This is a genomic window from Listeria cornellensis FSL F6-0969 (assembly GCF_000525855.1).
GTDB lineage: Bacteria > Bacillota > Bacilli > Lactobacillales > Listeriaceae > Listeria_A > Listeria_A cornellensis.
This window is the reverse complement of sequence record NZ_AODE01000011.1, coordinates 1-57671: the sequence shown is the minus strand read 5'-3', so window position 1 is coordinate 57671 and position 57671 is coordinate 1. Positions and strand designations below refer to the sequence as shown.

Genomic DNA, 57671 nt, shown 5'->3' with positions numbered 1-57671 from the left:
AATAACTAAATTGGCATGCATCAAATGCTCATACATAGGAATATCAATCATAGAACTATGTTTAATTTCATCTGCTCTCACACAAATAAAGCCAGTTGCTACGATCGCTGGTTTAATTAAGTTAGCATAGACAAAATCCATATCTACTTCTCTTCCTGTTCTATAATCTTTTTTCTTACCATACCCCATAATAACAAAACAAACATTATTACCCTTCATTCTCCCCACTCCAATCGTATTAATTATTTATATTCCAATAATTGTTGCAATTTAGCAGATACTTCGTTCAAACTATCCTGATATCTTATATTTCCTAAGCCATCTAAATCTGATGGCAAGTCCACCTCTCCTTTCACCAAACATATTGTATTTGCTTTTCCAATCTTTCCGAAAAAATAGCCCAGTTCAAAAATAACATTCTGCCTTGCTCTTCCCCGCATCAATATCTGATTACATTCTTTTTTAGCGCCCCAATCATCCGGTGTCAGAAGTGCAACCGCATGCCTAACATTAGAATACTTTTCTATCTTATCTATGAATGACATGTTATTATCATCTAACTCTTTTATAGTGATTGGCTCTTTACCCATTAAACCTAGAATTGATTGAAGCTCAACTGTATCTTTAGAATGTCCATGAATTACAAAAACATACTTATGTAATTCTCGTTCACCTTCTCGTTTTAAAAATTCAACGTGTTGAATAAACCTTGTGTAAGCTGGTTCCGTGAGGATATCATTTTCTTTCTCGTTCTCTTTTATGTGATACTTCTTAAAGTCCAGACCTACAACATTCGATGCTAAAGTATTTAATACCTTAACCTTATTAAATATAAAACTTAGTTCTCTCACTTTTGTCTTCCGTTCATTGATTATCTGCTCACAAATGTCTACTAGTTCCCTTACATATTGTAGCTTTTTTTTTCATACATAATCCCCCCCATTTTTTTCACATTCTTTATTTATAGTATTCTCTTTTCTTTTCATTATACCAAACAAAGAAATATTATCCTCCTATTATTATCGATTTCTCCTAAATTTCTCCTCAAACTTTGTAAATCTCCTCACAATAATGCTATAATAACCCCATCACACCAAAAAAGGAGTTGACCAACCATCCATGTTTAACAAATACAAACCACTAAACCTCTATACCAATTTCGCGGAAGCTGCGGAGCGTTTTCCGAGTCAGGCGATTTACTTCGACGAGCCACTTACTGCTTTCCCCGAACTTCAATTGCAAACTACATACGCGGATTCAAAAAATGCCCTCATCATGAAGGCAACGCAATTGCACAAAATCGGTGTCAAAAAGGGCGAGAAGGTCATCGTTTATAAATCGGCAAAATTCGACACATACCTCTTAGCTGTTGCTGTCTCTTATCTCGGCGCGGTGCCAATCATGATTTCCGCGCATCTTCCTGCTGATACAATGGATATTCTGGTCGCGCGGCTGGACGATCCTTGGATGGTTTTCGACGGGGATACGGCGAAAAAAGCACAAAGTTTAAAAAATCTTCCTGCTTCGAAATTGATCGCGGTCGAGGAGATTCTCGCAACGACTTTTGATCAGCTTTGTGAGCAGGATTTCCTCACGCCTGACACGATTTCCTACATGACGCATACTTCGGGTACGACTGGTGTTCCGAAGCTTATCGCACACTCGGCGAACTCGATGGGATGGCGTACGAAATGGCAAAAGAACATTTTGAGCCTCATCCGCAAGCGTGGTTTGGTCGCTTTTCATATTTCGCCAGTTCATTCGCGCTTTAATATCGGGATTTCGTCGCTGATGGCGAAGGGTTTCCCGCTGCTTCCAATTGCGAATCCGAGCCGGGCTAACGTAACAAAAATCATGACGGAATACGCGCCGATGGTTCTGGAAACGCATCCGAATCATTTTGTGCAGTGGGCATCGCTTGCTAGGGAAGAGCCTGCCGTTTTTCAAAGCGTAAAGTACTATCATTCCACGTTTGATGCGATTAACAAGGAAACGATGGCGACATTTTTGCGGTGTTCGGAGTATCGTTTGCCGGTTTTTTTGCAGGTTTACGGGCAGAGTGAATGTGGCCCGATGATTATGCGTTTCCATACGAAGTCCACGCTTAAGCGGACGAACGCGCGCGCGATGGGCGTTGGGATGCCAGGCTTGACGAAGGCTCGGATTGTGGATCAGGATGGGAAACCGGTTTCTGCTGGAACTAGCGGCAATATCCAGATGTTCTCGAAAGGTCGTGCTCTGACGTACTACAAAGAGACTCCGCGCTTTGAGGAAAATGTCTACGGTGCTTGGTGGGACAGCGGTGATTATGGTGTCAAAAGTCGGCTCGGAGGCCTTTCCTTGCTTGACCGCCAAGTTGATCTTGTTGATAAAATTGACAGCACACTCGCGATTGAGGATGCCCTTCTTGATGAACTGACTTTTCTAGATGAAGTCGTGATTATTCGGGGCAAAAATGGGAGTCCACAGCCGATTGTGGCGGTGAATGAGAGCGCAGAAATGAATTGGGATTTATGGTGGAAAAAAGTATCCGATTTGCCGCATCTCAATGAGCCAATTCTCATGAAATACGATGAAATGCCACGGACGGCGACGATGAAAATTCAGCGTTTAGAGTTGGAACGCTCGCTTCAAAATAGCGAAAATTAGACGTAAAAAAGGATAACCGCCTCACTGGGATGGTTATCCTTTTTTCGCTATTCCGTTCTCCTTTTATAAATTTGCATCGAAGCTATCATCGCAACAATGAAAATTCCTCCGCACCAGGCAATTGCCGTCCAAACTTCGCCAGTATTCACATTTCCAACTAGCAGAGAACGGACACTTTCAATAATCGGCGTCATCGGCTGGTTTTCCGCAAACGCCCGAACGACCTTGGTCATTGAATCTGTAGGTGTGAACGCCGAGCTGACAAATAGTAGCAACAGAATGAGGTAGCTAAATGAGCCTGATCCTTCTGCGCTTTTTGCGATTAATCCTGATATCACCGCAATCCAAGTCATCGCCAACGTGAACAGTAGCAAGATCAAAATAACAACGAGCCATCCAACAAATCCGGCTTCTGGTCTGAATCCTAAAAGGAACGCGACCAACACAACCACAAGCGTTGAAATCAAATTGAAAACAACGGACGTCACAACATGTCCTGTCAAAATAGACGATTTCGCAATGGGCATCGAGTGGAAACGGTCAATAATCCCGGTTGTCACATCGTGGTTTAGCCTTACTGCCGTATACGTCGATCCCATCGCGATACATAAAAACATAATCCCCGGAACAACATAGTTAATATAATTTTCTGAACCTGTATCAATCGAGCCTCCAAAAACATATACAAACATCAACATAATCATCAGTGGCATCGCAATAGTCGTAATGATCGTATCCGCACTACGAAAGGCATGCTTCATGTTGCGTCCAACCATTACTTGCATATCATTCCAATTATTCCGCATCATGCTTCACCCTTCCTATCGATAATTGTGAGGAATACGTCCTCCAGCGTCGGCGATTTTTGCGAAAATTCAAGTACTGCAATATTCGCTGCTTCCAATTTCCCTAAAATCGCCATTAGTTGTGTCGTGCTTCCATCAATCGTTAGCGTTACCAACTGCTCTTCCACATTCAAAGTCGGTTCAAAGTCAACCAGCGCCGCGTTTGCCGCCTTAACCTCGCCTTCCTCTGCAAAGCGCAATTCCAAATGACCATTCGGCAACATCCGCTTCAACTCAGCGACCGTGCCATTCGCAACAATTTTTCCATCATTCAAAATGGCTATCTGGTTCGCCAATTGCTCCGCTTCTTCCAAATATTGCGTCGTCAAAAACACTGTTGTTCCATTGCTCGCGAGCTCCCGAATAATTTTCCACATTGCTAAACGGCTCTGCGGGTCAAGCCCGGTCGTAGGCTCATCCAAAAAGATAACCTCTGGATTCCCGACCAAACTCATCGCAAGATCCAGTCTGCGTCTCATCCCACCAGAATACGTCGAAAGCGCCCGATCTGCCGCATCCGTCAAGCCAAACCGCGCTAACAACTCATCCGCAATTCCCGCCGCATCTGGCAAATGCCGTAATTTCGCAATCAATCGCACATTCTCACGCCCAGTCAGAATCTCATCGACCGCTGCATTTTGCCCAGTTAAACTAATTGCCGCGCGTACTAAATTCGCCTGCTTCACCACATCCGCATCACAAATCTGTGCTTCGCCACCATCCGGCTTCAAAAGCGTTGCTAGAATCCGAATTGTGGTTGTTTTCCCAGCACCATTTGACCCTAATAACGCGAAAACCGTGCCTTTTTCAACGGTGAAACTAATTTTTTTCAACACTTCTACATTTTTATAAGACTTCTCCAAATTATGAACAGAAATCGTATTTTGTACCATTTTACACGCCCTCCTTTACATTAGAATTATTCCGCTAAGTTCCGCTTTTCGATTCGTTTTCAAGCTTTCATAAGATGCCGTATCCATTACTGCGCCAGTGAAATCAGCGCGTTTCACATAACTTCCCTTGAAAGAAACATTCTCAAAAGTCGCATCTCTAAAACTCGCACCAACAAGCCCAGTACTTCTGAAAATAGTACCTTTAAACACTTCACCGTCAAAGTTCATTTTTGATAAATCAGAGTAACTAAAATCCGTTTGGTCAAATATCGCATCGGTAAAATTCGTCTTGCTTAGACTAGACTGTTTCAATTCAGCAAACGTCAAATCCGCGCCTTCAAACGATGTATAAGACAGCTCAGAAGCATTAAATTTCGAGTTCGCCAAATTCGCATAGCTAAAATCTGCACCTTTTAACATCGCAACTGAGACATTAACACCTTGCATAAAAGCGCCTCTAAAGCTCGGCGAACCCTCACCTTTTTTAGCATATACACCTTTTAAAGAGCCGTTATGAAATTCCGCCTGCTCAAAAGAAGCTCCCGTTAGATTCACATAATCCAATTTAGCATCAATAAACACGCGATGATCGAAATTAACTCCTGATAAATTAGAATGCTTAAAATTTACACTGCGAAATTCGCCCTCGTCAAACCGGCTATTTCTCAAATCAGAGTTACTGAAATTAAAGCCTTCTAGCACCCTTCTTCTGATTGTTCCGTCATTGTTCGCCGCACGTTGCTTCGCTTCTTCGATTTCTTGCCAAGCTGGATTATCTTCCAGTGACATCTTCCGCTTCACACCAATGCTTTCAATAACTTCTGAAATATCACCTAGCGAATGGATCGTCAACTCGTATGCTTCCTCGGCATCGTAGCCTTGCTCCTCTAACTCACCGTATTTCTCTTGTAGATCATGCACAAGTTCTTCTTTTAGCTCGCTAATTTCCGCTGAATCCTCGTATGCACTGAATTGCCCATCAATGTACCCAATTAATTTCTCAGTCATTTTTCCTAACCTCTTTCCTCATAGTAATTGTTCGAGAATACGTTTTGCCGATTCCCACTGCCGTTTATTTTCTGCGTATAGTTCCTCGCCTTTTTCGGTTAATGTATAATATTTTCGCCGTCCGCCCTTGGTAGCATCGTCGCCCCAGTAAGAAGCAATGCACTCGTCTTTCTCCAAACGCTTCAAACTGGAATACATTGTCGCTTCTTTCAGTTCATATTCCCCGTCCGAATTGAGATGAATCAATTTCAAAATGTCATATCCATATTTATCACCGCTCATCAATAACTTCAAGATAATCGTATCGGTATGTCCTCTCAGTAGGTCAGAGGAAAGTTTTTTATCAGCCATGTGATCACCTCCATGAGTATAATATACACCATACTACTATGACAGTCAAGGTAATTGATTCGACATGTTACTATTACACATCAAAAAACGCATACCAATCAAGGTATACGCTCAAAAAATCAGTTTATTTCTTTCCACAAAGCCACCATCTCATAGGCAATATCTCGAAGTAAATACGTCGTCATAAACTGGTCTTCCGCATGTATGAATAACATCGACATTGGGATTTTATGACCGTTTGCTTCTTTTTGAATAAGACTTACGTGATTTTTATGTCCTTCACTTAAATAATGATTTGCCTCATCGATTTTTCGATATGCTTCTGTAAATTTACGCTGTCTCGCAAGCTGCAACGCCTCTGTAATCTTGCTTCGCGCGCCGCCAACAGCACCGATAATTTGAAAAGAAGCCAATTCCATGCCTTCCATTTACCTCACCCCGTTTGTTATATCAATCACCGTCTCAATCGCCGTCACCGAACTTCCACCTACAAAAATCCGCACAGTACCTGCTTCTAATTCCCAACGATTTTGGATGGACCAAATTTGTAGTTCGGCAAGCCCAATTTCGAGCGGCACTTCTATTGTTTCTTTCGCGCCAATTTCGACTTTTTGAAATGCTTTTAGTTCTTTTTTGCGTCGCGTAATGCTGGCTTCTTGGTCATGGACATAGAGTTGCACGACCTCGGAGCCCGCACGATTGGAACGGTTTTGCACGGTTACCGCGAAGCGAAATTTCTCACCTGATTCAAGCTCTGCAACCGTTCGACTTTGATGCGTCGTTTGGATCCCTTTATACGCGAAATCACTGTAGCTTAGGCCGTACCCAAATGGATATAGCGCCGCGCCTCGTTCATCGAAGTAATCTTCTTTGTATTCGCCCGCTTTTTGGTTGTAGTAAACCGGGAGTTGACCAGAAGAACGCGGAATGCTGACTGGCAGTTTTCCAGACGGGTTCACGATACCAAATAAAGTTTCTGCAACCGCGATTCCGCCTTGTGCGCCGGGATACCAAGTGGTGAGTAGCGCATCTGCCTGCTCACTTATCTCTGGAATCGCATTCGGCCGACCTTGCACGAGTATAACCACGACCGGTTTACCCAGTTGTTTCAATGCCTGGAAAATCTCTAATTGAACGGCTGGCAATGCTAAATCCGCCAAATCCACGTTCTCGCCTGCATCCATATTTGGCCCCTTAGAGCTCACCGCCCCATTATTCAAAAATTCCATATCAAAATTCCGCGCGCTCGAACCACCTAAAACAAGGATGATGACATCTGCTGACTTCGCAAGTTCTGATGCGCGTTCAACGCCACCTGCTACTTTTTCACGGATATCGCAGCCTTTTTCATAGCTGATTATCGTATTTTCAGGCGCTATTTGCTTAATTCCTTGCAAAATGGTCATGCCATCTGCCAAATTTTGCGGGGCTGTATAATCGCCTAGTTGATTGTATAAAGCATCCGCATTCGGCCCAATGACCGCGATGTGTTGCGCATTTTCAAGCGGGAGAACTTCGCGATTCTCCAATAAACAAATGGATTCGCGTGCTGCTTGTAGATTTAGAGCACGCCATGATTCCGCCCGTTCTGGCACGGTTTCCGACACGTACGGATTTTCAAATAAGCCAAGTTGGAATTTCAATCGCAAAATTCGGCTTACCGCCACATCCAATACTTCCTCGTCCAAATCACCTGAAACCACTGCTGCCGCCAAATTTGGAAATATCTCATCCCATAAACTCAAGTCAACGCCTGCCATAAGCGCCATGGCTCCCGCTTTTCTCACGTCAGGATTCATCGCCAACAACCGATCCAAAGCGCAGCCATCCGCCATTACAATACCTTCAAAGCCTAGCTCCTCTCGCAAAATTCCCGTCAACAACGCTCCGTTCGCGTGACACGGCACACCATCGATTTCATTGTACGCCGCCATTACGCCAAGCGCGCCGCCATCAGCCGCAGCAACCATCGGCGGTAAAAAAATCTCACGTAACTCACGCATCCCAATCGATACTGGACCAGAATTATGTCCGCCAACCGGTTCCCCTTGTGCCGCAAAATGTTTCAGAATCACCGCAACCCGACCACTGGCTTGGAAACCCGTCGTGATTGCCTTCGTGAATTCCGCCGCTAAAAACGGGTCCTCACTAAAACACTCCTCAGCGCGTCCCCATCTTGGGTCACGCAAAATATCAAGTGCAGACGCCAAAGCAAGATGCACACCCTTATCGCTAATTTCCGTGGCAATTGCCTCCGCAATTTCCCGTTGCAACGTCGTATTAAACGAAGCTCCGCGAGCCAAGTTCACCGGATACGACTCACTATCCAGCGCCTGATGCCCATGCGGAACCTCCTCCGAAAACAGCATTGGAATGCCCAGTCGCGAGTTTTCAATCACGTATTTTTGCAACTGATTCGCAACCCGCGCTGAGTTGGCTCGACTAACTCCATTTTCCTGATTCATTCCCGACCAAGGATCAGCCCGAAAAAGGCCGTACAGTGCACCAATCCCACCAAATTTCGCGACCTCTTCTTCGAATTTCGGCGTCACGTCAAACGAATTACCCACACGCTCAAACGCCTGCCAGCCATAAAGCCTCTGGTTCAACTGTCCGCATTTTTCCACCAACGTCATTTGTCCCAAAAGATCCGTGACACGCTCCTCCGTCTCCAATTTATGATCTAAATATCGCGACATACTAATCCTCCTCCAACAGCGACAAGCCCTGCGCCAGAACCTTCTCACCGTCCATTCGCCCATAATCCACAATCGCAATCACGCCAACTGGAATCGAACCCTCGACTGCCTCACGCACCTTGCCTTGCATATAGCTCACCTGTGGACCCAACAAAATCGCATCCGCCAGACGCCAATTTTTCTCAAAATCAATCTCTGAAATCGCCCAAATATCAATCGCGATTCCCTTCTCATCCGCTATATTTTGCATTTTGCGAACGAGCACGCTTGTAGACATGCCAGCATTACACATCAACATTAATTTTTTCATCACTAGCTCTCCTTACACTTTAATTCGGTCATTTACTTTCAAGAACGGCAGGTACAACAGCACACAAACGCCAACTAAGAAAATTTGGAAAACTGCTGCTCGCCAATCTCCACCTGTCGCCAGAAACCCTGATGCAACAACGGGTGTCGTCCATGGTACCATCACAACAACCTCTGAAATCATATTTACTTTTGTAGCAATATAAGCAAGTAGCAAACAAAGCGGCGTCGAAATAATAAACGGAATCATCAAGCTCAAATTATATACAATCGGCAGTCCAAAAACGACCGGCTCATTAATATTGAAAAGCCCCGGTGCAGAAGAAAGTGTCGCGATTTCGCGATAATCTTTCCGCTTACTCCAAATGAAAATTGCAATCAGCAACGCAATCGTATTTCCGCCGCCGCCCATCACACCAAAAATATCACGGAAAGTCGTGTTAATAATGTGCGGAATCGCTGCATGACTCGCATAAGCCGTCATATTATCTTGCATATTCGCAAGCAACACAGGATCCATAATCGGTCCCAAAATCCCACTTCCTGCGATCCCAATCGAATACAGCATCTGTGAAATCGTCATCAGCGCTAAGAATCCCGGAACGCTAGTCACTAAGAACGTCAATGGTTTTTGAATAATCGTTCCTATTAAAGCATAAATATTCAATGAAAACAGTTGTGTCAACAAGAATGATACAAACGCAAATACAAGCACCGTCAACATCGTCGGAATCAACACGTTAAACGATTTAATAACAGCAGGTGGCACACTCTCACCAGAAATCTTGATTTTCAACTTCTCGCTCTTCGAAAAATAAATAAACAGTTCTGTAGACAAAAGCGCCGTCACAATCCCCACGAACATCCCCGCCGAGCCTGTCAGTGCCGTTGGAATAATGCCCGCAACCTCTACAGCTTTCGTTGCACCAATCGGAATCACCTCCGTCGCCAGCGGAATAAAAATGATAATCAATGCAATCGTTTGCAAAGCTGGCGCAAAAGGATTTTCGAATCTCCGGTTTTGTGCTAAAAAATAAGAAACCGACGCCCCAATCAAAATCGTAATAATCCCCAGCGTCCCGTTCACAATACTATTCCCCAGCTCCTGCCAAGTAGTCAACGTCTCCGAACTAATCACATTTGACATAAAGCCATCCGGTTTAATAATGACATTGTTGATTAACACCATAAAACCAGCGAGCATAATAAACGGTAAAATCGTAGCAAACGCATCACGCATCGATTTCAAATGAATTTGATTTCCCAATTTTTGCGAAAGCCAACCCAATTTTTCAACAAATTTTTTCATGTTGCAAACCTCCTCTTCATTATACATTAAGTGTAGCGCTTTCTTGTTTGGAAATAAAGCCAGTCTTTTTCCGCAAGATTTGCTCACAAAGGAAATCAACAAAAAAAGGACCCACTTCACTTCAAGCTAAGCCCTGTCAAAATATGCATAAACCCGTCAAAATCCCGAATTGCCTTCAGCTGTCGCATCACTTTCGGATTTTCAACGATGTCACTAATTAACTCATACGTGGTCGTAAGCTGCGACTGTTCCTTGTTTTTCACGGCCAACATAAATACGACTTGCGCACAATCCTCCTCATTCCACAAAGCCGGTGCCTCGCAAACGCACACCGCAATCGCCGTCCGTGCCACATCGGCTTGAATCGGATGCGGCGTCGCCAAGCCATTTCCCAAAAACGTCGGAACTACCAATTCCCGCTCAAAAATAGACGGTAAATACCCCTCGTCAACATACCCTTGATTCATCAGAAGCCTCGCTAATTCCCGCAAAATCCGTTCTTTATCCCAATCCTTTTCCGAAACAACGAACAGTGATTCTGAAAACACACTTTCGATTTGAAACGGCGAGCCACTTCCCAACATCGCTTCAATCGCCCGCATGTCTGACTTCATCAAGAACGGCGAAACCTGCACGTACGGATGGCTCTGATGGCGTAGCGGCACCGTTGCAATGACGAAATCGCAGGCTACCGGCCGACTCTCATATTCATGAAATGAGTAGACGCCAATAATCTCCAACTCCTCCGCGAATGCCTTCCTCACCTTCGACTGCAAAAGTTGCGACGTACCCAATCCCGACGCGCACACAATCAAAACCCTTTTTTTAACGCTTTCCTGTACTTTATCCATCGCATACAGTAAATGAATCGCCAAATACCCAGCCTCCGCCTCATTCACCTTCATGCCTAGCTCTTCTTCCAACACATCTTTCGCCGTCAAACCAAACTCGAACGCCAATGGATGATTCTGCTTCAAATTCGGCAAATACGGATTTTGGATATTCATCTGGAATTTTATGCGGTTAATAGCTGGTTTTAAGTGTAATATCAAGTTAGAAATAAGTACCTGATCATCTGACAGCGCATACCCGTAGCGTTTTTGAATCCGTTCGAGCATTTTGTTCACTAAAATAAATTCCCGATAATCGTCGTAATCCGTCGCGATATGCTTTGCGCTGAGATGTAGCAACAAGTAAGACAGCTCGGTTTCAGGAAACACGACACATTCTTGCGCCTCAATTTCTCGAATCATCGTCTGCGATGCCCGCAACTCCTGCATGTTAAATTCAATATTTAGCAGCTCATCCGCTGCCACATAACAATCATCCCGAATCCGACAAATCGCGATGGCAATATGAATAATGAGGTTTTTCAGCGCAATATCCGTCATATGAATCTCATATATAGAAACACTTCTCGCTACAATGCGTTGAATTCCCTCCAAATCGACTTCTTTGAAAAAGCTCAGTTCCGCCTCACTTATGAGTAAACTACGTGATTCTGTTAACAAATAATGCGAAAAGCAAAAACGAACATGGAGCTCCGTTCCGAGTATTTTAACCCCATACCCAGCTTTTTTGCCCAGCTTTAAATCAAATTCCGCTAGTTTTCTCTTCACTTCGGGTATGCTCGCATTAATCGTTGACTTGCTAACATAAAGCTCATCCGCGATATCATCCAGTTTGACGTATTTATTTTTTTAAAAGGAGGTAGCGGATAATGTAATCTGTGCGATCTTCGGCAAGCATCGGGGTGATGTGGAGATTGGATCGTTCACTAGTATCGACGAGAAGCAGGTTTCGTAGCGCTGTTTCATCCTCCACAACCAGCTTATAGCCAACGCCACGCACAGATGTAATCTCATTTTTCGATGGTCCCAGAATATCGTGAAGCGCTTTTATATCATTTCGAATCGTTCGCGGATCAACATGAAGCTGCTCACCAAGTTCTTTTCCACTGACAAAATCCATTTTTACGTATAGTAGTTGGAGCAAATCGCGCCATCTCGGCACTGGAATCATTGGCTCGCTCATCTTGGCCTCCTCCTTTCTTTCGTTATTTCGTTACTTCCAGACCAAAATGATAGGTGACATAGTATCCAATATCAAAACCCATGCCATAATACTCCTTCAGTATGTACATGTATTTACCTGGTTTAGGCGGCACCTGAAATTGCCACGTTTCCGATTCCAAATCTTTCAGCGGAATTTCCGTGACATCCTCACCAGATTCTGGAATCATTGACAGCATCATATCGCTCAAATGCGCCGCTTCCATTATGCCCAATTTCACTTTCTCTTGCACCACGATTTGGACTTTTTCGGTGTTCTTTACTTGAACAATTGTTTGGTAGTTCAAAAAATCTTGCGGTGCAGGGTGTTCTGCAGAGGCAATGGCGCCATTCCACTGAAAGTCCGTTCTCGAAGTTTTTTATTTTTGTGCTCGGCGCTGATTTCAATGTGATTTTTGGCGTTGTTTGTTCTACTTGTCCCTCAATATCTGTGTAAAGGCCGCACCCCGAAAGGATTAATAAGCCTAAAATTAGGACTGCTATTTTTTTCATCTGTCGAATCCTCGTTTCCATTTAGTAAATACAAGCAATCGGTATTCCTTCCTAAAAATGATGAGGAGGAACAAACCAATATTCCCAATTAAAGCTATGATTGTGAGCAGTGGTACAAAAATGATAGCGGTGATTGAAATCCATACTCCCCATATAAACATCGCGATAACAAACAGGAAAGACAGCCGTTTTTGCTTTAAAATAAGGCTCGCCGTGATAATTCTAACTACACTAAAAATCAAGAATATCTCCGTTGTAAACACGAAAGAATCCAGGATTAGGTTAATCAGCCACGAACTCGCGAATCTCGTTACCTGCTCATGGAAGGCGAAATCGATATAGTTGCTAGCCATCTGATCAATGAATCCGCTTAAATATTTGGTGGCGACTTTTCCAAGAATAAAGAATAGGAGATAAATAATCATCTCCACGATCGAGTATGCGATTAGTAGCCAACAGCTGATTTTAATGATTGGATCTCTTGTCTTCGTTGGTTGCATCAGACCATTCCCCTTTTATTCAGTATCTTCGTAAATCCCTTCTGTCGCTGATAAGTTGAAAGGCTCGGCGTTCCACATAATCACGATTTCTTTTGCCAATTTTACCTCTACTTTTTCGACCAAATGCGGCATCGATGTGATGATTGCTGATTGATCCGTCAAATCAATTAAGAGTGGCGCGGGGTCACCAAATTCCTTCATATCTAGAAAAATAGCGAGATTTCCCTCGTTCTCTTGATAAATGCGCACCCGTTGATTGGAATGCACCCGCCAGCCATGACTTACCATTATTATGATCATCTTAAATCTCCTCTCTTATTTACGAAATGCATCCTGCCGTTCATGAAAAAAGCGTTCTAACAACTGCACATTCTCAAGCTCTGTCCAAGCACACGTTTGCAGGCCATCCCGGTCCAAATTATAAATCGTCCCCGATAGCGCGCCCAATAAAAACGGCGAATGCGTCGCAATCACAAACTGACAATCTAAAAATCGCGCTGCTTGATTGATGATTTCAGCCAATTTCATTTGATTTTCCGGTGATAACGAACTTTCCGGCTCATCCAATAAATAAAACCCCTCCGGCACAATATAATCCTCAAAAATCTGCATCGCCGTTTCACCATTAGAATATTTCTCCTGCGCAAACTGAAGGCGTTTAATTTCTTTTTTCATCGCATAAGATCCTTGATGCTCCGCGATTTCCTCCTTCGTTTGCCCCAGCCGACCGCGCTCATACATATAACCCTCACGTAAAATCGCCTCCTGCTGGATTTTCTTCACTTCATATAAAATATCCTCACTCTTAATATAGCGACTATTCGCCGGAATCGCAAGCTCACGAACACCATCTTCCGCGGTTCCATAGCTGGCCTTACTTCCCTCCACATAGTTCAAAAAATAATCCATATTGCTCCACGCTTTGTTCTGCTCAGCGCCTGCTACACCTAACTTCGTCGCCATTAGATTCAGCAACGTAGACTTACCAGAGCCGTTATTCCCATATAAAATGGTGATCGTATCAAAAATAAATAGCTCGCCCGATTTCCCACGCAAAATATTGTACGGATAAATATTGGGATTCGTAACAGAACCACTCGATAACTCAAAACACCTGACATATTGCATAGCGGGCACTCCTTTTTTTAGCTTTAAACCCATTATACCAAAAAAGCCACCCAAATTCCGAGTGACCCATTTTATCCATTTTTTACGTCAAATCAACAATCACTTTTACCGTTCCTTCTCCTTTAACCGCAACATCAAACGCTTTTTCGATATCGTCCTCCACCACTAAAATATTAATCAAAATTCGCCACTCCCTCACCAATTTGATTATATTATACACCTAAAATGTTGATACATTGTTTCTAAATTGAAAAAAGAGAGCCATTGCCATTCTTACCGACATCGACTCTCCGCAAAATCATTTTCCTAGCTTCTCAAAAACCTGGTCCAATAGTTCAGCAGGAATTTCCGACACTGCATCCCCTAGTGATAACTCAAATCCACACGCATCGCCAGGTTTCGCATGCAAGTATCCAGAACACCCAACATTTGTCTCCGCATGAATTTTTGCCAAAATCGGTTCGATGACTTCTGCTGGTTTCTCGAAATACACATGAAACATATTGGAAACAGGCACTTCCGGCACCGTTCGCACACCATCACATGCATTAAATCGACGCGCTAAATCCTTCGCCGCCTCATAGTACTGCCCCATTTTGCTAATTCGTTTATCAAAATAATAATCCGCCGATACAATATACGGATACAGACTAATCAAATCCCCGCCATAACGCCGTTTCCAGATCTTAGCCTCTGCCGTGAAATCCGCACCCCCAGCCAAAATAGCACCCGCGATACCGCCAAGCCCTTTGTAGAAAGAAACGTAAACACTATCAAAAAGCGCACAAATCTCTTTCTCCGACTTCTGATAGTACGGCGTGATTTCCCACAACCGCGCGCCATCGAGGTGAAGCCTAATCCCATTACTGCGACAATACGCCGAAATCTCCTCCAATTCCGCAAACGAAGGCAACTGCCCACCAATTTCACGTTGCGGCAATTCAATCAAAATACAGGAAACCGGCTCGCTAAGATTGCGAATATCATCTATCGTCAACAGCCGTTCCGCCGTTCCAAGCAATAACGGTTCCATCGATTGCAACTCTTTCAAGGCATCCTGCTCATGAATTTCGAGATGAGAAAGCGGATGATACGCAATTTTTTTTGTTCCCCTTCTCGTCCGCCCAGATCCGCAACGCTGCTTGCTGCGCCATCGTTCCACTTGGGAAAAACACAGCCGTTTCCTTCCCTAAAAACGCCGCGATTTTGTCCTGAAAATTCTCGATAACCGCGCCTTCCCCGTAAATATCACTTTCAAGGTTCGCATCAACCGATTCAAAAGCCTCTTGCAAAACACCAGCATTGCGCGGACCATGTTGCGAAAGTTTGTACGTCGTTTTTTTTAAATGAATCTTTCAATATATTACTGTTTGTCATCTTAATCTCCCCTTATTTCTACGTTTTATTTGATCTATAGCAAAAATCACTATCGGTAAATAATTGAAAAAGAAACTAATCCGCTGGCAAAAACCAATTTGATCTAAAATCGGCAAATCATTAACCGCCGGAATCCGCGCTAAGCCATAAACGCCCGCAGATACAAGGCTGATGATGAGTAGTACCACGTATGTCTTCGTATGCGTGCTCCGTCCTTGTTTTCGGTAAAGCAAAATCAAGAACAACGGGAACAGTAAAAAGCCCATATAGCCCAGTCCAGAGCCAATATTATGCACCCAAGTGGAGAACGTCCAAGTCGCCTGCTCCGTATCGATACTGAACAATCCCGTGAAAATACAATCCCCGATGCCGTATAAACCAATCGCTGAAGCTAGCAAAATCGCCAACGTACGCGAAGTTTTAGCAAAAGTTTCGTATATTGCCGGTAACGCTAACACAAAGAATACACCAGAGACCACCGACCACACTAAAAACGCCCCACGAACAGGGCTTTCCACATCGCCAAACACGCTCATCACCATCGTCATTTGGTTCATACCCGGATAGAAAACACCTAGAATATAAGGCGTCAAAAAATCACTTAATACGCCCAATAGCAGGAAATAAAAGCCATATCTTTTTAAAAAGTCCATTTTCGAGCCTCCTATAGTAAATTTCGAACTTTCGCTAAGTTTACCATATATAGTTTGGCTGTAGTATTATTTTACTCTGTTTTATTTGTGCTATTTTTGAGCGTCGATTAGCTAATAACCTCTTTATTATACAACAAAAACCACTTAAGCAGATAACATTAGATAGCATGGAAAAAAGAGGTACCTCGATGGCTACCTCTTTCATATCCTAACTCCTACTATTTTTTCAATTCATCTATCTTTTTGGTTTCGATGAATCTAGAAATCGAGTCTCGATTCAACTTAAGCTGGTATTTGTTAATTACCCACATCACTATTAACCCTAGATTCACTAGCAAAATAAGCCAAAAACCAATACCTGATTTTAAATAGTACTCATTCGCTCCGTAGTTCACACTGAATTCAAGCGCACTTTTCATCTGACTTCGAACAATGAAGAGCATGACTAATTCTCCTATTGGTACCGCGAGTTGTAAGGCAGCACGATACTTTTTCATTGGTTCCCAACAGCTAGCCGCTAATAATAAAACAGGCAATAGAAAAAGCGCTAATCCCAATGTGACGCCATCCATATTAGCATTTCCAAAAACTACTTCTATCCCTGAAAAGCTTGTATTTTCCGGACTCGAGCCTATTTCTTTACTTAATTGATCTCGCAATGTGTCTCCTGAAATAAACATCGTGAAAAATAAGGCTATTATAGACACACTTGCCCCCACCGCCGCTCCATATTTTTGAATCCTCGGTATCCATTGTTCAGTCATTTTCCATACTTCCTCTCTTTTGTTAGGTTAATTATATCGCTGGCACGCTTGTATTTACGCCACTCCCAGAAGAGATTTCCTAGTGATAGTAGTAAATAAATCCATCCTGCAAAGCCTAGCCGAAAAGTGATAGCGACCCATTCTTCATCCAATGTTCCATTATAATGCCTCATGAAAAGTAGTAGATAAATAATCATGCACACATTCCCAATCAAACAACCTATTCGAAAACGATCTGGTTGCTTTATCCATGTCTGATATGACGGTAACATGACTAATAATATTGGAAAAAGGAAGAACAAAAAAACCAATCTCATCCGTTATAATAGCGTAGCCCTTCACACCTTCTACCTTCACAAAACCATCTATATCAGCCTGTACTTTATAAAAATTGCCTAAGAATAAACTAAGTACCATCAAAATATAACTTGTCATTCGGATTCTTCTCTCTGTCATTTTCTAATCTCCCTTCCATTCATTGCGAATAATGACGTGACCTCTTAGAAACGCGAGCCCTCTTCCATCTCTTGCTTTTCCTTGATGACTTTCTGTACCCATCGTGAACTATAACCGTATTCTCGCGACAGTACATGCACATTCTTTCCATTGTATTCTTGGCTAATTTTCATGCTCACTTTTTCTTTCGCATAAAGGCGCACTGGGAAATTGATTTGTTGCCCACGCAAAAGCGGATACAATTTCAGCATACTCTCAATTCCCACAGCCTCCACCATCTCCTTATAGACTTCCGCCAAACAATCTTGCTGAATGTGTTGTTGTGTATACATATGTTTATCACCCCTCCCTTTTTCAGCTACTTCCTTAGCTTACCAATTTTCAAAAACTATTCCCAAGGTATATCACACGAAATTTGCGTGTACTGTGACACAAAAAGAAAGACTAATCATTCTTCTGGAACAATTCCAACACCTTCCAGCTAAACTATTTCTTGAAATAGCTCTTTATTGAAATCATATGTTTTTCTCCTTTCTGCAAAAAAATAGAGCCAATGCCTGTGTTAGACATTGACTCTTGAGTATAATATTTTTTTTTATATTTAGTTTTATTTCAATTTACTTACTGGATAGGCCCTGCTAGAGCTAGGATTGGAACATAGCCAAAGCATTCGTAGTAGGCTGGGGTTCCTATTTTTTCACAGCTTCTTGGTATGGATTCCACATAAGGTCTTCTTCTCTGTATCCATCATCCTCTACACTTGCAAAGAAAAAATTTGAGCGAGAATGAAGTTATTTTGATTATTCAATATCTACAGTTCAACAAGCACACATAGCCCTCGGTCCATATCAATAAGTCACCCATACCTGTAACAAAAGGTCAATCTCCTCTGTGACTCTTTCACTTGTAATCTCTATTGATGAAGATGATACTTACTTAAAAATCGGCTAATTTTTTGCTCACTTCTAACATCATCTATAACAATTCTCAAAAAATTAACAGCCATCACAAAATCAGTCAAAACTTCATTTAAATTATCTAGTGGTGGTTGATCCACATGAAATTCAAATTCTTCGGAGTGAGCGCCATTATAAATATCAGTTACTCTCGAATCATTTAATTTATGTGTAAAATTATTTCTCATCTTTCTAATCTTAGCATGTATCCCAGATGGTATCTTCAACTCAAAGTCAAGCAATTTAATAGTCATAATTGCCTCATCGGAAGCATCGCTTAGTGTGTACTGGGTTATAATATCTTTAATTTCTTTTAACTTACTATCAATTGTGCCTTCCAACCTACTATTTTCTATAGTATTTTTAAAAGTTACTTTTCTCATATTAGTCCCTAAACAATAATATCTATTAATAAATTGCGCCAATAAATCCCATAAAGTCACTGTTCGATACAACAAATTTTCAAAATGATAAATTATCACTAGATTTATTTCTCTCTCTACATAGCTGTTATCAGTATCTAATAAATCCCACAACTCATCATTTTCCAATGGGTCTATTACAAAATTTGAAGCTAGATGTATATCCTTAATTAATTGATTTATACTCTTTAGCCATGAATCTAAATCATTTAATCGAGTAAGTATCTCACTATCTTCATCATACGGCACCATACTAATGTTAATATGCCGATGTCCATCATCCAAAAAAAAATGGAAATTCCTTGATAAAAACCAGCTTTCTTTTTAACATCATTTATCTTCAACTGATATTTCTCTCTATCCATATAAACCTCCTTTATACTTTTAACCTGCATTCATCCAATACCCCTACTAAAGTTATTATCAAAAGAATATGCAATTTCATCTGCTTCAAACTCTTAATTTTTTCAATTCTCTAATGCTAGCAATGGAAAGTAGCCTAAAAACCCGTCCTAGGCAAGCGCTTCTAATATTTGTGTAGCTTTTCGATATGGATCTCATTTCTAAAAAGTAATATACAACGCGTGGCACACTCACTAACATCATTAATTAACTGCCAACCAAAAATATCCAAACATTTAGTACCATTACTTCATCTTCATTTTGTTGCGTATTTTCTTTTCCCGATGCCTTATTTGATTCATCATAAGATTATTAGTATCACATACTCTATCAAAAGTCTTTTGTGCTCTTTGAGCATAAGTTATAAAGTTCCCATGTGGTTTTCGTCGAATCCCTCTATCAGAATATAAGCTGTATATGGTACTTTTATATACTAGTTTTTTTTAAACCCTTAGCTCGTGATTTATTTTTCGCTATTTCAATTAGCTGGTATGCTTTTCTATAAAATTTATATGGGCTTTTCTGTCTCATTAATACATTTTTTCCATCAAAAACGAAACCAAGGTAATCAATAGATGCCCTCTTATTAATTTCTAAATCATAAATTTCTTTGTTACAAAATTCATATACTTTTGTCTTATCTGCTTGTAGCGTTAGACCCGATTCATTTATCAAATCAATAATTTCTGACTGAACAAACTTAAAATCTTCGACTGTCGCTAAGGATTTTTTAGGAATAGCAATAATAAAATCATCCGAATATCTTCTGTATATTCCATGATTATTCATAACCAACTCCTGAATCTTCTTATCTAAATCAATCATATAAACATTTGCAAAGACGGCGCTTATAGGCGTTCCTTGAGGAATTCCAAATTTTTGTTGGTTGTATTTAACCCCATTCTTCTCAATAAATTCGCGAACCTCTTTATACGTTTGAAAATAACTCCACTTTACCCTTTCTTTAACCCCATTCTCCAAACGCGACCTAATCCTATTTTTTATAAATTCCTTAATTTCTCCATCCGTACCAATTTTTTCATTTAGCAAACTTTTCTCTATATACCTATACTTTGTAACTGATTTATAAATCTGATACCAATCAAGATCAAGTTCATCAGTAACTAAAGTCTCCTTCATTCTAGTCTTCAAATTAGCATGATCCAAGGTATCAAAAAAGGTTTTATAATCTCCTACCATTATAAAACTCTCTTCCATTTCACAAATATTATGTATCAATTCTGCTGCAAAATCTATATTACACTTACTAGATTTATTATCTCTGTACGCTATAGCACAATCATCAATCCCATTTTTTATAGCACAAGTATTATATAATGCATTTAAACGCCTGCCATAAAAGGTATATATATAACTGTCTAGATGGCTTGCATACATTATGGTTCTTGATTTCGTCTTAATAGGACGCTCCTTTCGCTCTATTGTCTTATCTTCTTGCTCGTATTTATCAAAACTATTTACATATTGAATCAATGGAAAAAAACTATGCATTTGAATCTTTTTAGGATTTTCAACATAGTTCTTTACATCATCATATTCCATGCTATTGTCAAAATGTAGGTATTTTTTAGATTTAAATTCCACCATGTAAATAACCTACCTTTTAATTTTTTTGGAGCAGGCGAAGCAACAATCCAGCCCTTGTAAGACTGCTTCTCTGCACTCGGATGCCATTACGATTAAGGCAATATGGCGTTGATATGCCTGTCGACTGGAGTAATAAACCAATATGCTATAATGTTATTATAGATTTACTGTCTACTCAAAGGGAAGGATTCTTAATGAATATATCTAGTCAGTTTGCTCACCTTTGTATCTGTTGTGAATGGGAAGAAGTAAGTACGTTCTTAGTTGTTACCATTTACTATATCCTAATCAGTCAGGTGCAACCAATCAAAATTGTGGACAGGTTCAAACATTATCCCTCTTCCACCAATTTGGAGAGTATAATTAAGTATGGCATATTATTGATTATTTTGTCAACTATATCTTTACATATTCGTTTTATCGATGTTTAGTGTTACTCTCGTCAGAATGAAGAAAATCTGTAGGACACTTTTCTCTCTAAAACTGATATTCTTTTATAGAAATCGAAAGAGCTATGTCTTTTTGAATCAGCGTTTTGATTTCTGTTTATACGCTATCTATTCAACAGCCCCTGCTAAAGCTGAAATTAAGAGAACATGCTCTTTCAGCTTCACCTTTTGCAAATTCCCCACTTTTTCTGAACCACCTAAAGCTAGGATTGGCACATAACCAAAGCATTCGTCATGAGTGGGAGTTCCTAGTTTTTTTTTGTGCTTCCTTATATGGAATCCAATCTAATTCTTCTGTTAAAAAGTCCTCATCCTCTACATCTTCTAAAAAGAATTCGAATCCCGACTCAATGACTTTCACTATACCCCGGCGAAAATTTAGGTGGTTCAAATATTTATTCTTTTCCCATACAATAATATCTCCCATCGCAGTAGTAAATAGAGGAATAGCAGAGTCATACCGAACGTAGGATTCTTCAAGTATATCGTTAAATTCCTTTGGATCAATCACTTTCAGATACCCATCAAGTGTTGAACCTATACCATACTCATTCCAAATAGATATTACTTTCTGTGGCACTAGGTTCTCGTATTCTTTAATTGTATCATCCGGCATCTTCATTTCTGTTTTGTATGTCTTCATAAATATCTCCCAAAATCCCTTCAGCCAGCAGTGCTCGATTATTATCCTTTACCTAGATTCAGAAACTCTTCAAACGTATTTGCTACAAAATAGGTCTCTGGATCTAATTCGCTTGACTCTTCGTGGTTCCACACACATACTACAGGCTTTTCTCTATTCTCTCTGAAATCCAAACACAGAAAATCTCCAGCAAACAAAACAGCAATGGGAAGAATATCCGCACTAATTAGCTCCTCATTATCTGTCAACCTATCTTCCAACTGTGCCAGTGTCACATCCATATCATATATTCCAAATTCATTGTCCTTAGGCACATCTAGTAAACATAAAAACCTGTCAATAATGTATTCATGATTATTGCAAACGAACGCTCCATCTACTGGAATACCACCGTTATTCTCTTTTAAAAATTCAACAAAATCGATAGGTAAGCTTACTCTCCAAAATCCTTCTTTTCTTTTAAATAACTCTTCCGTCGGCAATGGAAAAACTAGTGTATCTTTTTGAATCAACATTTTATTAGTTTCTCCCTGCATATTTCGTTTATTCAATTGCTCCTGTCAAAGCTGTTATCAAAAGAATATGCTCTTTAAGCTTTACCTTTTTCAAATTCTCAACTTTGTCACTCCCTCCAAGAGCTAGCAACGGAACATATCCAAAACATTCATCATAAGCAGGCTCTCCTAAAGCATTTGCAGCCTCTTGATATATTGGGAAATCCAAGTATTTCTCTTTAAAATAGTCACTTTCTAAATCGGAAAAGAAAAACTCAAACCCTGCTGATACTCCTTCAAAAACTCCCATTCTATAATTGAGCTTTCTTAAATATCTATTTTCCTCCCATGTAATAATATCACCCATGCTTGTAGCGAAAATAGGTATAGATACATCACTTCTAAAATAGCTTTCTTCTAAGATATCTTGAAAATCATCCGGGTTAATTATCTTAAGGTAACCGCTTAAAAGAGTACCTGTTCCATCATCTCGCCAAACACTCAATAGTTCATCCGGTATTTTACCACTATATTTCTGACATACTTCTTCCGCCATCTTATTTACGTGGATAAAGTCATTCGTACTTTTATTCAATTGTTCCTACTAGTGCTGAAATCAAAAGAATATGCTCTTTTAACTTCACTTTTTGCAAGTTCTCCACTTTTTCTGCACCACCTAAAGCTAAAAGTGGGACGTAACCGAAGCATTCATCATAAGCAGGTGTTCCCAGTTTTTTTAACTGCTTCTTGGTATGGTTTCCACATAAGATAGTCACTTTTGAATTTTTCTGATTCAAGACTCTGGAAAAAGAATTTGAATTTAGACATGATTGTTTTGACTATTCCATACCGATAATTAAGTAATCTGACATAACCATCTGACCAAATCAGAATATCTCCCATCGCGGTTGTAAACAAGACTACACTATCCTTATATCTTTCGCTACTTTCTTCTAAAATTTCTTCATACTCTTGTGGATTTACTAACTTCAAATAACCATCCATTAAAGTCCCGAAACCATAATTTTGCCATGCTTCCAGTATCTCTTCTGGAACTCGATCTTTATATTTAATAATTAAAGCTTCTGGTACAGATGCTTCAATTGAAAAACCATCGAATATTTTATCCATTAAGAAACCTCCTTTGTTATCATGACAGGTTCTTTGAACTCCCCCGTGACAAATCCCCATTGCTACTATTGCTCTTGAATTATTATATCTGTCTATGAAAAAAATTTTATAGTCTTAAACAGACCTAAATTGAGTTAATAGTTATCTAGACTGCTAATGTGCTCTCTCGCTAATTCATAAACTTCTTCCAAATATTTCTCGTATTCACTTTCATCAAGTATATCCAGCTTATTTTCAAGAATGCTCTCCTTGAAATTCCCTAGAATTTCAATTAATTCTCTATATGTCACATAAATATTATTTTTATAGTTCGCACTTTGTATTAGATCATATTCATAGTCACTCTTATAAAAGTCTACTGACTTATTCTTCAGCTGTTTGAAAAATCCATTTTTCCTAGCCTCAACAAACTGGTCTAATTCATTACCTCCAGTATTCAGCCATTTATTTTTGTCAGATTCATATGCGATCAACCAAATTTCAGAGTACATATTTTTTTCCGAATCTCCATCCGAAAAATATTCCTCTTTTATTCTATTTCTAAATTTCACAATTAAATCTCGTACACCTTTCTCTTTTTTTCTTTTCGAGACCATATCTAAGATAATAATTATTGCTAGCCAATTTTCTGAAACCAGCAATTTCTTGATATATCCTAGTGATAGAGAGATATTAAAGGTTTTTGCTAACCACACTGCCCAGATGATTTCCTCATCATTATTTAATTTCAGGTGAATATCAATAATAGTGTATATGGAATTTTTCAGTAAAATACGATCGATATGATTTTCATTATTTTTTATAATCAGAGTTATAATGCTTGCGAGATTTGGAAATTTCACAAGAATATTTATTATTATAGGCTCTATGTTTCTCCATTCTTTTTTTGTAAATTTCATCGTCCTAATAATTTTCAATCCGTATTTAAGTATAGCTATGTCTTTATATTCATGATATTCTATAACAGTTTTTTCTAATAAAATCATTGGATTTAACGAAACAAACACTTTCATTTGTTCAACCCATGCATTTCCAAATACAAAGGGACTTTCTAGTACATTAACCTTATTCTCATTTATAATTAGCTCATATCTCGCTAGCTCCTGTTGAAAACATGAAATTATACCATCAACTTGAGACCTATCTTGTACAAAAATAAAATAGTCATCTACAAATCGAAGATATTTAATATCTGGAATTCTAGCAATAATCTCTTTATCTACCGCACAAAGAATAATCTCTGAGACAATTCTAGATATAGCATTACCAGTTAATATACCATTGGTCTGCAGACTATTTAAAAGTTGAACACTATTATCAAGTTTATTTCCTAAAAGCGCTTTTATTTCCTTTATTCTTCTTCGCAAATGCTCTTGTGTGGATAGCCCATGCAATACTATGAGTATATATACTATCAAAAAATGATTGTATGTCTACCCTTATCTCATATAGATTATTCCTATATATTTTTCTAACTGATTCTTTTGTATCAGATAATTTGCTACCTCTTTTAGAGTACACAATATGATTCTCAGGCGCTTTTTCAATTGGCACCGTTAACGAATTTTTATTTTCGTTGAAGATAGCAAATATCTCATTAGAATTATCCACTATAGTTTTTGCAGCATACATATATTGATAAGGATTTGGTATTGCAAATTTCCTTCTAGAACTCTTATTTTTAAACCCGCTAAACCTAAGGGGCTCAGAATGTGGCATATTTTTCTCAAAAGCAACAGTTAACTCTAAATATTTATCGGCAAAAGCTTCTGAATTAAAACATGGCGGTAGCTCCTCTGGAAAATAGTCATTTCTCAACAAATTTTGTAGGATAAATATAATTAACCACTCCTTTAAACTTGTTCATATTTCGGAACAAGTATAGCCAGCATCTCTTTTTTTTCATTTACCTAAATAGTCATTTTATATGTGTCAACTAATTGTTGACGCCGTCATCTTCTCTACAAATATACTCCTTCTATTCAATAGCCCCTGCCAAGGCTGAAATTAATAGGATATGCTCTCTTAGCTTCACTTTTTGCAAGTTCTCTATTTTCTCTGAACCACCCAGAGCTAGAATTGGAACATAGCCAAAGCATTCGTCGTAGGCGGGAGTTCCTAGTTTTTTTACAGCTTCTTGATATGGATTCCACATAAGATCTGCTATCCGAAATTCCTCGTCCGCAGTATCTTCAAAAAAGAATTCAAATGAGAAGAAAATAGTTTTCACCATACCATATCGATAATTAAGCAATCGTACATAGCCATCCGACCATATTATTAAGTCACCCATGCCAGTTGCGAATAGGACGATACCATCTGTATACCGTTCGCTTGTGCTCTCTAAAATATCTTTATATTCTGCTGGATTTACTGATTTAAAATAGCCTCCCATAAAAATACCAAATCCATACTTCGTCCAAAAGTTAATCATTTCTTCTGGTAGCTTAGCACGATACTCTTCCAAAATATCATCAGAAACTCTTTCAACCAATTTAAAATCTTCTAACACGCTCATGCCCTACCTCCTAATGTTTTAAGCTAACATTTAAATAAATGTCCTTCCACTGTTCTTTTGGTACTTGACTTATCATCTGGTTTATTTGCTCATCAACAATATCTATTCGATACCTCCACTGGCCTCCAATTGATGAATTAATACGTCTATCTCCAAGCCCACCTATATTCAAAGGATTTCCACCGGCAATTTGGTCTGGATTATGCAATGCGGCTTGTGTATCCATCCATGACTTAGCTTGTTTCCTAGCCTCTGTAAGCGATATGCCACTTTTTCTTAATTCATTAACTTTTTGAGTAAAGTTTTCTTCTCGGGCAGCCTTCTGAGCCACATTTCCTTCCAAAGCTCTACCTTTCGCCAAATACATCTCCCGATTCGCTAAGTACTCACTAACCGTCAACTCGTTCATTCCTTTTTCTTGGTCTGCTAGTTGTCTCGCAAATTTTGCGGGGTCATGATTTGGGTTACGGCTGAATGTCACTTCAATTTTATCTAATTTCATGAACTTGGCTATTTTCGTGGCTTTACTCGCATTCTCCGCCTGCTTAATCTCGCCAACACCTTCAAATATGAGCTTAAATTCATCCGTTCTCGTCGATGCTTTGATGGCTTTTGCCGCTTTTCCTAACTTCCCAAAAGGAATGAAGTTCAATGCTGTGAATGCTGCCGCCTCGTTTTGCTCAAAGGGACTCAGCTTCTCTTGTGTTATTGGGTCAAGTCCTGTTTTCCAGCGATAGATATCGAAAATAGGTGCTACCATATCAATGAGGAAAATCGCGTTTTTCATCCCTGCCAACACATGCGCTTGTTGCCATTTCGCATTTTCATAAGTCGCTTGCCCATCTAGCTTCCCGTCTTTCGTGACAAATCCAGCCACATTGCCTTCTGGTATCACGGGTAATGGCCCATCTTCTGCCGCTTTGATAAGTCTTGCCGTCTCATTATCTTTCGCCAACTTCGCAATCGCTTCTTCTCGCGCCGTCCATTGCTTCTGCAACGCCGAACGCCACGCCATATTCAAGCCCATCATATTAAAAGTTCCAGTTTTGGCTTGGAAGGCTTTATCACTATCGATTTCCGCCAACCCGCGAACAATATTCGCCGTCAAATCCATTGCACGATCAAACGAAGTCGCTGTTTCCGCATCAAACCGATACAACGCCTCTAACTTCTCCTGCAATTTCCGCTTCAAATCCACAAATATCGGCGTAATCAACGCCATCCCAACCACATTATTACTCAGCTTTTCGATATCCTGAATCTGCCCATCCAATTGCCGAATCTGATTCCGAATCTCATCTTCTATCACATCCGTCGTCGCCACATCGGCTTGGAACTGCCGCGGAAACGCTTGATTTTGCCGTATCAATTCCTCACACAAACAAATCATGCCCTGCGCCAATGGTCGATACGTCGCCGCAAAATACTGTTTCGCGCTGTCATACGTTTTCCCCTGCAACTCCTGGTCAAACGCGAACTCATTCACCGCACGCATCAAGCCTTCCATTGCCTCTATCATATCATGATACGACGCCACCATACTCTCCGATTGCGCTTCAATTTCACCCAAAAAACCATTCAAACTCATACCTGCTCACCGCCTAACTCCACTTTCCGACGAGCCGCATAATAGTCTGATTCCTTTTCAATCAATGCACGCTTTTCACGTTCCATCCTGACCTGTTCTTCCTCCATGCCATCCACCACATGAAAATGTTGCCGCTGATATTCATGACGCTGCGTATCCAAAAATACCGCCATTTCTCGGTCTCGATGCCATGTACTACCAAGTTCATGAAACAGCCGATTGTTCCGATTATGTACAAAGTCCACCTCATCCAACAACTGCTTCTGCCTTCGAATTTCTCGTTCCTTCGCATACTGGTCATCCGCGACATGCCGCAACCGCTGATTCCAACTATCTATTTCTCTATCTTTATCATGCATCTGCCATCCCTCATTTCCCAATACGCGGAGCTGTCCCCGAAAAATCAAGCCCGTTCCCAACTTCGCGATCCACCCGTTCAAACTCCTGTGCGACCGAACGAATATGCGCCACATCACGCCCAAAACTCTTGCCCAGTTGCATCATCAATTGCTTTGCTTTATCCGAGCTCTGTTTGGCGTCATGACTCACCTTCACACTCGTCCGATTCGCCAATTGCACCTGCTTCGAACCCGATTGCCGCATCGCATCTGTCGCGTGTCCCATCGAAGTCGCCACCTGATTTGCCCGTCCAAGATTACTTTTTATTTGACTCATGTAAACCCTCCCATATCTGTATTCTTCTATTATATGCAATATTCCCCCAACTGTACAGCCTCTTTTAATCCGAAACACAAAAACAAGGCGTACCAGTCCATCCCGATACAGCCTCACTTAACCCTGAAAAAACAACTCTAAATCACTAGCTCCAAGAACGTCTCCACAAAGCCATTCCCATCAAAAAAAATATCATCATTTGTGATACGGTTCCCCACGATTAATCCGAAACGCCCGGTAAACCTGCTCTACCAAAACCAATCGCATTAGCTGGTGCGGCAAAGTTAGCTTACCAAACGACAATTTCTCATCACTTCGCTTCAAAACCGCATCACTCAGCCCCAGCGAACCACCAATCACAAATGCGACCTTGCTCTTCCCATATGTAGCCAGTCGATCCAAGCCCTCCGCAAATTCCTCACTACTTTTCTGCTTCCCGTCAATCGCCAGCGCAATCACATGAACATCATCCGCAATCTTCGCTAAAATCCGCTCCCCTTCTTTGTCCTTCACTTGCACCATTTCGGCATCACTCAACACTTCTGGAGCTTTCTCATCCGGCACTTCTACAATCGTCACCTTAGCATATGGGCCTAAACGCTTGGTATACTCCGCAATCCCTTGAATCAAGTATTTCTCTTTCAATTTCCCTACCGTTAAAATCTGTATATTCATAGCTTATCCACTCCTTACTCACATTTTATCCACAGAAATTATCCACATATCCACAATCAATTTCTACATTTTGTGCCTGAACATTCGTTCCCTACCATATATATCGCTCTATTTTCACAGTATCCACAGGTTATCCACAGATTTTCCGACTTATCCACTAGCGTAAACTCAGGAACCGTTTCCACCCCGTAAACCCAGTCATCTAGCGCTTCTTCGATATGTTCTTCACAACTATAAATCGGTTTTCCCAATATTATTCCTTCTTTCTTATGACACAAACTGTGGATAACCACACTGAGTGTATGTATCTATCCACTTAGATTACTTATTATGATAGGCGTAATCTGATTAAGCGTCAACTACCATTCGAATTTTTCTAATTTATTTGTCTATTTTTAGCTGAATATCTATTTTTCGTATATTTTTATTCTTATTTCTTCTCTTTTTAGCTATAAATTATTATTTTTTAACTTATCCCCAGATTTTTAAGTTGTTACACACAAGTTATCCCCATTTTTAATATATATATCCACAAGTATTTCTACATTTCGTGTCCGAATACACGTTCTCTACGACATATTGATATTTACTAATATTCTTATACACAGGTTATCCACATGCCACTGATTATCTTTATTCCTAACAATGCCTCAATAAAACCTTGTATAGCAACACTTAATGCATCATCTAGTTATCATTATTTAATTTTTATTCACAACGACTCATTTCTCTGTGGATAACTTTTCATTAAAAATCACTCTATAAAATAGTTATCTATTTGCTCTCTATCATAATCTAGTATCCAGTCTTGGTATTGTTCATAAAGCGACCTCAGCGAACTCGACTCGTTGCCCACAATATCCAGACCTCTATCATCGTATGCATGAAAAATAATATTGGTCCTCGTGTTAATAAACCAGCACTGACCATGTAATCGCGGTTTGCGCATTAAATCTACATTCAAAATAGCTTGTAACATTCGGATATAGCGCAAATCTTCTATCTTACATTTCAAAATTACTCTTTCCTTTGAATCCATACGCAGACTGTATTTCAAGTTTTTATTTTTCAAATAGCGTCGAATGGAGTCTTTATCCTTATCCACAACTAGGTAGATGATATCGTTGGGTTCGAATATCTCTTGAAAAAGGCTTTTTGCTCAATAGTTTACCCGTTTGAAGTAGATTTCCTCATCCATTTCTGCTGGATCACCCAATTCAAAACGAATTCCAACAGGAGCATTATAAAAAAAGTGGCGGTTCTAACTGCAGTTTCCCAAAATTATGACTGAAATACGTCTCAAAATTTTTGCTCATGGTTCTTCCTCCTTACTCGGCATCATTAATAATATCTATCAAACCTTCTAAATCTAGGCCAATCTTATTTGGTTCATCATTCGATTTTAAGCCGATCTCCATAAAAAGAGACGACAGAACATCTAATATATCCTCTACAGCTTCAGAATCTAGCGCGTCTTCGCCTTGCTTCTCGATAATTTCTATATAATGACCCCTCTGATAACGCTCTAAAACACAATATAATAAATTTTTTTGTACAGTCTTCACTACTTTTTCACCCCTTACTGTGTATATTATCCGTTTGAAATAAATATCCGATGTTTTCTTTACTCACTACTACAATTTTCCCATCAAACGCGTAACAATGCTGAACATCTATTTCTTTACCATTTTCATCTGTGATTGCAAATTGATTCACCGTTTCTTGTATCAGATCATGTCGTATGATGTTTTTATGATTGCAGCTCCATATAATGTCGTCCATTATCGTCGCAGTAGATGGGCTATAGCCACAATTTATAATACTACGGACACTGCCACTCGGCTTTATACAAATACACTGATTTTTGCCCTCCCACGAATATTGAAAAAGCCAAATCTCCTCGGTATCGCTATCATAAGCCATCGCCGTACCGTCAAAAATAAGACCTCTCGCCGTTTGGTGCAAGGGAAAACGCCTCGTACCATTTTTCTCAATCACCGCTAATCCTTCGTTACTAGTCGTATCGGTAGTCGCTTCTTCATTGAAAAGTAGCCAAAAATCGTCATTGACTCGCTCAATTCCTTCCAGACCATCACCCCAAAAATCAAATTTTGCTAAGCCATTTCTGATTATGATAATATTTTTCTCCTCATTTCCCATGAAAAATGGACAAACCCAGAGAAGTAGCTCATCTTCGTCTAGTCTGATACATTGCCAAACTTCTGGGATAAAATCTAGATTCCGAATTATCTGCCTCGTCTCGCTTTTTATAATGCATCGGTTCTCTTCTATGTACATGCTCGCAATCATCGCCGAGTCGTCAGTTGGAATTAGAAACCCGTTTGATTCCAGCGCGCCAATTTTTCGAAAGTTGATCGCTTTCACTTTACTCACCTCGGAAATCACAACATACAGACATGCCTCAAAACCAGCATCGAGAAAACGAAATTGAATCGGGTACTGGCCATTCGTTATCGCGGGATCAGCTTTATGTTGGCTGAATATACTTGGGATATCCAACTCATCAAGTGCCCTCTCATCGCCGAATACAAAAGTCCCTGGAAATCGGCTTATAGTATCAAAAATATGATTGGCGATGTTTGTTTTGAACTCGATAACGCCGTAGAAAGTCGTGTACCCAGCTTGATCTACGTATTCTCCCGATAAAATACTGTCTTGCAATGGCAACTCATCTCCATAAGTTTTCCATAATTTCTGGTAGTAATCTATTCGCGTCGGAAATTCGACTTCATTTGTTATCAGTGCAAAATAATGCAGCTCTGACGGCAAAATTCGGCTCAATTCATCGATGCAATAATTCGGATATGCCATATTTCCAACTTCTAAATGCGTGCCATTTATCGCAATTCGTTTGAAATTCGGACTTATTTCTTGGGTTTCCGTCCAATTTTTATTCATGGGAATCTCCTCCTTAGCTCAAATTCTAACATAAAATCGCCTCCCAAAAACATAAAAAACCAGAAATGCATCGCGACGCATTCCTGGCTCTACTCTTCATCACTTATTTCTAAAATAAATACAGCGGTACTTTTTTCGTCACGCTCTTCGTTCCAACTTTATTCGTAATCCACAGAACTTTTGGTTTTGGACTGTAAATAGGCTTCAGCGTGAAATTCACTAGTGGTCCTGTTTTGAGTGTGATTGGCTTGGTCAGTGCTTTTCCCGTAGTGTCCCTCAGCTGAATCGTCTTGGTCGACGTGTCAGTGAATGAGCGCATGATGCCGCCGCTGATGATGCCTTTTTTGTAAGTTGGGAGCTGAATCACAGTGTCCAGATAGCCTCCTATTTTTTGAAATGGCTTGGCGTTTAGTGTGTTTTGACCGATGTATAGTGTATCCACGACTGGTAGCTTACGAATCGGGGTTCCAGCGACGATTTGCTTCACGTTTTTGCTGGTGATTTTGTTGCCGGTAACCGTCACGAGCGATGTGCCGAAATAGGTTAGTTTGCCGCCAATTGTCTCGGTTTTCTCGCGGACGTCGATTAGGGTTTTGTAGTAGGTCGGGATGTCGCCGTTAATCGTGAACGTATTTTGGCGAATCGTAATGCCGGATGCCAAACTGCCATCGCTCGCTCCTCCGAAAATTCGAATCGGAAAACTGATATTTTGGGCGGTAAATTTGTTTTTTTTCGACTAAAATGTATTTGGGTGCTGTGTATGTGTTGCGGAGTCGCAGGTTGAAGGTCATGAAGGAAATCGCGTCGGGACTATTGATGGTGACAATATCATTTTGGTAGACGGCGTGCGCGATGCCGCTGCCTCTAATACCTGTATAGCCAACGTAACGCGCATTTTTCACGCCCCATTTTTGCTCGATTTTTTGGTTATCAGTGATGCGTTTATTGTTTTCTTTTTGTAGGGAAACATTATTGCCAGTGATATAAACGTAGTTATTGGCTGGACCGTAGCTGTCGATTCCGCCGTCAAGCATCATGTCGGGCGCGATTTTAGCCGCTTTGGCCGCGTTATAGTGATAACCGCCGAAACGCTCCATCCAATCAATAACTTTATTATTGCGGATGTAGACGGGGGCTTTGGCTGAGCCATTTCCTTGGTACAAACTGATACCGGAACGGCCGGAATTCTTCACGATATTGCCGTCGATTCGTAATCCGTCTGTATAGCTTGCGGTGATCCCACTTTGTAGTCCTGAATTAAGTATTTGATTATTAGAAATATTTACGTTCGTCGCCTTGGCGATACTTAACGCCGCGGAACCTACTTGATTGGCGTTTAAAATCATGTTTTGAACCTGAATATTGTTTTTTGTCGGCTTTTTGTACACAGCATGATAATTCGCCGTAGCTTCTGCTTTTGGTACTGCGCCGATTTCGAGTAAATTGCTTTGGTACACGTATACATTATGTTTTTGGAAATCGTATTTTGGCATATCTGGATTGTATTGGAGCGTGAAGTTTCGCAGTTGCAGATTGTTCACTGTCGTAATGCCTTTGCCTGTCTCTGTCGTCATCGGACCGTTATTGAGCGTGATTTTAGAGTCGGCCGGGTTCGCAGTTGCCCCCACCAATGTAACATTTGATTTCAAAATAATACTTCCTACTACTTCAAAATTCCCTTTTGGAATCGTGATAGGTGGTTTTTGACGTATTGATGGCGGTTTGTAAGACTTCGGTGTTATGAGCCTTGATTTCCGTCGTTGCGCCTGGTTTTAGATTTAATGTCGTTGCTTTTACATTCGCGCCTTGGATGAGTAATCCGCCCATCAAGACCATCGCAAAACTGAGAAGCAGTAAAATTCCTTTTTTCATCTTCACTACCCCCTAATTTTCTATAAAAGTAAAATTAATTACAATTTAAAGCCATCTAATTTCTTCCTTACATTTTTAACAAATGGCTTGTTTGCTTACTTAAATCTATTTCCCCGTTCTAAAACATATGTAAACCTTCGTGTAATTGTGAACAAATGTGTCGAAATTGTGAACATGACAAAAAAACCGAGCAATGGAGGCAAATCGATCGCCCTCATTACTCGGTTTCCATCATATTAAAATTTATTTGTTAGGAGTTTCGTCTGAACCATGTAACGCTTCTGGTTCTGTTACTGCGCTACTTGTTGTTTCTGGCTCATCAGCGGTACGCGGTGCGGAAACAGCCGCTATGACTTCTTCGCCCTCAGTAATCACTTCGTAGTCGCCATTTTTAGGAATGTCTGTTACCGTAATCGCATCACCGATATCAAGATCTGTAATATCGATTTCTACTACTTCCGGTAATTTGTCTGGTGTTGCAGAAACAGTGATCTCATAAAGAACTTGTTGTAGTACGCCGCTTAGCTTAACGCCTTTAGACTCACCAACAAGGTTGATTGTCACGTTCGCTTCCACTTCTTCAGACATGTTTACCGCTAGTAAATCGATGTGCTCGATGTCCCCTTTTAACGGGTCTATTTGGTAATCATGTAATAGTACATTTAATTTTGCTCCGTCAACCGATACTGAAAATACGGAATTTCGGCCATTATCTCGAACTGCTTTAATAAATGTTAAAGAGTCTACGGAAACTGGCACGTTTTCTGCCTTGTAACCATATATAACACCTGGAATTCTACCTGCATTACGGATAGACGTTATGTTCGAATGCGGTTTTGTTTCTCTTTTCTGGACCTCTAATGTTGTTGCCATAAAAAATCACTCCACTCATTCAATTTATGTTGTACACCTCCATCATATACCCTTTCTGAAAAAAAAATGAAACAATAAGGGTTTACGTTGCGCTATTTAAGGCTAAAGATAGGAAGAATCCTTTTTAGCAAAAACTGTATCACAACGCTTACATGTTTTTAGTATAACACTTTTCAAATCGCAAGTAGTTCATGGTTTCACAAATGAAGATTGCGTGTTATACTGTACTAGTAGATCGTATTTTTTGAAGGAGGAATTTAAAAATGAAAGATCATCAAAAAATCATTTTAGTTGGAGACGGAGCAGTTGGTTCTAGTTATGCATTTGCTTGTGTGAATCTCAATATCGGGCAAGAATTCGGAATCATTGATATAGATAAGGATAGAACGATTGGGGACGCGATGGATTTAAGTCATGCGGTACCTTTCTCAGCGCCTAAGAAAATTTACTCAGCGAATTATAGTGATTGTCACGATGCGGATATCGTTGTTGTTACAGCTGGTACGGCGCAAAAACCTGGTGAAACTAGACTTGATCTTGTGAGCCGTAATATACGTATTATGAAATCAATTGTGGACGAAGTGATGGCGAGCGGTTTTGACGGTATTTTCTTAGTTGCGTCGAACCCTGTCGATATTCTTACTTATGCGACTTGGAAATTCTCTGGCCTGCCAAAAGAGCGCGTGATTGGGTCTGGTACGAGTCTTGATACGGCGCGTTTTCGGATGTCGATTGCGGATTTCTTGAAAGTCGATGCGCGTAACGTCCATGGTTACATTCTTGGTGAGCATGGCGATACGGAATTTCCAGCTTGGAGCCACACAACGGTTGGTGGACTGCCAATTACGGAGTGGATCGATGACAGTGAGCAAGGTGCGATGGATACGATTTTCGTGAGTGTTCGTGATGCGGCTTATGAGATCATCAATAAAAAAAGGGGCGACATTCTACGGGATTGCAGCGGCACTTGCCCGGATTACAAAAGCGATTCTGAATAACGAAAACGCGATTTTGCCACTGTCTGTGTACATGGACGGGCATTATGGCTTGGATGACGTGTATATCGGCGCGCCGGCTGTCGTGAACCGTAAAGGTGTGCGCCACGTTGTTGAGATGAAATTGAATGACAAAGAGAAAGAAGAAATGGCGAATTCCGCAGCTACTTTGAAAAAAGTGTTGGATGATGCGATGAAAGATTATTGATAGTAAACTTGAACCTAATTTTATATTTTGCACAAAAAACACCTGATTATATTCATAAACCAGGTGTTTTTTGTTTGCTGAAAATTATTTTTTGATTACTTTTGTATCTAGTAATTTACCAGATTTGTCAAAAGCTTCTACGGTTATCATATCGCTTTGACTCTTTAATTTATCCAATATATAAAATTTGAACGTACCATCTTTACTTATTGTTCCACCTTTATATGGCGTATTATTTACCGTCACGACTAAATAATGAACAGCACCCGTAAATGTACCTTCTATATTTTTAGTCCCCACGTTCACTTCTCCAGCTATTGTAATAGAGCCTTGTGTTGGTATCAGTGTTTTGATAGAAACGGCTTGCTTATCAAGTTGCTTGTTTTTACTATCAAATACGCGCACTACAACAACATCGGTCGTTTTTGTCACTTTATCATTAGAATAAAATTGGAATGTCCCACCAGACAGTGTACCGCCTTTATAGAGGACGTCATTCACGGTTACTTCCATTCGAGCGACATCACCAGTATAAGTTCCTGTAATATATTTATCTCCTGGGATCGCCATTGTTGCTGGAGTTACTTTACCCGTGGTTTCTGCAATGATTTTAAGTTCTTGTCGTACTATCTCCTTGCCGTTTTGATCATAAGCAACCATAAAAATAGCATCTGTTTTCTTAATTTTTTTATCGTTAGCATAGAAGCTAAACACACCATTTTTCAACGAGGAATTTTTCGACTCTTCACCATTTTGAACAAAAGAAATTCTTGCAATATTCCCGCTGTATTCTCCAGTCACGTATTTATCGGCACCGATGTGAAAATCATTTAAGTCTAGATTCCCATTAGCTATCGTTTGAGCATTTAGTAACGCTTGAGCTTTATCTAGTTTTGTTTGGAAATCTGCGCGTACTTCACTATCAGAAATTTCATTAATAAGGTTTTGTGTTGTGTCAATCGCCTTTTGATTTGTCGAGTCTTTTATTTCATTGCTAGTTACTTGATTATCTTGGAAAAGTTCGTTCAGAGAGTTGCTTGCGTCTGTTTTGATTTCTAGCTCTCTTGCTGTTCGTTTTTCTAGCAGTTGCTTTGCGATGTCTAACTCGACTTGCAATTCATTTTTTAGTGAAGTATTGCTAATTGTGTTTATTAACGCTTGAACGTTGTCGATTTTTTGTTGATCTGTTGTACTTTTTTAAAATTGCTAATTGGGAATTTTCTTCTTCATAGAAATTATTAATCGCAGCGTACACTGCATCTTTTTGTTCTGTATTATCTGGGTTTAATAGTTGCTCTGCCTTATTCAATAACTCAATAAGCCTCGTTTTTTCTACTGATTCTGGCGTTTCAGGCATTTGGGTTCGTGCTAGATCTATATTTTTTTGCGTAATTTCTACTTGAAGTGTTTCAAAAGTATCGTCACTAAATAAGTTGTATATTCCTTGGCCAAATTCAGTTAAGTTTACACCATTTCCTGTCGGCGTTAGTGGTAATTTAATAATAGTCGAATTTTGATAACTATTTTCACCCCAAAACGCTGAATTTAGCGTTCTTAATTGAATGAATCCACCTGATAGGTTACGATTACGCAAATCCAGTGAATAGATTTCCGAAGCATTTGTTTCACTTTTTTTTGTATACTCTCAACACCTCGCCGTTTGGTAGTTCTATTTTGATACCATATCCCTTCCAAAGACTCGTCATATCAATAACTAGGCGATCATTTATGATAGAAACATTGTCTAAATATTTATTTTGAGAAGCATAGCTTTCTTCCATTATATTTTGAAATTGATTTCCATCTTTGTATACTGGTGATCCATTTTTCTGGGTGCCATAATTGAAATCCACTGCCTCTATTTTGGCAATTTCTGTGCTTGCGTTACTAGAAGGATTAGTGAATACGAAAAATATATTTTGGTTACCGGTTGTTTTAGATATTTTAATAATATTTGATGTCCCTGAGCTAGACTTATTTAATAACTTACTTCCTATTTTCGTACCTTCTGGACTACCTAATCTAACTTCGACTGTTACGTTGTCATATAGAGAGTTAGCCGTTAGTTCTATTTCGCCAATATTATTATCCAAATTCACATTTTTAAAAGAGACCCAGTTCTGATTTGCTATGTTTGTTAGGACTAAATCTTGACTTGAGTTCACTGTATTCAGTGCGCCATAGCTTGTATCATAGGCGTTCACTGGGACTTCCCCTGTTAAAACTGGTTGTTCTCCGGTCAAGCTATGATATACATTATTGGCTAAAATAGCTGCTCCCTTAGCGTTAGGATGGACGCCATCTGGCATGAATTCTCCTGCACCTAATAATGCCGTATTGTTATCAATAATGGAAATATCTAGCCCAGCGCGTTGTGCAGTTTCGACTATTTTCGGTAGAATTTTTTTCTACATTACTTGGCTCAATAAGGTATATATTTTTTTCAACCTTTGGTGGTATTGAGATATAAATAATTGGTTTTGTGTTCAACGCTTTGTATTTATTTATCAACTTCAGATAATCATCAATATAATTATTAATTTTAGAATAATTGGTTGGTTTCGCATCGTTAGTTCCTAATTGGATGATTACCGCGTCTGGATTTGATCCTAGGCTATTTGTGTATTCGCTTGTTTTAATATATGGATCATTCCCATTTTCCAACAACGTTTTACCGCTATTCCCAAAATTCATCACGTTATATTTTGATCCTAATCTATTGTTCAACTGTTTAGGATAACTGTTAGCAGATGGATTTTCAACGTTCATCCCAAATGTGATGCTGTCTCCCACTGCTGCTATATTAATCGGTTTGCTATTTGAAAAAACATGTATCAGAGCCTTGACTGATTGACTACTAGTGATTGTTTTGCCCGATATCTCATATTTACCAGTTTTTTCGAATATTTCGGATGATATAGGATCCCACTTAACTGCTACTTTTGACAGTTTATATTGGCTATTTGCTTCGTCTACCTCTTTAGGCAATTGAACCTCACTCCCAACTGTAGTCATAAGATTTACCGTGGGAATAAATTGTTCGGTCGTGGCTTGCGGTGTAAGGGGTATCATACTAAATATTAGCGCTGCAATACTCAATAGAATCGGGATACGGGTTATTTTTTTTGATATTCATAATTCGCTCCTTTAACTTTTTGCTACTTATAATTTTAAAGAAAGAGCCTGGGACTTAGCCTCGATAAATCGGCAAAGCAATGATATGCTCTGTTGGCTCTGTCCCAAACTCTCTATTCTAACCTATTACATTATTTTGCTAAGACTGTTGTTGTTTTTGTATCTAGTACTTTTCCTGTTTTGTCTAATGCTTGAATTTCGATGATATCATCAACTAATATTGTTTTACCAAATACGTAGAATTTGAATGTACCATCAGCGTTGAATGTACCACCGCTGTATGGAGCTCCTCCAACTGTTACTTTCACTGACTTCACATCACCCGTGAATGTACCGGTAATGTTTTTGTCACCTACTGTGAAAGTATCTAGTGCGATTTCTCCTGTTGTTACTACTGCTACTCCTTTTAATTTCACAACTTTTGTATCTAGCAGTTTACCTGATGTATCATAGGCTCTCACTGTTACTACATCTGTAGCTGCTTTAATTTTATCATTACTATAGAAAGTGATTGTACCGTCTTTCACTGTACCACCCTTGGAAATTACTTCTTCTGCTGTTCCTCTTTTAACTCCAACTGTAATCGAAGCTACATCGCCAGTATATGTTCCAGTAATGTTCTTGTCGCCTGGGATTGTCATTTCTTTCGGTGTAATTGTTCCTACTGAAATAGCTGGATACTTCACTTGTTGGCGTGACAATTCTTTACCTGATTTATCGTATGCTACCATAATTACTACGTCTGTTTTCTTGATTTTTTTTGTCATTTACATAGAAGCTGAATTCGCCATCTTTCAAAGCTGCGCCATTAAATTTGTTATTTTCACCGTTTAATAGCATAGATATACTAGCAACGTCACCTGAATACGTTCCTGTGATATATTTATCACCAATTGTAAATTCATTAGGTTTTACTGTTCCTGCTGTTGGTACGGCTAACAATTCTTTGGCTTTATTTAGATTGTTTTGTAGTGCTGCTTTTTTAGCTGTATCTGTTACTGCGTCTACTGCTTTTTGTGCGTCATCAATTGCTTTTTGATTTGTTGTTGGTTTGATTGCATTTGATGTTGGTAGGTTGTTTGTGAACAACTCATCTACTGCTTTTGTTGCTGCATCTTGTTTCGCTTTTTCTGCTGTTGCTGCATCTAGTAAGCTTTGTGCTTTATCTAAGTCTTTTTGTAGTGCTGCTTTTTTCGTTGGATCTGTTACTGCGCTTACTACTTTTTGTGCGTCATCAATTGCTTTTTTGATTTGTTGCTGGTTTGATTGCGTTTGATGTTGGTAGATTGTTTGTGAATAACTCGTTTACTGCTGTTGTTGCTGCTTCTTGTTTCGCTTTTTCTGCTGCTGCACCATCTGTTGCTGCATCTAAAAGAGCTTGTGCTTTATCTAGGTTAGCTTGTAGTGTTGCTTTTTTCGTTGGATCTGTTACGCCATCAATTACCTCTTGTGCATCATCAATTGCTTTTTGATTCGTTGTTGGTTTGATTGCGTTTGTTGCTGGGCTATTGTTTGTGAACAACGCATTGACTGCATCATCTGCTGCTTTTTGGTTGGCTTTTTCTGCTGCTACAGCTGCATCTAATAGGCCTTGTGCTTTATCTAAATCTGCTTGTAATGCTGCTTTTTTCGTTGGATCTGTTAATCCGTCAATCACTTTTTGTGCATCATCAATTGCTTTTTGATTCGTTGTTGGTTTGATTGCGTTTGTTGCTGGGCTATTGTTTGTGAATAATGCATTAACCGCTTTATCTGCTGCTGCTTGTTTTGCTTTTTCTGCTGCTATCGCTGCATCTAAAAGCTCTTGTGCCTTATCAAGATCTGCTTGTAATTCTACTTGTTTTGCTGGATCTGTTACTGCATTTACTACTTTTTGTGCATCGTCAATTGCTTTTTGACTCGTTGTTGGTTTGATTGCATCTGTTGCTGGATCGTTACTTGTGAATAATGCCTTTACTGCATTGGCTGCTGCTACTTGACGATCTTTTTCTGCTTGATTTAAAGCATTTTTAGCATTTAAAAGCGTTTGGGCACGGTTCAAGTTTCTTTGTAGTGCTACTTGTGCTGCTGGATCTTTTACAAGGTCTACTTGGATTTGTGCTTCATCAATTTTTGCTTGTGTTGTTACATCTTTAATTGCATCTGTTTTTGGTGCGTTATCTTTGAATAATTGGTTTACAAGATAGCCTGCAACCGCTTGTTGTTCTTTATCTGCTTGATCGGCACTGCCACGAGCGTCTAGTAAGGCTTGCGCTTTGTTTAGATCTGCTTGTAGTGCACTTTTAGTTGTTGGATCAACAATAGCATTGATTGTTGTTTGCGCGTCGTCGATTGCTTTTTGGTTTGTTACTGCTTTGATCTCGTTGCTTGCTGGTGAATCGTTAACAAATAATTCTTTCACTGCTTTATTTGCAGCTGCTTGTTTTGCTGATTCAGATTGTGAAGCATCGCGTGTTGTTAGTAGTTCTTTTGCTCTGTCTAGGTCTGTTTGCATTTGTGCTTTTTTTCACTGGGTCTGTTGCTTGATTTACTAGACCTTGTGCTGCATTGATTGAACCTTGCGTTGTTTCTGGTTTGATTACATCTATGATTGGTGAGTTACTGTTGAAAAGTGCATTTACCGCAATCCGTGCGTCGTCATCTTTTTTCTTGTTGTCAGCATCAAGAAGACTTTGAGCTTTGTTTACTAAATTAGTTAGATTTGTTTTTTCAGCAGAGTCTGGTACGCTTGCTGCTAATGCTTTTGCTGCGTTAATATCACTTTGAGTTATGTTAGCACCAAGTTTTGTAAATGTGCTGTCGCTGAACAAGTTGTATACTGCTTGACCGTATGTGTTAATTGCGACACCCGTGTTGCCTGATGAACCTAGATAGATTGTCGCTATTCCAGCACGCTCATACGAACCATTTGGGTTTAACGTTCTCAATTGAATCGTTCCGCCATTTAGGGCTTTCAAATCAACTGTATAATAATCATATACGTTCTTGTCTGAAGATTTATATCTGTCGATAACTTGACCAGTCGGTAGAATTATTCGGATTCCGTAATTTTTCCATACAAGTGTCATATCAATGTAAAGAATATCGTTAGTGATTTGCACCATTGGGAAAAAAGCGTTTTGACCACTAAGATTCCCTGTGAAATTTTGGAATTTGTTCGCTGTTGACTCATATACTGGTGCTGATGCTGTAGCTTGAATTCCTTCTGCTGCTTGAGCGGGGGTTGCGAAAACATTAAATGGAGTTACCACACTCGCTCCGATGATAGATGCTACTGTTAATGTACTTACTAATTTCTTAATTTGTTGCTTTTTCATAAAAATAATACCTCTTCCTTGTTTTAATATTTGTCGAGTTCACCAGACCTAGATACTCACTGTTTTACTAACACGTTACCTTGGTGGTGACTACATTCATTAGTATAGAACAGAAATTAAAGTCCGTTTTCTAGTAATATAGATTCAAAAGCACATGTTCTTGAACCTTTTATGACTTTCTTTTTAATAGTCGTGCCTTATTCCTCTACTATTTCGCTTTAAAATAGTCAGGTATTCTATTCGAAATCCTTCTCTACCAGCATTCTAACCCTTATCTTCGTTGTTATATTCTATTAAAAATTGATAGTATGCTTGCATGTATAATAAATATTGACGTTAACGCATCGATTACTATCTATCTGTAAAATCGAAACGTAATTGCTAGATTTTTTTCAAATATATTCTTGAATCCCACCGATTTTATATGCTTTTTTTACAATTGGCATGCACCTCCTCAGTCGTCAAGCTAATTCTATTGCAGCTGTACTACATAAAAAAGAGAGAATGTTTATAAACTTTTTTATAAACATTCCTCTTGTTTCAATTAATTATTTGATCAATTCTGCAACTGTTACTGTTTTTGTATCTAATACTTTGCCTACTTTATCTAATGCTTGTATCGTTACAATCTCATCTGCTGATTTGATTTTGTCTAGTGCGTAGAATTTGAATGTACCGTCTGCATTTAATGTTCCGCCTTTGTAAGAAGTTTCTCCTACTGTTACCATGAATGACTTCACATCTCCTGTGTATACTCCTGTAATGTTTTTATCGCCAACTGTGAAGGTATCTAGTGTAACGCTGCCTTTTGTTACTGCTACTACTGCTTTTAATTTCACTGTTTTCGTGTCTAGCAGTTTACCTGCCGCATCATAAGCTTTTACAATTACTTTGCTAGTCGCTACTTTAATTTTATCTTGGCTGTAGAATTTAAACGTTCCATCGGCTACTGTTCCGCCTTTATATTCTTTATCATCCACATCAACAGTAATACTGGCTACATCACCTGTATATGTTCCTACAATATTTTTGTCGCCTGGGATTGTCATTTCTGTCGGCGTGATTTTACCTTCTGTAATGATGCTAAATTTCACTTGTTGTTTTGATAATTGTTTGCCGTTTTTATCGTATGTTACTACAAAGATAGTATCTGTTTTCTTGATGCCTTTGTCTTGTGCGTAAAAACTGAATGTTCCGTCTGTTTTTAATGCTCCGCCAGTATATTCTACATCGTTTACAAATATAGATAGTTTCTTCACGTCGCCAGTGTATGTTCCAGTTACGTACTTGTCTGTACCTATTGTAAATTCTTTTGGTGATGCATTTCCTGTAGTTACGTTAGCCGCATTTAAAAGTGATTTCGCTTTGTCTAGATCTTTTTGTAGTGCTCCTTTTACCGCTTCATCTGTTACTGCGTCAATTGCTTTTTGTACATTATTGATTTTATCTTGTGTTGTTGTGTCTTTGAGCGCGTTTGTAGTTGGCGTATTGTCTTTAAAGAGATCTTTGACAAGGTTTGTCGCCGTTTCTTGACGAGTTTTTTTCTGCTTGTTCTGCTGCTTTCTGCTCATTTAATAGTTCTTGTGCACGATTTAGATCCTTTTGTAGTGCTGCTTTTACTGTTGTATCTGTTACTTCATCCATCACTTTTTTTAGCGTCATCTATCGCTTTTTTGTGTTGTTGTCGTTTTAATTGTATCTGTTGCTGGGTTGTCGTTACTAAATAGCTCTTTCACAGCCTTTGTTGCGGCTGTTTGACGTGCTTGTTCTGCTGCTGTAAGTTCAGATTCGTTGCGCTCATTTAACAATGTTTGTGCGCGATCTAAATCTTTTTGTAATACTGCTTTTATCGCTGGGTCTTGGATACGGTCTACTTCTACTTGCGCGTTATTAATTTCTTCTTGACCTACAACGCTCTTGATTGCATCTGTTGTCGGTGTGTTGTTTTCAAACAACTGCTTTACAAGGAAGGTAGCTAATGCTTGTTGTGTTTTATCTGCCGCGGCTGCTTCGCTACGTTCTTTTAATAATTCCTTTGCACGGTCTACTTCTTTTTGTAATGCTTCTTTTGCGACTGGGTCTTTTACTGCATTAACTGTTTCTTGTGCTGCATTAATTGCGCTTTGATCTGTTGTCGTTTTTATTTTATCGCTTGTTGGGTCATTGTTTTCAAATAGCCCTTTTACTGTTTGGTCTGCTAATTGTTTTGCTGTGGCTTCTTGTTCTAATGCGATGCGCGCTACTAATAGCTCTTTTGCTTTATTCAAATCTGATTGCATTTCAGCTTTTTTCGCTACATCTGCTACTTCATTAATCAGTTTCTGAGCATTATCGATTGCTGCTTGATCTGTTGTTTCTTTAATCACATTTGTGCTAGGAGTATTGTTATTGAATAGTGCATTTACTGCGTTACGAGCGTCATTTTCTTTTGCGATACTATCGTTAAGCAGTTTTTGCGCTTTGTCTGCTAGCTCTGTCAATCTTGTTTTTTCTGCTGAAGCTGGGACGCTCGCTGCTAATGCTTTGGCCGCATCAATATCACTTTGTGTTACATTGGCTGCCAATGCTGTGAAGGTACTGTCGCTGAACAATCCGTATACAGCAGTTCCGTAGTTAGAAAGTGATAGGCCCGTGTTTCCAGTCGCTACTAATTGTACCGTTGCTACCGCTGCTCGTTCGTACGTACCATTCGGATTCAAGGTTTTTAATCGAACCGTACCAGCTGCTCTTCCTTTTAGATCAAGTGTATAATATTCAAGTATACCTTTCTCTGCTTTTTTATAGTATTTAATAATTTCGCCATCTGGCATAGTTACTTCAATTCCGTAACCTTTATATACAAGTGTCATATCAATGTAGAGAAGATCATTCGTAATATCTACTTGTTGGAAAAAAGCATTCTGAGCGCTAAGATTACCGCTGAAATTCACAAATTCATTTCCACCTACTGGATAAGTGGGTGCTGATACTGTTTGCGTTCCTTCTGCTGCCAATGCCGGGCTCGCAAACACACTTAGTGGTGTTACAATACTCGTTCCTAGAATAGATGCTACCGTCAATACACTTACCATTTTCTTAATTTGCTTGTTTTTCAAAATAATTCCTTCTTCCTAATTTTTATTTGTATTACTATATTCTTATTGAGGTTGTTTCCTAATATTCGACCTTTCTCTGTGCTGCCTGTCTTGCTCTGTATCTACATATTATCACGCTTTATTAGCGATTCTTGCTTATTCTAAATTATTGATTCCACTTTTCAATTTGTTAGAATTTGTATTTTCAAAAAGAATCTAAAAGGTTCATCTGCTTGGCTCCAACCTCTCATGCTGACACGTAAAAAATCCGTCTCTAGTGGTTCAAATTTTCACTTGATATGTATACAACTACTCCATTACTGATATTAACTAAACTTGACTCTAGGTTTTGTTCATACTAGGCAAAATAAAAATCGCGTATTATCAAGGATAAATAATCCTTGATAATACGCGATCGTTATTTAATGGTTTCGAGTTTTTTTGTTAGTTGAATGATCCTACATATTATTCAGCGTAGTAGTATCCGTCCATTTTCATTTTACTGTTATTGAAGATGCTACCAAGTATGTGTGCTTTTCCTGTCTGCATTTTTTGCAAGGCTTTTTTGCTATTTTCTTTGGAAGAATGGTCGTTGCGGACAAGTAGAATGGATCCATCAACAAGTGAGCAGAGCAATTGGGCGTCAACAACGAGTTGTATTGGTGGAGTATCAAACAGGATTTGGTCGAACTGCTCGTAAAGTTCGGCATATACTTGTTTCATTTTCTCGGAACCTAGTAGCTCGGATGGATTTGGTGGAACAATTCCTGCTGGTAATACATACAAATCCTCTACATCGGTATCGCAAATGGCCTCGTTGATTGTGATCTTATTTGTTAAGATTCCTGTTAAACCATGTGTCGTTGCTTCTGGGAATATTTTTTTTACTGTTGGTTTGCGTAAATCGCCATCGATAAGGAGCGTTTTTTTTTCCTTGTTGGGCAAACACGACAGCTAGGTTGGCACAAATGATTGATTTACCAGAATCAGGCTCTGAGGAAGTAATAAGGATCGATTTCATTTCTTTATCGACACTTGAGAATTCGATATTCGTACGGATGGAACGGAATAGTTCGGAATATGGTGATTTTGGGTTTAACTTGGCGATTAATTTCTGTGGCTCACTTGTTTTTTTACGTCTGTGGCGTGATTCAACAGCTTGTTTCTTTTTAAATAGGTACATTTAATTCAATCCTTCCCCATTTTCTGATATTTTTACATTGCTTCTTAGCGTCGGAATACCTAACTCATAAAATACTGTCTAGTTTGAGTTGTAATTGGAAAGTATCGATGTAGAATGCTCTTCTCGCAGGGTAAATAATCCCCTCTTCTTGTAATTTTTGCAAGATATTAGTGATAGTATTTGGGTTCAAATTGGTATATTGTGCAATCATACCTTTACTGATTGATTTCGGAAAACCTGTAAGATCTGGATCATTTGTCGCTTCACCAAATTTTGTAACCAAAGTGTGTAGTGCTAAGCTAATTCTTTGTTCTGCTGGTTGTCTGAGGAGTTCTTCTTTTTCCATCATTCGACTAACTTGATTTTGCATATGAACGTAATGATAGAAATAGCCCTCTTGTGTATTGATTACTTTTTCGATGATGCTTTCTTTATCGTATTTCGTGACAACAAGTTCACTGGATATCACTTGAACCGAATACTCCGACTGACTATCTAGTAAGAGATTTGTTAAGCCGATGATTTCATTTTTCGCAAAAAAATCAATGACTTTCTCGCTCTCTTTCCTGGCTACAACATCTCCAGATTCAATAAAATAGATTTCGTTTACCGCTTGCCCTTCTGAGATAATGATATCGTTTTTACGGTACTTCTTCTTAACCCCTGTCAACGGGAATATCATATCCTCCTGTAGAAATTGACGAAACTTTTCTTTGCTGAACTGAGTGGAAATACTTTCTTGATTATATAAAAATTGCATCTCGGCGATATTATTTCTCATGCTCCTACCTCCTACGAAATTTCCCAACATTTCTCTTGCCTTGTTTATACTTTACCAACTAATTCAGCAAGAACTGGCTTATTCTAAATAACTGCATAGAAAAATGTATTTTGTAGAATCACAGGGTAGCTATGGTTTCATTTGTACTCATTTTAGGCCAATTTAGATTGTAACTTGGTTAGATTAATATGCATCGTTCGCTGAATTGTTTGAATGATGGATTCTTCTTGAAACTTTTGCAACACATTGGTTACTGTATTCGGATTAAGGTTTGTATACTTGGCTAGAATCCCCTTATTGATATGCTTCGGAAATGGCACTATCCCACTACGCCTATTTCCTTCTCCGTATCTTTTAATAATTTGAAGCAAGGCGAAACCAATTCGCTTTTCGGAGGGAAGCCTTAGCAATTCTTCTTTTTCTAACAGACGCTTTACTTGGTTTTGCATATGGACATAATGATAAAAATAACCTTCTTGCAAATTTAGTATTTTCTCGATGATGTCTATTTTTTTATATTTCATGATTGTTACTTCATCAGATATTACTTCGAATGAATGCTCTGCTAACTCTGATAATAGCAAGCCATCAAAACCTAAAATATCAGACTTTGTATAAAAATCGATAACTTGTGAACTTCTTTTCATCGCCATTACGTAGCCACTTTGTATGAAGTATATCTCGTTTATGCTATCCTTCTCGTTAATTAGAAACTCGTGTTTTTTGAATTGTTTTATCGTGCCTTGTAATGGATAAAGCATATCTTTTTGTAAAAAATAATAAAATTTATATTCGTTGAACTCTTCATTAACTACATCTGAATTATATAAAAATTGCATCTCTCCTGTTTGTGGAGCCTTCATCATCTTTATCACTTCCATCTTTTATTCATAACTACAATATCGATACTATCATGGAAGATTACTATCGCTGTTCTAGATTAATGGATTATTTTTCGGCAAATATAGCGATTTATTGAATTTATTTGTCGAAATATACTATTTTTCATGCCTCCTATTTGACCTTTAACTAGAATAGCTTTAGGATTATGAGTAACTATTACAAGGAGGTACAAGCAATGAAGTATATTATTCCAGCAACATCTTATCGGCGTTTAACGTTACTGAATAAATTATTTTTTGCTACTGATCGGCTCTCTAAAAAGGAGTTGCTTGAATCCATTAAATCATCTCTCAACACACTGAATAGTGATATTGCATTTCTAAATGAACGTTTCCCAGAAAATATGTCACACATTATAGAAGAAGATGGCCAAGTATTTCTAAAAGTTGCCGATGATGTAAACTTTGATTATTTAACTGCCTACATGATTAGTACAAGTGACTTATTCCAACTGTCCCTGTCGATTTTCGGGAATAGCCCCCTTAATGTTCAAGAGTGGGCTAAGCTTCATTTTGTCAGCCTTGCTTCTCTTTATATAAAGTTAAAAGAGGTTGATACATTTCTAGCCCAGAGTAGGTTAATTCTGAATACTACACCTTTACAAATTCAGGGTAATGAGATTAATATTCGCTTTTTTTTATTTCCACCTCTTTAGCAAAGCTCATCCATATTATGGTTGGATGCTGGATGATGTTGATTTTGACAGTGTGAACAAATTCATCCAAAAATTAGAGCGTCATTCCAACATATTTTTCTCTCTAAGTTCACGTTTGGAATATGCCATAGCTATTGGAGTTTCCTTAACACGTATCAAGCAAGGATTTTTAATTGATATAGCAGAAGAAAAGATGGATTCTTGGGCTGATGTAGCTGCTTATTATAAAATAAGTGATCTTGATTTTAGTGATTTAGAGGAATGTATTGGAACTGATTTAGACCTTGCTGATCGGTATATGATTTTGCTAGTCTTCTTTTTGACGACATTCACCTACGTAACACGTGAACAAATTCAATTTCGGATTCAATACGACGAAAAATTTCGCTCCCCACGGTACAGGTTAGCCAAAGACTTGGTTGGTATATTAGACAATAACTCACTTGATTATGATCTGATTTTAGTAAGCGTGCTTGATTATTTAACCCGCTTTGCTCTTGTTGATAAAACCAATTTGATTCTTGATATTGACTTTTTTTTCCACCAAGTACTTACCTAATAAAATCGATGCTGCGGATATCGAAGCCGTGTTATCAAAATATGAGGGGCACCCTGGTTATAAATATGTAAAAGATAATAAGCCTACTATTTTAAAATATTTACATGATTTATTTAACATCGCTTTATTGAATGCGGATTCTGCTAAGCGACTTCATGTGAAAATCATTTCAAAAAACGGCTTTTTATGGGAAGAATATATGAAAATAGAGATTCGTCAATATTACTCGGAGGAGTTAGTCGTGTTTTGCGAGGAGTTGCAGCCGACAGAGCATTTGCTACAATATGACCTGATTATCAGTGACTTCCCGATAGATCCGCCAAATGACAGCCCCGTACTTGTATGGCATATGCCTCCTGCTAAACGAGATTTGGACCAGTTGCAAAAAATTATCACTCAAAAATCTCGTTAAATTTTATAATACTAGGGATTTAGCATATGGATTCAGTGATTTTTTGTATTTTCTGGCTGAATATGCTATTTTAATGTCCTAACATCATAAAAATCAGGAGGTAATGGGACATGATTTCAACGACAACGCCGAGTGTAGATGGCAAACAGATTGTAGAGTATAAGCAGATTGTTTTTTGGCGAGGTAATTACAGGGGTTAATTTTATGAAGGATATTGGTGCGGGATTGCGTAATTTCTTCGGTGGACGTTCGGAGGGCTATGAGCAAGAGTTAGTGGCGGCTCGCGAGGAAGCAATCAGGGAAATGGAAGAACGCGCGGCGAAACTTGGCGCGAATGCCGTTGTTGGCGTAGACATCGATTATGAAGTACTTGGTGCGGATAATGGGATGTTGATGGTGACGGCTTCTGGAACCGCGGTTGTCCTGGCGTAAAACTAAATCTATAACAAAAAAATCGCGTTTTGTCTGGGATAATGAAATCCTAAACAAAACGCGATTCTTATTTGACGGTCCCGACGGGATTTGAACCCGCGATCTCCTGCGTGACAGGCAGGCATGTTAACCCCTACACCACGGAACCTTTCATGCTGCACCATTTTTGGCACTCCCTTATTAAAACATGTTTCAGCCGCTGCGTCAAGCTCTTTTCGGGAGTTTTTCAAAAAAAGAGGACAAATCACGATGTTTAGCCCTCTTTCGTTGGTTAATGTGTAAAGCCGTGGGACTTCTTGGGGTGTTTGTTTGCGCTTGGTAGAATATGAGATTTCTCCAATTTTTCGATGCTGGCTTTTAAATCGCGAACGAAGAGAAGTGCGGAGTCGTAGCTGAAATCGCCTTTGATGACGGCGCGCAGGACGACTGTTTCTTCTAGATCTGCGGGTAGTGGATAGGCCGGGACTTGCCAGCCGCGCATCCGCAAGAAATCGGACATGTCGTATAAGTCCCATTTGACGTCGGTGTCTTCTTTCAGGGTCCAAGCCACGACGGGAAGCTGATTGGCGCCGTTGATAATTTCAAACATGCCTAGTTTTTCAAGTTCGCTTGTGATGTATTTGGCGGCTTTTTGTGTGCGGGAGTGGACTTGGCGGAAGCCTTCGAAACCAAGGCGCAGGAATAGGTAGTATTGGGCTACGATGAGGCTGGCGGGACGGGAAAAATTGATGGCCATGGTTGGCATGTCACCGCCAAGATAGCTGACGTTGAATACGAGTTCTTTCGGTAACCATTCTTTGTCTTTCCAAACGACCCAACCGACGCCGGGGTAGACGAGGCCGTATTTGTGACCGGATGTATTGATGGATTTGACGTTATCGAGACGGAAATCCCATTCTAGGTCTGGTTCCATAAATGGGGTGTATAAGCCTCCTGACGCGGCGTCCACGTGAATGTAGACTTTTACCTTACTTGTTTCATTATAGGCCGTGATTGCGGTGTCTAGTGCTTTGATGTCATCATAGCGGCCTGTGTAGGTTAAACCCATGATGCCGACGATGCAAATGGTGTAGTCATCAATCAGGTCGACCGCCTTGTCTGGATCGAGCGCGAGGCAATCTTTGGTCACCGGGACTTCGCGTAATTCGATATCCCAATAAACGCCGAACTTCTCCCAAACGACTTGATACGCTGATGAAATAATCATGTTTGGACGCTTGCTCATATCTAAGCCGAGATCACGCGCTTGTTTTTTCCATCTGAAAAGTGCAGCCATTCCGCCTAGCATACAGGCTTCGGATGAACCGACTGTTGATGTGCCAATGAATTCGTCGCGTTGATCCGCGTTCCAGAGATTCGCGATAATGTTGACGCAACGTTCTTCGATTTCTGCGGTTTGTGGATATTCCGATTTGTCGACCGCATTTTTATCGAGCGTGTTCATAATAAGTTGTTGTGCTTCAGGCTCCATCCAGGTTTGCACGAACGTCGCTAAGTTTTGACGGGCGCTGCCTTCATCACGCAGTTCATCCATGATAAAATCGTACGCGGCCCCAGCCGGCATCGTGTCTGCTGGTATTTCGTAACGCGGAAGTGGCTGTTCGGATAAGCCTTCCCCATAGAACAACCGTATTTCATCGTGCTTTGAATCCTTCTTATTTCCACCGAGTAACGCCATGTATGGTCAGCTCCTTTTTTAATGTCTTCTACGTACCATATCCTCTTTTGAGTGCTGGCAAACTTATTTATAAAATGGGCATGCAAAAACAGAGAAAAACCGCGAGGCCTTCTCTGTTTTTGATGACTAATGAATCAGTTCGGCTATAATACTCGTGAGCACGACCGAAGTTATTGTTACTGCTGAAAAACCTGCGATGATCATTTTCGGTAAAATTTGACCTTCGATTGCCGCGATTTCTTGTTCGTTTTCACCAACACTTCTCGCGGCTTCTTGACTCAAAATCATGGTTCCAGGGAATCCGTACAGCGTCGTGAGCCCAATCGCTATCGACATCGAGATGCTGTAGCCAAGAATTTTCCCCATGACAGCGGAGAAAATGACGCTTCCGCTTACACCAATAGCGAATGCGATGCAAAGTGGGCCAATGAGGGCAACGAGATCATCGACGGAAGATGTAGCTAGTGGTCCGAAAATAATGATTAGGATGGCTAACATCATTAGACCGTAAGCATCGATACCGCTTAAGATGTTCGGTTTGATAACGCCAAATGCGCGTAGGGCGATACCAAATAATAGTGCGACTACAAAGGTATTTAGAACGCCGTTTGTGATGGTATCAATGTAAATTGACAGCATCACCACAACGCCGACAACGAACAGTGTCCCTGCTGTTGTTTGTAGTGCTTTTGGCAACATCGTTTTCGCTTCATCATGATGCACTTCTGCTTTTTCTACTTGAATGTTTCCAGCGCGGTATTCTCCTTTGATGCGGTTTGCTTCTTTACGCAAAATAATGGAAGTCAGCGGGAATCCGATTAACCCTTGGAACGCCGCGATTAGAACTGGGAAAACGGCCACTAGTAATAGTCCCGATGCTAGTGCGGATTCTTGCACAATAATGACCGAAATGGTTCCGCCGCTAATCGCACCGATGGCCGCAATGACAAAGTTCTCATCTAGGAAAAACGAACCTATTAGGAAAAGGAAGGCGGCGATACCGAATACTGCCGCAACACCAATCACAACAGTTTTCCATTGTTTTTTCAGTTCATCGAGGCTAATCATGGTTCCGATATGGACGATGATAAAGCCAACAACTGTCTGACCAAGGGCTAGTAGTGAAGAACTGCTAAGTAAGTCTTCTGGGAATATATTTGTTTTAAAGCCCACCAGGAAAATGATGGACGCTACCAGTAATGATGAAATAAGTGACTTAGTTTTTTTTGAAACGAAATCACTTATTACCCAAATGAGCATGATAATCGTAAAAGCTGTCACTGGATTCATGATTAATCCCCCCTTTTGTTGTATGCTTAGTTTTTATTCAATTGTATGATAACTGAAGCCAAGTCCGTGTACTTCTGATACCGTGTAGGCGATGACAAAGGCTTTCTTGTCTAATGTATTGATTATTTTCAGGACGGATTGGTATTCGCGCGTTTCTAAAACGACCATCAGCATCGTTTTTTTCGCTGCCTGTATATCCGCCTGATACGTTGAAAACAGTGATACCACGACCCAATTCTTCTAATAATCCAGTCTTGATTTCTTCTATTTTTTGATCGCTCATAATCATCACGGCTTTGCGTTTTTTGAGACCTGTTTCTAAATAATTCATAATAATGGCAACTAAAACAAGTGAGAGTATAGCGAATAGGAACTCCTCTACCCCGAATATGAAAATATTGAAAATAACAATAATCGAATCGACTAATAAGAGACCAAGCGATGTATTCAAGTTAAAATATTTCTTGAGGATAAGCGGTGGAATCGTTGTTCCGCCACTAGACGCCTCAATGCGGTACAAAATCGCGACACCAATCGCAAAAATCATACTACCGAAAATAACGGATAGTAGGCGATCTTGTGCTAGCATAACTTCTGGAATAACTGCCAATGATATCGGTAAAAGTAGGCTTCCAAGGAATGACCGAATAAACACGGCGCGTCCTAAGAAAATAAACGCTAGAATAAGCATGATAATATTCAGAACAAGTACTGTCATCGCTATCGGAATTCCAAGTGCTTGCTCGGCTAAAATTCCGATACCGGTCACGCCACCTGCTGCAATATGATGCGGCGCAAGAAAGAGATTAATACTGGCACCGATAAGCGCAATAGAAACTGCTACGAGTAAAAATTGTTTCACTAAATGTTTCATTTAAACACCTTCTCTCTGATTAGTCTTATCTTGATTCCGTCTATGAAAGGTGCAGTTTGTGTCGCGACTTTTTGGCTTGCGGAACAAGGCATTTATTTCGATGCCACATGTTTCACAATTTCGTACACTAATGCCGTCGCTTTTTCTAGTTCGCGAATGGGAATATATTCGTGAACGGTGTGAATTTTTTCATAGCCGATGGATAAGTTGGTTGTTTCTTTTCCTTGTTCGTTAAAAATGTTGGCGTCACTGCCACCACCGCTTGTCTCATGGTTTGCCGTCATGCCGAGCACTGCCATCGCTTTCGTTGCAATTTTGACTACGTTTGTATTGGCATCGAAATGGTAACCGCCGTATTTCATCTCTACTTTTATTGTAATCGCGCCACCCATTTCCGCTGTCGTTTTTTCGAATAAGTCTTTCATGTGCTGTATTTGCGCCTCGCAGGACTCGCTGTTGATTGACCTAACTTCTGCAACCAGCCGAACGTGTTCCATCACGATATTCGTCGCAGTTCCTCCTTTAATTATACCAATATTTGCGGTCGTTTCAAAATCGATACGTCCTAGTTTCATCTTAGAAATTGCTTTTGCTGCAATCTCTAAAGCAGAGATTCCTTTCTCTGGCTCAATCCCTGAGTGTGCTGCGGTTCCGTGAATCTCGATTTCAAGGCCTGCATGCGTCGGGCTACCAACTGTTATACTGCCGACTGGTCCACCTGTATCTAAAACAAAACCATAATTCGCGGTAAGTTCGCTCATATCAAAGGCTTTAATGCCGATCAATCCGCTCTCTTCTCCGACCGAAAGCACAAATTCTAGCGTTCCATGTGGTGTGTTGTTTTCCTTGATTAATTGGATTGTTTCCAACATAATCGCAATACCCGCCTTATCATCGGCCGCTAAAATCGTTGTGCCGTCTGAATAAATAGTATCATCTTTGATCTGTGGCTTGATGCCCACGCCTGGTGTAACCGTATCCATGTGACAAGAAAAGAAAATCGCGTCGGCATCGGTGGTTGCAGGTAGTCGGCATAATAAATTATTAGCGCCAAAACCCGTTTTTGCCATCGTATCGTCTTCTTTTACCTCAAGACCTAGCGACTTAAATCGTGCTTTTAAAAATGCTTGAAAATTCCCTTCATGCTTCGTTTCTGAGTCGATTTGGACAAGCTCGATAAACGTGTCAACTAATCGGTTGCTGTTAACCATTGTTGATTCCTCCCTTTTCTCGTTTGCTGATTTTTTTGATAATTGTATGTAGTCAATTTGATGTATACTCTCGATTTTCCCGTTATATTTTTATCTCAAACCTAGTTTTATGTTTGAACCAATTTCATAACTCCTCTTCGTTTTCGAAGGAATAATATCCCTTTCTAATTTAGACTGGCGTGCCTAATTGCTTTGTAGGTTCTCGTTATTTGTATTTTTATGGAAAATGAACAGAGATTAATATTATTACTGGAGAGGTAGCTTTTTTAAGCGCTCTGTAAACCATTGGGCTGCAACGTTTTTGAATGATGCAATTGGTTCGTTTATTAAGGGATACGAAAAAACAGCTAATTGTGTCTAAAAATACATAAAATAAGTGAAAATACCTGAAACTATGTATTTTTTCAAGTACACAATGCTGGTATACTACTTTCTAAGAGCGCGCTATAACAACATCGTGCGCTAAAAAAAGAGGAGGCAGTAAAATAATGATGATTAAAAAAATGGGGATTGCAACTGCGGCATTCGTAATGTGTGCTAGTTTACCAATCCAGACACATGCTATGAGCACAGAAACTCCACAAAATTACGCCATGAAAGCAGAACAGAAAATAGCAGAGTACAATGGAGGTACGCTTCAATCAGTACTAGGTGCAACTAATACGACAACAAGCCTTCAAGCGCAGCCGGAAGAAGTTATTAAGCTAGTTAATGGGGGATTTGAAGAACCAGATATCTCAGGTATAAGCGCGAAGTATGCCATGTTTGACGCTTCCGAAGTACCAGGTTGGGAAACAACAGCATCAGATAATCTAATTGAGATTCAGAGAAATTACGAAGGTGTAGTGGCCCCCGAAGGAAACCAATATGCAGAAATAAACGCAAATATGATATCTGCACTCTATCAAGATGTTGTAACAAAACCAGGAACGAAAATAAGATGGAAAGTATCTCATCGAGGCAGAGTGGGTGTAGATGTTGCCGAAGTTAAATTTGGCGCTCCAAATAATTTGCAAGTGATAGCAACAATGTCTACCGGTAAAGAATGGAAGACTTACCAAGGCACTTATACCATTCCAGAAGGACAAGATATCACTCGATTCCAGTTTGAAGCCGTTTCAACAGCTGATGGTAACAAAGGTACTGGTAACTTACTAGATAACATCGTATTTTCATCACCATCAAATCTGATTGTGTCAAATTCATATAGCCAATCGACAGTGAAAAAAGGCAAGCAAGTGAATTATTTGATTGATGTAGCTAATGCTGGTGGGATGGCGGCAGGAGATGTTAATTTATCTATTCCACTTCCAAAAGAATTAGATTACATCCCGGATACAGTTACAATTAATGGTATAGCAACATCGGATGTACTTTATGACGTGGCATCACATTCATTGACTGTGAATGTAGCTAGTATTCCAGACGATAGTACTGCAAAAATAAGTATTGGACTAAAAGGCATTACAGAAACAGCTTCTGCGCAAACAAGTGTTGCAACAAGTTATTATGACTTAGGCTTTACCGACCACCAATATGACGCAAATACAGCAAATGCAAGTGTAGCAGTCATCGCAAATTCTGTCCCAACCATAACCGCAACAGACAAAACACTAAAAAAAGGCGACAGTTTTAATGCGCTAACAGGCGTGACCGCAACGGATACTGAAGATGGCGATTTGACAAGTGCCATCAAGGTAACAGCGAACGATGTGGACACAACAAAAGTAGGAACATACCACGTAACCTACAGCGTGACGGATTCTGACATGGACACGACAACAAAAACAATCACAGTAACGGTGACAAGCAACGATGCACCAACAATTAGTGCAACAGACAAAACAATGAAAAAAGGTGTGAGTTTTAATCCATTAGTAGGTGTCAGTGCAAGTGACACAGAAGATGGTGATGTAACAAGCAAAATTACAGTGACCTCGAATGATGTGGACACAACGAAAGTAGGAACGTACCACGTAACCTACAGCGTGACGGATTCCGATGGCAATACAACAACGAAAACGATCACAGTAACCGTGACAAGCAATGATGCTCCAACAATTATCGCAACAGATAAGACAATGAAAAAAGGAGCATCCTTCAATCCACTAACAGGAGTAAGCGCAAGTGATGTGGAAGATGGTGACATGACGAGCAAAATCACGATTACAGCGAACGATGTCAACACGGCGAAAGTAGGAACGTATCACGTAACCTACAGCGTGACGGATTCC

General features: G+C 39.7%; 60 protein-coding genes, 1 tRNA gene and 7 pseudogenes (1 of these 68 running past the window's edge). 7 read left to right on the top strand and 61 right to left on the bottom strand.

The window, feature by feature from the left end; all coding sequences use genetic code 11:
* Window positions 1–219: the 5' portion of a tetratricopeptide repeat-containing protein gene (locus PCORN_RS04670; protein WP_036078003.1), read on the bottom strand. It extends 921 nt beyond the left edge of the window; 219 of the gene's 1140 nt are visible here — the first part of the coding sequence; the start codon lies at window positions 217–219; its stop codon lies off the left edge, out of view.
* 23 nt (window positions 220–242) lie between these two features.
* Window positions 243–851, bottom strand: coding sequence for a nucleotide-binding protein (locus PCORN_RS17150; RefSeq protein ID WP_051999256.1), 609 nt, complete (start codon window positions 849–851; stop codon window positions 243–245).
* Between the two features lie 268 nt (window positions 852–1119).
* Between PCORN_RS17150 and PCORN_RS04660 the strand changes: the two genes are divergently transcribed.
* Window positions 1120–2649, top strand: a complete 1530-nt coding sequence (locus tag PCORN_RS04660) for an AMP-binding protein (RefSeq protein WP_036078001.1) — start codon at window positions 1120–1122, stop codon at window positions 2647–2649.
* 47 nt (window positions 2650–2696) lie between these two features.
* Here the strand turns inward: PCORN_RS04660 and PCORN_RS04655 are convergent, their stop codons facing one another.
* The 40 genes and pseudogenes from PCORN_RS04655 to PCORN_RS04465 form a co-directional block, all read right to left on the bottom strand.
* The gene (locus PCORN_RS04655; protein ID WP_036077998.1) at window positions 2697–3458 is read right to left on the bottom strand and encodes an ABC transporter permease; all 762 of its coding nucleotides are present in this window, start codon (window positions 3456–3458) and stop codon (window positions 2697–2699) included.
* Window positions 3455–4387 (bottom strand): daunorubicin resistance protein DrrA family ABC transporter ATP-binding protein, encoded by a 933-nt coding sequence (locus PCORN_RS04650; protein ID WP_036077996.1) that lies wholly within the window; start codon window positions 4385–4387, stop codon window positions 3455–3457. Before PCORN_RS04650 ends, PCORN_RS04655 begins: the two co-directional genes overlap by 4 nt.
* Window positions 4388–4402: 15 nt before the next feature.
* Window positions 4403–5395 carry a pentapeptide repeat-containing protein gene (locus tag PCORN_RS04645; RefSeq protein ID WP_036077994.1) on the bottom strand — a complete coding sequence of 331 codons (993 nt, stop codon included), beginning with the start codon at window positions 5393–5395 and terminating at the stop codon, window positions 4403–4405.
* An 18-nt stretch (window positions 5396–5413) separates the two neighbouring features.
* Window positions 5414–5746 carry a PadR family transcriptional regulator gene (locus PCORN_RS04640; protein ID WP_036077991.1) on the bottom strand — a complete coding sequence of 111 codons (333 nt, stop codon included), beginning with the start codon at window positions 5744–5746 and terminating at the stop codon, window positions 5414–5416.
* A gap of 119 nt (window positions 5747–5865) precedes the next feature.
* Window positions 5866–6174 carry a PTS lactose/cellobiose transporter subunit IIA gene (locus PCORN_RS04635; protein ID WP_036077988.1) on the bottom strand — a complete coding sequence of 103 codons (309 nt, stop codon included), beginning with the start codon at window positions 6172–6174 and terminating at the stop codon, window positions 5866–5868.
* Window positions 6175–8445, bottom strand: a complete 2271-nt coding sequence (locus tag PCORN_RS04630; RefSeq protein ID WP_036077986.1) for a glycoside hydrolase family 3 N-terminal domain-containing protein — start codon at window positions 8443–8445, stop codon at window positions 6175–6177.
* Window position 8446: 1 nt separating this feature from the next.
* Entirely contained in the window at window positions 8447–8755 is a 309-nt protein-coding gene (locus PCORN_RS04625; protein ID WP_036077984.1) for a PTS sugar transporter subunit IIB, read from the bottom strand.
* Window positions 8756–8767: 12 nt separating this feature from the next.
* Window positions 8768–10063 (bottom strand): PTS sugar transporter subunit IIC, encoded by a 1296-nt coding sequence (locus PCORN_RS04620; protein ID WP_036077982.1) that lies wholly within the window; start codon window positions 10061–10063, stop codon window positions 8768–8770.
* 116 nt (window positions 10064–10179) lie between these two features.
* Window positions 10180–12097, bottom strand: a pseudogene (locus tag PCORN_RS04615) (BglG family transcription antiterminator).
* Window positions 12098–12119: 22 nt separating this feature from the next.
* A complete protein-coding gene (locus tag PCORN_RS04610) occupies window positions 12120–12422 on the bottom strand; it encodes a hypothetical protein (RefSeq protein WP_036077980.1) in 303 nt (100 codons plus the stop codon).
* Window positions 12423–12623: 201 nt separating this feature from the next.
* Window positions 12624–13127 carry a hypothetical protein gene (locus PCORN_RS04605; RefSeq protein WP_036077979.1) on the bottom strand — a complete coding sequence of 168 codons (504 nt, stop codon included), beginning with the start codon at window positions 13125–13127 and terminating at the stop codon, window positions 12624–12626.
* A gap of 15 nt (window positions 13128–13142) precedes the next feature.
* The gene (locus PCORN_RS04600; RefSeq protein ID WP_051999255.1) at window positions 13143–13427 is read right to left on the bottom strand and encodes a hypothetical protein; all 285 of its coding nucleotides are present in this window, start codon (window positions 13425–13427) and stop codon (window positions 13143–13145) included.
* Window positions 13428–13442: 15 nt separating this feature from the next.
* A complete protein-coding gene (locus tag PCORN_RS04595; RefSeq protein ID WP_036077978.1) occupies window positions 13443–14255 on the bottom strand; it encodes an AAA family ATPase in 813 nt (270 codons plus the stop codon).
* A gap of 298 nt (window positions 14256–14553) precedes the next feature.
* A pseudogene (locus tag PCORN_RS04590) lies at window positions 14554–15607 on the bottom strand (threonine aldolase family protein).
* 21 nt (window positions 15608–15628) lie between these two features.
* On the bottom strand, window positions 15629–16285 hold the full coding sequence (locus PCORN_RS04585) for a DUF998 domain-containing protein (RefSeq protein ID WP_036077977.1): 657 nt from the start codon (window positions 16283–16285) through the stop codon (window positions 15629–15631).
* 218 nt (window positions 16286–16503) lie between these two features.
* Complete coding sequence (locus PCORN_RS04580) at window positions 16504–17049, bottom strand: hypothetical protein (protein ID WP_036077975.1); 546 nt, start codon at window positions 17047–17049, stop codon at window positions 16504–16506.
* Between the two features lie 159 nt (window positions 17050–17208).
* Window positions 17209–17505 carry a hypothetical protein gene (locus PCORN_RS04575; RefSeq protein ID WP_036077974.1) on the bottom strand — a complete coding sequence of 99 codons (297 nt, stop codon included), beginning with the start codon at window positions 17503–17505 and terminating at the stop codon, window positions 17209–17211.
* Window positions 17506–17549: 44 nt separating this feature from the next.
* On the bottom strand, window positions 17550–17837 hold the full coding sequence (locus PCORN_RS04570) for a Mor transcription activator family protein (protein WP_036077973.1): 288 nt from the start codon (window positions 17835–17837) through the stop codon (window positions 17550–17552).
* 581 nt (window positions 17838–18418) lie between these two features.
* Window positions 18419–19168 (bottom strand): Cthe_2314 family HEPN domain-containing protein, encoded by a 750-nt coding sequence (locus PCORN_RS04565; protein WP_036077972.1) that lies wholly within the window; start codon window positions 19166–19168, stop codon window positions 18419–18421.
* 543 nt (window positions 19169–19711) lie between these two features.
* Complete coding sequence (locus tag PCORN_RS04560; RefSeq protein ID WP_051999254.1) at window positions 19712–20893, bottom strand: reverse transcriptase domain-containing protein; 1182 nt, start codon at window positions 20891–20893, stop codon at window positions 19712–19714.
* A gap of 557 nt (window positions 20894–21450) precedes the next feature.
* Entirely contained in the window at window positions 21451–21558 is a 108-nt protein-coding gene (locus PCORN_RS21055; RefSeq protein ID WP_338151761.1) for a T6SS immunity protein Tdi1 domain-containing protein, read from the bottom strand.
* A gap of 16 nt (window positions 21559–21574) precedes the next feature.
* Complete coding sequence (locus tag PCORN_RS04555) at window positions 21575–21985, bottom strand: GAD-like domain-containing protein (RefSeq protein ID WP_338151760.1); 411 nt, start codon at window positions 21983–21985, stop codon at window positions 21575–21577.
* A gap of 41 nt (window positions 21986–22026) precedes the next feature.
* Window positions 22027–22500 carry an SMI1/KNR4 family protein gene (locus PCORN_RS04550; RefSeq protein WP_036078104.1) on the bottom strand — a complete coding sequence of 158 codons (474 nt, stop codon included), beginning with the start codon at window positions 22498–22500 and terminating at the stop codon, window positions 22027–22029.
* 28 nt (window positions 22501–22528) lie between these two features.
* Window positions 22529–23074 (bottom strand): T6SS immunity protein Tdi1 domain-containing protein, encoded by a 546-nt coding sequence (locus PCORN_RS04545; protein WP_036077971.1) that lies wholly within the window; start codon window positions 23072–23074, stop codon window positions 22529–22531.
* Window positions 23067–23610: pseudogene (locus tag PCORN_RS04540) on the bottom strand (T6SS immunity protein Tdi1 domain-containing protein). The gene PCORN_RS04545 and the pseudogene PCORN_RS04540 overlap by 8 nt, the downstream one beginning before the upstream one ends.
* A gap of 134 nt (window positions 23611–23744) precedes the next feature.
* Window positions 23745–24977, bottom strand: a complete 1233-nt coding sequence (locus PCORN_RS04535) for an RNA-directed DNA polymerase (protein ID WP_036077969.1) — start codon at window positions 24975–24977, stop codon at window positions 23745–23747.
* Complete coding sequence (locus PCORN_RS04530; protein ID WP_149024257.1) at window positions 24934–25428, bottom strand: hypothetical protein; 495 nt, start codon at window positions 25426–25428, stop codon at window positions 24934–24936. The genes PCORN_RS04535 and PCORN_RS04530 overlap by 44 nt, the downstream gene beginning before the upstream one ends.
* Window positions 25429–25588: 160 nt before the next feature.
* Window positions 25589–26128 (bottom strand): T6SS immunity protein Tdi1 domain-containing protein, encoded by a 540-nt coding sequence (locus tag PCORN_RS04525; RefSeq protein WP_036077963.1) that lies wholly within the window; start codon window positions 26126–26128, stop codon window positions 25589–25591.
* 10 nt (window positions 26129–26138) lie between these two features.
* Window positions 26139–27716, bottom strand: a complete 1578-nt coding sequence (locus tag PCORN_RS18220) for a polymorphic toxin type 15 domain-containing protein (protein ID WP_077913787.1) — start codon at window positions 27714–27716, stop codon at window positions 26139–26141.
* The gene (locus tag PCORN_RS04510) at window positions 27713–28075 is read right to left on the bottom strand and encodes a DUF3958 family protein (protein ID WP_036077961.1); all 363 of its coding nucleotides are present in this window, start codon (window positions 28073–28075) and stop codon (window positions 27713–27715) included. The genes PCORN_RS18220 and PCORN_RS04510 overlap by 4 nt, the downstream gene beginning before the upstream one ends.
* 10 nt (window positions 28076–28085) lie before the next feature.
* Window positions 28086–28391: a TIGR04197 family type VII secretion effector gene (locus PCORN_RS04505; protein ID WP_036077959.1), complete on the bottom strand. Its 306-nt coding sequence runs from the start codon at window positions 28389–28391 to the stop codon at window positions 28086–28088.
* Between the two features lie 195 nt (window positions 28392–28586).
* Window positions 28587–29066 carry a 23S rRNA (pseudouridine(1915)-N(3))-methyltransferase RlmH gene (gene rlmH, locus PCORN_RS04500; RefSeq protein ID WP_036077956.1) on the bottom strand — a complete coding sequence of 160 codons (480 nt, stop codon included), beginning with the start codon at window positions 29064–29066 and terminating at the stop codon, window positions 28587–28589.
* 56 nt (window positions 29067–29122) lie between these two features.
* The gene (locus PCORN_RS20720; RefSeq protein WP_277620157.1) at window positions 29123–29359 is read right to left on the bottom strand and encodes a CxxH/CxxC protein; all 237 of its coding nucleotides are present in this window, start codon (window positions 29357–29359) and stop codon (window positions 29123–29125) included.
* A gap of 461 nt (window positions 29360–29820) precedes the next feature.
* Window positions 29821–30213 (bottom strand): annotated as a pseudogene (locus tag PCORN_RS04490) (DUF3885 domain-containing protein); the annotation flags it as partial.
* Between the two features lie 181 nt (window positions 30214–30394).
* Window positions 30395–30631, bottom strand: a complete 237-nt coding sequence (locus PCORN_RS04485; RefSeq protein ID WP_036077948.1) for a hypothetical protein — start codon at window positions 30629–30631, stop codon at window positions 30395–30397.
* Between the two features lie 7 nt (window positions 30632–30638).
* The gene (locus PCORN_RS04480) at window positions 30639–31985 is read right to left on the bottom strand and encodes a hypothetical protein (protein WP_036077946.1); all 1347 of its coding nucleotides are present in this window, start codon (window positions 31983–31985) and stop codon (window positions 30639–30641) included.
* A gap of 109 nt (window positions 31986–32094) precedes the next feature.
* Window positions 32095–32646 carry a hypothetical protein gene (locus tag PCORN_RS17145; protein ID WP_051999253.1) on the bottom strand — a complete coding sequence of 184 codons (552 nt, stop codon included), beginning with the start codon at window positions 32644–32646 and terminating at the stop codon, window positions 32095–32097.
* Window positions 32603–33634: a right-handed parallel beta-helix repeat-containing protein gene (locus tag PCORN_RS04475; RefSeq protein WP_051999252.1), complete on the bottom strand. Its 1032-nt coding sequence runs from the start codon at window positions 33632–33634 to the stop codon at window positions 32603–32605. Before PCORN_RS04475 ends, PCORN_RS17145 begins: the two co-directional genes overlap by 44 nt.
* Before the next feature lie 19 nt (window positions 33635–33653).
* A complete protein-coding gene (locus PCORN_RS04470) occupies window positions 33654–33857 on the bottom strand; it encodes a hypothetical protein (protein ID WP_036077944.1) in 204 nt (67 codons plus the stop codon).
* A gap of 243 nt (window positions 33858–34100) precedes the next feature.
* Entirely contained in the window at window positions 34101–34730 is a 630-nt protein-coding gene (locus PCORN_RS04465) for a 50S ribosomal protein L25/general stress protein Ctc (protein WP_036077943.1), read from the bottom strand.
* Between the two features lie 263 nt (window positions 34731–34993).
* On the opposite strand from PCORN_RS04465, the pseudogene PCORN_RS04460 reads away from it, so the two are divergent.
* Window positions 34994–35933, top strand: a pseudogene (locus PCORN_RS04460) (L-lactate dehydrogenase).
* Between the two features lie 84 nt (window positions 35934–36017).
* Here PCORN_RS04460 and PCORN_RS19745 read toward each other — a convergent pair.
* From PCORN_RS19745 to PCORN_RS04395, 13 genes are all read right to left on the bottom strand, one after another.
* Entirely contained in the window at window positions 36018–37049 is a 1032-nt protein-coding gene (locus tag PCORN_RS19745) for an immunoglobulin-like domain-containing protein (RefSeq protein ID WP_036077941.1), read from the bottom strand.
* A 22-nt stretch (window positions 37050–37071) separates the two neighbouring features.
* Window positions 37072–37527 (bottom strand): toxin Cry1Ac domain D-VI-related protein, encoded by a 456-nt coding sequence (locus tag PCORN_RS04450; protein ID WP_036077939.1) that lies wholly within the window; start codon window positions 37525–37527, stop codon window positions 37072–37074.
* A gap of 31 nt (window positions 37528–37558) precedes the next feature.
* Window positions 37559–38242 (bottom strand): carbohydrate-binding protein, encoded by a 684-nt coding sequence (locus tag PCORN_RS04445; RefSeq protein ID WP_036077937.1) that lies wholly within the window; start codon window positions 38240–38242, stop codon window positions 37559–37561.
* Between the two features lie 34 nt (window positions 38243–38276).
* On the bottom strand, window positions 38277–38948 hold the full coding sequence (locus PCORN_RS04440; RefSeq protein ID WP_277620156.1) for a GDSL-type esterase/lipase family protein: 672 nt from the start codon (window positions 38946–38948) through the stop codon (window positions 38277–38279).
* A gap of 251 nt (window positions 38949–39199) precedes the next feature.
* Window positions 39200–39835, bottom strand: coding sequence for an immunoglobulin-like domain-containing protein (locus PCORN_RS04435; RefSeq protein ID WP_206537423.1), 636 nt, complete (start codon window positions 39833–39835; stop codon window positions 39200–39202).
* Window positions 39783–40307 carry an immunoglobulin-like domain-containing protein gene (locus PCORN_RS04430; RefSeq protein WP_277620162.1) on the bottom strand — a complete coding sequence of 175 codons (525 nt, stop codon included), beginning with the start codon at window positions 40305–40307 and terminating at the stop codon, window positions 39783–39785. Before PCORN_RS04430 ends, PCORN_RS04435 begins: the two co-directional genes overlap by 53 nt.
* Window positions 40303–41562, bottom strand: coding sequence for a toxin Cry1Ac domain D-VI-related protein (locus PCORN_RS04425; protein ID WP_036077928.1), 1260 nt, complete (start codon window positions 41560–41562; stop codon window positions 40303–40305). The genes PCORN_RS04430 and PCORN_RS04425 overlap by 5 nt, the downstream gene beginning before the upstream one ends.
* Window positions 41501–42385, bottom strand: a complete 885-nt coding sequence (locus tag PCORN_RS04420) for a toxin Cry1Ac domain D-VI-related protein (protein ID WP_036077926.1) — start codon at window positions 42383–42385, stop codon at window positions 41501–41503. Before PCORN_RS04420 ends, PCORN_RS04425 begins: the two co-directional genes overlap by 62 nt.
* Before the next feature lie 548 nt (window positions 42386–42933).
* The gene (locus tag PCORN_RS04415) at window positions 42934–43956 is read right to left on the bottom strand and encodes an immunoglobulin-like domain-containing protein (protein ID WP_036077924.1); all 1023 of its coding nucleotides are present in this window, start codon (window positions 43954–43956) and stop codon (window positions 42934–42936) included.
* Between the two features lie 87 nt (window positions 43957–44043).
* Complete coding sequence (locus PCORN_RS04410) at window positions 44044–45480, bottom strand: toxin Cry1Ac domain D-VI-related protein (RefSeq protein ID WP_036077922.1); 1437 nt, start codon at window positions 45478–45480, stop codon at window positions 44044–44046.
* 444 nt (window positions 45481–45924) lie between these two features.
* Window positions 45925–46404 (bottom strand): CpsD/CapB family tyrosine-protein kinase, encoded by a 480-nt coding sequence (locus PCORN_RS04405; protein ID WP_241433066.1) that lies wholly within the window; start codon window positions 46402–46404, stop codon window positions 45925–45927.
* A gap of 302 nt (window positions 46405–46706) precedes the next feature.
* Window positions 46707–47423 carry a Crp/Fnr family transcriptional regulator gene (locus tag PCORN_RS04400; protein ID WP_036077921.1) on the bottom strand — a complete coding sequence of 239 codons (717 nt, stop codon included), beginning with the start codon at window positions 47421–47423 and terminating at the stop codon, window positions 46707–46709.
* A gap of 152 nt (window positions 47424–47575) precedes the next feature.
* On the bottom strand, window positions 47576–48289 hold the full coding sequence (locus PCORN_RS04395; protein ID WP_036077918.1) for a Crp/Fnr family transcriptional regulator: 714 nt from the start codon (window positions 48287–48289) through the stop codon (window positions 47576–47578).
* Between the two features lie 212 nt (window positions 48290–48501).
* Here PCORN_RS04395 and PCORN_RS04390 point away from each other — a divergent pair, with 212 nt between their 5' ends.
* The 4 genes and pseudogenes from PCORN_RS04390 to PCORN_RS04375 all read left to right on the top strand — a co-directional run bounded on the left by PCORN_RS04390 (window position 48502) and on the right by PCORN_RS04375 (window position 50384).
* Window positions 48502–48981, top strand: coding sequence for an AcpB/EbpR/MafR family transcriptional regulator (locus PCORN_RS04390; RefSeq protein ID WP_036077916.1), 480 nt, complete (start codon window positions 48502–48504; stop codon window positions 48979–48981).
* A gap of 25 nt (window positions 48982–49006) precedes the next feature.
* Window positions 49007–49540: a hypothetical protein gene (locus PCORN_RS04385; RefSeq protein WP_036077914.1), complete on the top strand. Its 534-nt coding sequence runs from the start codon at window positions 49007–49009 to the stop codon at window positions 49538–49540.
* Between the two features lie 28 nt (window positions 49541–49568).
* Entirely contained in the window at window positions 49569–49952 is a 384-nt protein-coding gene (locus PCORN_RS04380) for a hypothetical protein (RefSeq protein ID WP_149024255.1), read from the top strand.
* Between the two features lie 110 nt (window positions 49953–50062).
* A pseudogene (locus tag PCORN_RS04375) lies at window positions 50063–50384 on the top strand (putative heavy metal-binding protein).
* A gap of 75 nt (window positions 50385–50459) precedes the next feature.
* Here the strand turns inward: PCORN_RS04375 and PCORN_RS04370 are convergent.
* The 6 genes and pseudogenes from PCORN_RS04370 to PCORN_RS04350 form a co-directional block, all read right to left on the bottom strand.
* A tRNA-Asp gene (locus PCORN_RS04370) sits at window positions 50460–50532 on the bottom strand.
* 123 nt (window positions 50533–50655) lie between these two features.
* Complete coding sequence (gene gad / locus PCORN_RS04365) at window positions 50656–52062, bottom strand: glutamate decarboxylase (RefSeq protein ID WP_036077910.1); 1407 nt, start codon at window positions 52060–52062, stop codon at window positions 50656–50658.
* Window positions 52063–52188: 126 nt separating this feature from the next.
* A complete protein-coding gene (locus PCORN_RS04360) occupies window positions 52189–53352 on the bottom strand; it encodes a hypothetical protein (protein WP_036077908.1) in 1164 nt (387 codons plus the stop codon).
* A gap of 33 nt (window positions 53353–53385) precedes the next feature.
* Window positions 53386–53520, bottom strand: a complete 135-nt coding sequence (locus PCORN_RS21220) for a DUF2179 domain-containing protein (protein WP_241433071.1) — start codon at window positions 53518–53520, stop codon at window positions 53386–53388.
* Between the two features lie 148 nt (window positions 53521–53668).
* Window positions 53669–54226, bottom strand: a pseudogene (locus tag PCORN_RS04355) (YitT family protein); the annotation flags it as partial.
* A gap of 92 nt (window positions 54227–54318) precedes the next feature.
* The gene (locus PCORN_RS04350) at window positions 54319–55437 is read right to left on the bottom strand and encodes a M20/M25/M40 family metallo-hydrolase (RefSeq protein ID WP_036077906.1); all 1119 of its coding nucleotides are present in this window, start codon (window positions 55435–55437) and stop codon (window positions 54319–54321) included.
* 488 nt (window positions 55438–55925) lie between these two features.
* On the opposite strand from PCORN_RS04350, the gene PCORN_RS17140 reads away from it, so the two are divergent.
* On the top strand, window positions 55926–57671 hold a 1746-nt coding region (locus PCORN_RS17140), incomplete at its 3' end, for an immunoglobulin-like domain-containing protein (protein WP_149024254.1).

What these genes read in the sequence shown, in the direction of transcription:
- PCORN_RS04390 (WP_036077916.1), top strand. Translation starts at nt 48,502, where the DNA reads ATGAAGTATATTATTCCAGCAACATCTTATCGGCGTTTAACGTTACTG.
- PCORN_RS04440 (WP_277620156.1), bottom strand. Translation starts at nt 38,948, where the DNA reads ATGACTACAGTTGGGAGTGAGGTTCAATTGCCTAAAGAGGTAGACGAA.
- PCORN_RS04480 (WP_036077946.1), bottom strand. Translation starts at nt 31,985, where the DNA reads ATGAATAAAAATTGGACGGAAACCCAAGAAATAAGTCCGAATTTCAAA.
- PCORN_RS04625 (WP_036077984.1), bottom strand. Translation starts at nt 8,755, where the DNA reads ATGAAAAAATTAATGTTGATGTGTAATGCTGGCATGTCTACAAGCGTG.
- rlmH (WP_036077956.1), bottom strand. Translation starts at nt 29,066, where the DNA reads ATGAATATACAGATTTTAACGGTAGGGAAATTGAAAGAGAAATACTTG.
- PCORN_RS04360 (WP_036077908.1), bottom strand. Translation starts at nt 53,352, where the DNA reads ATGAATCCAGTGACAGCTTTTACGATTATCATGCTCATTTGGGTAATA.
- PCORN_RS04525 (WP_036077963.1), bottom strand. Translation starts at nt 26,128, where the DNA reads ATGAGCGTGTTAGAAGATTTTAAATTGGTTGAAAGAGTTTCTGATGAT.
- PCORN_RS04660 (WP_036078001.1), top strand. Translation starts at nt 1,120, where the DNA reads ATGTTTAACAAATACAAACCACTAAACCTCTATACCAATTTCGCGGAA.
- PCORN_RS04630 (WP_036077986.1), bottom strand. Translation starts at nt 8,445, where the DNA reads ATGTCGCGATATTTAGATCATAAATTGGAGACGGAGGAGCGTGTCACG.
- PCORN_RS04445 (WP_036077937.1), bottom strand. Translation starts at nt 38,242, where the DNA reads ATGCCAGATGGCGTCCATCCTAACGCTAAGGGAGCAGCTATTTTAGCC.
- PCORN_RS04595 (WP_036077978.1), bottom strand. Translation starts at nt 14,255, where the DNA reads ATGCAATATGTCAGGTGTTTTGAGTTATCGAGTGGTTCTGTTACGAAT.
- PCORN_RS04645 (WP_036077994.1), bottom strand. Translation starts at nt 5,395, where the DNA reads ATGACTGAGAAATTAATTGGGTACATTGATGGGCAATTCAGTGCATAC.
- PCORN_RS04400 (WP_036077921.1), bottom strand. Translation starts at nt 47,423, where the DNA reads ATGAGAAATAATATCGCCGAGATGCAATTTTTATATAATCAAGAAAGT.
- PCORN_RS04585 (WP_036077977.1), bottom strand. Translation starts at nt 16,285, where the DNA reads ATGGACTTTTTAAAAAGATATGGCTTTTATTTCCTGCTATTGGGCGTA.
- PCORN_RS04425 (WP_036077928.1), bottom strand. Translation starts at nt 41,562, where the DNA reads ATGCAAACAGACCTAGACAGAGCAAAAGAACTACTAACAACACGCGAT.
- PCORN_RS04605 (WP_036077979.1), bottom strand. Translation starts at nt 13,127, where the DNA reads ATGCAACCAACGAAGACAAGAGATCCAATCATTAAAATCAGCTGTTGG.
- PCORN_RS04505 (WP_036077959.1), bottom strand. Translation starts at nt 28,391, where the DNA reads ATGAGTCAAATAAAAAGTAATCTTGGACGGGCAAATCAGGTGGCGACT.
- PCORN_RS21220 (WP_241433071.1), bottom strand. Translation starts at nt 53,520, where the DNA reads ATGGTCGTTTTAGAAACGCGCGAATACCAATCCGTCCTGAAAATAATC.
- PCORN_RS04385 (WP_036077914.1), top strand. Translation starts at nt 49,007, where the DNA reads ATGCTGGATGATGTTGATTTTGACAGTGTGAACAAATTCATCCAAAAA.
- PCORN_RS04620 (WP_036077982.1), bottom strand. Translation starts at nt 10,063, where the DNA reads ATGAAAAAATTTGTTGAAAAATTGGGTTGGCTTTCGCAAAAATTGGGA.
- PCORN_RS04580 (WP_036077975.1), bottom strand. Translation starts at nt 17,049, where the DNA reads ATGACTGAACAATGGATACCGAGGATTCAAAAATATGGAGCGGCGGTG.
- PCORN_RS04600 (WP_051999255.1), bottom strand. Translation starts at nt 13,427, where the DNA reads ATGATCATAATAATGGTAAGTCATGGCTGGCGGGTGCATTCCAATCAA.
- PCORN_RS04435 (WP_206537423.1), bottom strand. Translation starts at nt 39,835, where the DNA reads ATGACAAAAAAAATCAAGAAAACAGACGTAGTAATTATGGTAGCATAC.
- PCORN_RS04415 (WP_036077924.1), bottom strand. Translation starts at nt 43,956, where the DNA reads ATGAGCAGAAAGCAGCAGAACAAGCAGAAAAAAACTCGTCAAGAAACG.
- PCORN_RS04420 (WP_036077926.1), bottom strand. Translation starts at nt 42,385, where the DNA reads ATGAAAAAGCAACAAATTAAGAAATTAGTAAGTACATTAACAGTAGCA.
- PCORN_RS04655 (WP_036077998.1), bottom strand. Translation starts at nt 3,458, where the DNA reads ATGATGCGGAATAATTGGAATGATATGCAAGTAATGGTTGGACGCAAC.
- PCORN_RS04635 (WP_036077988.1), bottom strand. Translation starts at nt 6,174, where the DNA reads ATGGAAGGCATGGAATTGGCTTCTTTTCAAATTATCGGTGCTGTTGGC.
- PCORN_RS04510 (WP_036077961.1), bottom strand. Translation starts at nt 28,075, where the DNA reads ATGCATGATAAAGATAGAGAAATAGATAGTTGGAATCAGCGGTTGCGG.
- PCORN_RS04650 (WP_036077996.1), bottom strand. Translation starts at nt 4,387, where the DNA reads ATGGTACAAAATACGATTTCTGTTCATAATTTGGAGAAGTCTTATAAA.
- PCORN_RS04555 (WP_338151760.1), bottom strand. Translation starts at nt 21,985, where the DNA reads ATGAAGACATACAAAACAGAAATGAAGATGCCGGATGATACAATTAAA.
- PCORN_RS18220 (WP_077913787.1), bottom strand. Translation starts at nt 27,716, where the DNA reads ATGAGTTTGAATGGTTTTTTGGGTGAAATTGAAGCGCAATCGGAGAGT.
- PCORN_RS04465 (WP_036077943.1), bottom strand. Translation starts at nt 34,730, where the DNA reads ATGGCAACAACATTAGAGGTCCAGAAAAGAGAAACAAAACCGCATTCG.
- PCORN_RS04640 (WP_036077991.1), bottom strand. Translation starts at nt 5,746, where the DNA reads ATGGCTGATAAAAAACTTTCCTCTGACCTACTGAGAGGACATACCGAT.
- PCORN_RS04570 (WP_036077973.1), bottom strand. Translation starts at nt 17,837, where the DNA reads ATGTATACACAACAACACATTCAGCAAGATTGTTTGGCGGAAGTCTAT.
- PCORN_RS04575 (WP_036077974.1), bottom strand. Translation starts at nt 17,505, where the DNA reads ATGACAGAGAGAAGAATCCGAATGACAAGTTATATTTTGATGGTACTT.
- PCORN_RS04470 (WP_036077944.1), bottom strand. Translation starts at nt 33,857, where the DNA reads ATGAAAAAAGGAATTTTACTGCTTCTCAGTTTTGCGATGGTCTTGATG.
- PCORN_RS04350 (WP_036077906.1), bottom strand. Translation starts at nt 55,437, where the DNA reads ATGGTTAACAGCAACCGATTAGTTGACACGTTTATCGAGCTTGTCCAA.
- PCORN_RS04550 (WP_036078104.1), bottom strand. Translation starts at nt 22,500, where the DNA reads ATGTTGATTCAAAAAGATACACTAGTTTTTCCATTGCCGACGGAAGAG.
- PCORN_RS04395 (WP_036077918.1), bottom strand. Translation starts at nt 48,289, where the DNA reads ATGATGAAGGCTCCACAAACAGGAGAGATGCAATTTTTATATAATTCA.
- PCORN_RS04560 (WP_051999254.1), bottom strand. Translation starts at nt 20,893, where the DNA reads ATGGTGGAATTTAAATCTAAAAAATACCTACATTTTGACAATAGCATG.
- gad (WP_036077910.1), bottom strand. Translation starts at nt 52,062, where the DNA reads ATGGCGTTACTCGGTGGAAATAAGAAGGATTCAAAGCACGATGAAATA.